This window comes from Rhizobium ruizarguesonis (genome assembly GCF_012349115.1).
Lineage (GTDB): Bacteria > Pseudomonadota > Alphaproteobacteria > Rhizobiales > Rhizobiaceae > Rhizobium > Rhizobium ruizarguesonis.
The window spans coordinates 1-54,981 of the sequence record NZ_PQIG01000085.1; the positions used below are offsets into that span (position 1 = coordinate 1).

A 54,981-nucleotide genomic window follows, 5' to 3' on the forward strand; every position below is an offset into this window, starting at 1 on the left:
AAGATGGCGACGACACCACGACGGGCTACTTCCGTCTGCAGCGTTCGTTCTAATCTGATCTGACCTCGGTCAGTCAGGAAAGCCCGGCTCTCGAGCCGGGCTTTTTGTATTTGGACGAAGGCACGTTGTGCCCGCTGAGCGGTTTCGATGAGGTTATCGACAGGCGGCGAGAAAAGCTCGCATTGCTGTGGGGATGTTATCAAGATGCAGGAGCGGGGCATGTCCTTGCCCTTCGGCAGTATGAAGGATCAACCCTGAATGCCGCCGCGCCATCTCGCCGGCGGTTTCCTGTGAAAGCAGCGAAGTATTTTCGCCGCGGATCAGCATGAGCGGCAACCGGCCCAGGCTTTCGAATTGGCCCCAGAGATCAGGCAGCGGCTGGCTGAAATCGATCAATTTAAGCGCCTCCGCGATCGCCGGGTCGAAGTCGGCGACAGGCCTTCCACCGATATCGCGATAAAGGGCAAGCGCCATCTCGCGCCAGTCTTCCTCTGCAAGCGCGGTAAACGACTCGCCATGATTTTCCTTCAATATAACGGCGGCCTCGTTCCAGTCCCCCGGCCTCCTGCTGTTGTTGAGGTAGTCGCGGATCCGTGCCAGTCCCTCAGCCTCGAGCACAGGCCCGATATCGTTGAGGATGACGGCTTCGAGAAGATCCGGATGTATCGCCGCGATCAGATGCAGGATCAGGCCGCCCCGCGACGTGCCGATGAAGATCGCCCGCTCGATGCCGAGTGTCGTGCAGGCGGCAATGACGTCGCCGGCCTCGATGGCGAGATTGTAGTTCGCCTTGTTCTCATCCCAAGCCGAATTTCCCCGCCCGCGCGAATCGATCGCAATCACCCTGCGTGGCGCTGTCGGGTCGCGGGAAAGAAGCAGCGCCAGCGGATGAAAATCCCGCGTATTGCGGGTCAGGCCTGGCAGGCAGATCACCGGCAACCATCCGGCACTTGCCGCCTCGTCGGGCCGGTAGTCGCGGGCATAAAGCCTCAGCCCATCGGAAGACGTGTAAAATCGTTCTTGAAAACCACCCGCATCCCTATCCGGCATCGCATCCCTCGAGACCTGTTGATCGCGAAGATGTAGCCTGCTTTTCGAGCTGGGCCAAATGGCTTCAGGAGGCGCTGCGTCCGCCGATGAGATCACGCTCGATATCGGTCTGCTGGCCGAGGCGAGCCTTGTAGACTTCGTAATTCTCCATCACCCGCTGCACATAATTGCGTGTTTCGGGGAAGGGGATGCGCTCGATCCAGTCGACGATCTCGTCGATCGGCCTGCCGCGCGGATCGCCGTAACGGCCGATCCATTCCGGTACCCGCTTCGGCCCGGCATTGTAGGCAATGAAGGTGAGGATATAGGAGCCGCCGAAGGCGTCGATCTGCTCGCCGAGATAATGCGCACCGAGCGTCGCATTATAACCGGCATCGGCCGTCAGCTTGTCCTTCGAATAGGCGATGTTGTGGCGCTTGGCCACCGCCTGGGCTGTTCCTGGCAGAAGCTGCAGCAGGCCGCGTGCATTCGCCGCCGAAACGGCGGCCGGATTGAAGGCGCTTTCTTGCCGGGCGATGGCATAGGCGAGCGCCTTGCCGGAGCCTGATATATTGGCGTTCGCCGGGATCACGCCGACCGGAAAGGCGAGCGCCGCGACATCGATGCCGCGTCCATAAGCGATCTTGCCGATCTGCAGCGAAAGATGATGATCGCCGGATTGCTCTGCCTGAGCCGCGAGGACAGCCAGTTCACCCGGGCTCTGCAGTTGATCGGCAAGCGCGAGATAGAGAATGTCGGCCCGCCATCCATGGCCTGCGGCCTCCAGCCGGGCAATGGCCTGCACGGCTTCGCGTGCCTGGAAGCGTTGCCGGTCGGCAGTGCTCGGCGACGGATAGGTGACATTAAGCGTCTTTCGCCCCAGCCTTTCGGCCGCGAGCTGGCCATAGAAGGTGCCGGGAAAATTCGCGGCCTTTGCATAGAATTCGCTGGATTTTCCGGGGCCGCCGGCTTCGGCTGCCCGTCCCAGCCAGTACCAGGCGCGTGAAACCGAGATCGGCCCGTTTGATGTCTCGAGGATCTTGCGGAAATGTCTTTCCGCCGCTGCCGGGTCCTGCAGGCCGCGAAGCGCGTACCATCCGGCATGGAATTCAGCCTCGACGATATCCGTCGGGCTCGTTGCGGCGTAGTTTGCGACGATGCGATAGGCAGGCTTGAATTGTCCCTGGTCGACGAGGCCACGGCTGACGATGCGTTGCTCGTTCCACCATTCGCCGGAATTGACGAGTTCGCTGCGCTCGGGCGGCATTTGCTCCAGAAGTGCTGCCGCCTCGGCATATTTGTCCTGCTTGCGCAGATATTCGATCCGCGCAAACAGCAGGCCGGCATCGGCCCGCCACTTCGCATCGACTCCGTTGAGCAAAGCTCCGGCATTGGCCGCTTTGGCGTCGACCGCAGCCCAGGCCTTGTAGAGCGATTGTGCCTGGCCCATGTCGCCGAAGCGCTTGGCCTGCGCCACCCGGCCGCGATACATCAGATAGTCCATCCGCGCCTTGTGGTCGGCAGGCGTCAACAGCGCGGAAAACTCGATGAGGATCTTGTCCTCGGTCGCCTTGTCGAGAGCCTCTCCATGCCAGACCTTGCGGATATATTTTGCCGCCTGCGCCTGCTTGCCTGATGCAACCAGCGCCCGGCCGAGGATGACCGCGCCCTGCATCGTTTCAGGCGCGGTATCGCCGAAGGCGGCAAGTATGGCGGAAGGGGCGGGATTTTCGTCATAGAGCGCGCGCTCGGAATAGGCGCGCAGCCGCGCAAGACCCGGCCAGCCCTTGAGCTCCTGCGCGGCGCTGGCAATTTCATAGGAGGGAACGCCCTTCAATCCGGAAACGGCAATCGCCCAGGTGAGGATGTGGCGGTCGAGCGTCGCGTCGCGCATGCTGTCGCGGATCGAAAGCGCCAGCTGCGGGTCCTTGTCGGAAAGCGCATCGAGGCCGGCTTTCAGGTCGCCGTTGACGGGCGCGATTGCCGGGTTGCGCGGAATGGCGCCTGTTGTGATCGATTCCGGTATGGCTGTCTCGGGAATGAAGCCGAGCGGCTTGACCTCAGGCATGGAAGTGCTCTCGCCGGGAAGCGGCGACGCAACGCTGCCCCACGCAGCGGCAATGAAGCCGAAGGCGGACAGAATCAGGACAGCTTTCTTCATCCGGGATCTCGCAATGAAAACACGCCCTGCCATTAGGCTAGAGGCATCTTAACGAAACCTTACCGTACCAGGTAAAATTCATTCACATCTGCTATCGGAATTTGCCCTAAACCGAACTCTACGCGCTTGTCGCGATGATTTCGGCGCTCTATGGTGCGCAACTCTTATTCATGGAATGCGGCCGAAGCAAGGATTTGGTCGTGAGGAGCTTTGCATGTTCAATGGGTCCATTCCCGCCCTCGTCACTCCCTTCACGGATGCCGGACTGATCGACGAAGACAGCTTCGCCGCTCATGTCGACTGGCAGATCAAGGAAGGCAGCGGTGGTCTCGTTCCGGTCGGCACGACGGGCGAATCCCCGACGCTGTCGCATGCCGAACACAAACGGGTCGTGGAACTCTGCATCGAGGTTGCCGCAAAACGCGTTCCCGTCATGGCTGGCGCCGGCTCGAACAATACGCGGGAGGCGATCGAGCTTGCCCAGCATGCCGAAAAGGTCGGTGCGAACGCCGTTCTGGTCGTCACTCCCTATTACAACAAGCCGACGCAGAAGGGCTTGATCGCGCATTTTTCGGCCATTGCCGATGCCGTCGATCTGCCGATCTATATCTATAACATCCCCGGCCGCTCGGTGGTCGACATGACGCCGGAAACGATGGGTGCGCTCGCCAAGGCGCACAGGAATATCGTTGGCGTCAAGGATGCGACGGGCAAGATCGAGCGCGTCTCCGAACAGCGCATCACCTGCGGCGCGGATTTCAGGCAATTATCCGGCGAGGATGCGACGGCGCTCGGCTTCAACGCCCATGGCGGTGTCGGCTGTATTTCGGTAACGGCCAATGTCGCCCCGCGCCTTTGCGCCGACTTCCAGGCGGCAACGCTGGCAGGCGACTATGCCCGTGCCCTGGAATATCAGGATCGGCTGATGCCGCTCCACAAGGCGATCTTCCTTGAGCCGGGTCTTTGCGGCGCCAAATACGGGCTGTCCAAGCTTGGCCGGATGAGCCGCAACGTTCGCTCGCCGCTGCTTTCGACGCTGGAGCCGGCAACGGAATCGGCGATTGACGCCGCCATGCGTCATGCAGGCCTGTTGAACTGACGAGACCGGCCGTCTTCACAAGACGGGGTCTCTCCCTTACATAAAGGGCAAGGAATGAGGGCGCGGCTTTTCGCGCCATAGATCCGGATGATTTTAGGCCTGACTGGCCTGAAATCTGAATCCGGATCTACATCAAGAAATAGAGCATGATGGCACCCGAAAACCGCTCACACTTTTCGGCATCATGCTCGGAAGCAATTGGAATATCGTCATGGCCCCCAAAGGCAGCCAGCGCGTGGTGAACAGGATCGTGGCCGAAAACCGCAAGGCCCGCTTCAACTACGAGATCATCGATACTTACGAGGCGGGCATCGTGCTGATGGGCACGGAGGTCAAGTCGCTGCGCGAAGGCAAGGCCAATATCGCCGAATCCTACGCCTCGGATGAGGGCGGCGAGATCTGGCTGATCAATTCCTATCTGCCGGAATATCTGCAGGCCAACCGCTTCAATCACGAGCCGCGCCGGCGCCGCAAACTGCTGCTGTCGGGCCGTGAAATCCATCGCCTGCGCTCTGCCATCAACCGCGAAGGCATGACGCTAATCCCGCTGAAGATCTATTTCAACGATCGCGGTCGGGCGAAGATGGAACTGGCGCTCGCCAAGGGTAAGAAATTGCACGACAAGCGCGAATCCGAGAAGGAGCGCGATTGGAACCGGCAGAAGAGCCGCCTGCTGAAGGCTCATGGCTGACCGCGCTGCCGTGGTTTATGATCACGTCCTGATCGTCGCGGCCACTCCGGTTCGGGATGATGGAGAGATCAATCCTCGAGATCGCTGACCGGGGCAACTTCGGCGGGGCGTGGCGCCCGCTCGGAGGGATCACGACCGATTTCAGCCTTCAGAGATAAGAGATCGATGAAATGATCCGCCTGACGGCGCAGGTCGTCGGCAATCATCGGCGGCTGCGTCGCCATGGTTGAGATCACCGAGACCTTGCGGCCTCTGCGCTGCAACGCTTCGACCAGATTCGTGAAGTCGCCGTCGCCCGAGAAGATGACGAGGTGATCGACCGTTTCGGACTGTTCCATGGCGTCGATCGCAAGCTCGATGTCCATGTTGCCCTTGATCTTTCGGCGACCCATGGAATCCGTGAATTCCTTGGCGGGCTTGGTGACGACTTTGTAGCCGTTATAGTCGAGCCAGTCGATCAGCGGCCGGATCGATGAATATTCCTGATCCTCGATCAGAGCGGTATAATAATAGGCGCGTAGCAGATATCCGCGTTTCTGGAATGCTTTCAGGAGCTTGCGGTAATCTATGTCAAAGCCGAGGCTCTTGGATGCAGCGTAGAGATTGGCGCCGTCAATGAAGAGTGCAATTTTCTCGCGTGGGTCAAACATCGCTTACCAATCCAATGAGAGCAATCGAAATCAGAAGGCACCAAACCTCAATAAAAACAATAGCTTGCGTTTCAATTTCGATCTGATCCTTACTTTATGAATTATTCATATATGAAAGATTTAGGGCACGATTCGACATATTCCAAGCAACCTTCGGTGGAATTATGACATTCTCCATGGAAATTTAGCTCAGCCGCGGATAAAGACGAGGGGAGCCGGAATGAAAAACTTGTATTTGCCCGGTTTTAATTGTATCGGGCGTGTTAATCCCGAAATGACGACCGTAAAGGACAGGCAATGGCCCGTGTCACAGTTGAAGATTGCATCGACAAGGTGGAGAACCGCTTTGAGCTGGTTCTGCTCGCCAGCCACCGCGCCCGGCTGATTTCCCAGGGTGCCTCGATCACCATCGATCGCGACAACGACAAGAATCCTGTGGTGGCTCTGCGCGAAATCGCCGACGAGACGCTTTCGCCCGACGACCTCAAGGAAGATCTGATCCATTCGCTGCAGAAGCATGTCGAAGTCGACGAGCCCGAGCCCGATCCGGCAAGCATGATCGCCGCCGGCGGTGTTACCGCAGCCGACAGCGAAGAGCAGGACGACCTGCCGGAGACGATCACTTTCGACCAGATGTCGGAAGAAGAGCTGCTTGCCGGCATCGAAGGCCTCGTGCCGCCGGAAAAGAGCGACGACTACTAAGCGCGCAGGCGGGATCTCCGGTCGCATCGGTTAGATGCAGCCCGGAAAAAGCTTCATGCGACGCAAAAGAGCGACGATTACCAATCGTCAATCTTGCACCTTTATTGCTTAGGCATATTATTGCCCATGTGTGCGCCAATCGTTGATTGGCGCGCTTTTATTTTTATCGGAGTGGCTTTGGAATGATGCGGCAGTACGAGCTCGTGGAGCGGGTTCAGCAATACAAGCCCGATGCCAATGAAGCACTGCTGAACAAAGCCTATGTCTACGCCATGCAGAAGCATGGCCAGCAAAAGCGCGCGAGCGGCGATCCCTATATTTCCCATCCGCTCGAGGTCGCTGCGATCCTCACCGACATGCATCTCGATGAATCGACGATCGCGGTCGCCCTTCTGCACGATACGATCGAAGATACGACGGCGACGCGCGCCGAGATCGACGAACTGTTCGGCGAGGATATCGGCCGGCTGGTCGAGGGGCTGACGAAGATCAAGAAGCTCGATCTCGTCACCAAAAAGGCCAAGCAGGCGGAAAACCTGCGCAAGCTGCTGCTGGCCATTTCCGACGATGTGCGCGTGCTGCTCGTCAAGCTTGCCGATCGCCTGCACAATATGCGCACCCTCGACCACATGTCGGCCGACAAGCGTGCCCGCATTTCCGAGGAGACGATGGAAATCTATGCGCCGCTCGCCGGCCGCATGGGCATGCAGGACATGCGCGAGGAACTCGAGGAACTCTCCTTCCGCCATATGAACCCGGAAGCCTACGAGACCGTCACCAAAAGGCTGGAAGAGCTTTCGAAGCGCAACGAGGGCATCGTCAAGAAGATCGAAGCCGAACTGCGCGACCTGCTGGTGGCAAGCGGCCTGACGAGTGCCTACGTCAAGGGCCGGCAGAAGAAGCCCTATTCGGTCTTCCGCAAAATGCAGTCGAAGTCGCTTTCCTTCGAGCAGCTTTCCGATGTCTACGGCTTCCGCCTGATCGTCGAGGACATCCCGTCCTGTTACCGAGCGCTCGGCATCGTTCATACGCGCTGGCGCGTCGTGCCCGGTCGCTTCAAAGATTATATCTCGACGCCGAAACAGAACGATTACCGGTCGCTGCACACCACCATCGTCGGTCCCTCCAGCCAGCGCATCGAACTGCAGATCCGCACCAAGCGGATGCATGAAATCGCCGAATTCGGCATCGCCGCCCACACGCTCTATAAGGACGGCGCCACCAATGCCGATGGCGACATCCTGTCCCGCGAATCCAATGCCTATTCCTGGTTGCGCCATACGATCGAGGCGCTGGCCGAGGGCGACAGTCCGGAAGAATTTCTCGAACATACCAAACTCGAGCTCTTCCAGGACCAGGTCTTCTGCTTCACGCCGAAGGGCAAGTTGATTGCCCTGCCGCGCGGCGCCACCCCGATCGATTTCGCTTATGCGGTGCACACCAATATCGGCGATACCACGGTGGGCGCCAAGATCAATGGCCGTATCATGCCGCTGGTGACGCGGCTTGCAAATGGCGACGAGGTCGAGATCATCCGCTCCGGCGTGCAAGTTCCGCCCGCCGCCTGGGAGGAGATTGTCGTGACCGGCAAGGCGCGCGCCGCCATCCGCCGGGCCACCCGAATGGCGATCCGCAAGCAATATGCCGGCCTCGGCCACCGCATTCTCGAGCGCACCTTCAATAGGGCCGGCAAGATCTTCTCGCGCGAGGCGATGAAGCCGGCGCTGCACCGTCTCGGCCAGAAGGACGTCGAGGATGCGATCGCCGCCGTCGGCCGCGGCGAGATGTCCTCGCTCGACGTGTTGCGCGCCGTCTATCCCGATCATCAGGATGAGCGCGTGACCGTGAAGCCGTCGGGGGATGATGGCTGGTTCAACGTCCGCAGTGCGGCCGGTATGATCTTCAAGATCCCCGGCAAGACGAAGGCCGGGCATGACGGCGGCCATTCGGAAATCGACGCCGACGCTGATATCGGGCCGATCCGCGGCCTGTCCGGCAATGTCGACGTCAAATTCGCACCGACCGGCGCCGTGCCCGGCGATCGCATTGTCGGCATCATGGACCAAGGCAAGGGCATCACCATCTATCCGATCCAGTCGCCGAGCCTGCAGCGCTTCGACGATCAGCCCGACCGCTGGATCGACGTGCGTTGGGATCTCGACGAAGCCAACAAGTCGCGTTTCATGGCGCGCATCATGGTGAATGGGTTGAATGAACCCGGCACGCTTGCCAAGGTCGCCCAGACGGTTGCAGGCCTCGACGTCAATATCCGCTTGCTGAACACGGTGCGGGTGGCGGCGGATTTCACCGAAATGATGCTCGAGGTCGAGGTCTGGGACCTGCGTCAGCTCAACCAGTTGCTCGCCCAGATGAAGGAACTGGATTGCATCGCCACGGTCCGGCGTCTCTACGAGTAAGCTTTTGTTAAGCCCTTTCGGGGGTTTGGATGAAAAATTGCACATTTTATGATCGGGATGACGCATCAAAAAGGCAAGAGATGCGCTGAGCGCATGGCTGTCTCCATGTTGCGGCGGTGGTAATTAACCTCTGTCGGGCCTATCTTCTAGCTATCGAAACGCAAACAGAAGATGAGACAAGGTAATGTTTGACCCTATCAAGAAATTCGCACGTGCCTTCCGCGCTCCGACCACGCAGGAACGTGAAATGGCTTATTTGAACGGCTCGCTCGATCGTATTGATCTCGAGTTTCGTCAGCGCCAGGTCGACCGCGGTCTGTTCCGCAATCGCTGATACAGAACTTTATACTTGAGACGAGTGAGGGACGTTATGCATAACGGACGCCCCTCGGCATGAAGAAGCTCCTCTTCGCAGAGAGAAATGAGGGGCGGTTCTTCGAGCGGTATCATTTGCCGCTCTTGTCATGGCCGTGTGCGCTGCACTAAATACCGGCCATGTTGTTTCGCCGTCGCAAGCCTGCGGGATTCAAGGAAAAGATGCGGGAGCTTTTATGGCCTCGCAAGGGTTTCCTTCGCCCGATCCGTTACCTGACAATGCGCGTCCTGCGCCTGAGCGCTTCGCCGCATGCGGTTGCCGCCGGCGTCGCTGCGGGTGTCTTCGTCTCGTGGACGCCTTTCATCGGCGTGCATTTTGTCATGGCTTTCGTCATCACCTATTTCCTCTCCGGCAGCATGGTGGCCGCCGCCCTCGGTTGCGCCGCCTTCGGCAATCCGCTGACCTATCCCTTCATCTGGGGCATCACCTGGGAAATCGGACATTTGCTGTTGAGCCGCGAGGATCATCTGGCCGGTCAGACGGTGGATCTCGCTGCCCTTTTTCACAAGCTGAACTTCGCTGAGCTGTGGAAGCCAGTGCTGGAGCCGATGCTGGTCGGCGCCATTCCGCCGGCGATGGTCACCTCCGTTGCGCTCTATGCGCTGACGTTCTACACCGTGAAGGGTTTTCAGACGCGCCGCCACATACGGCTGATGGAGCGGGCGCGCCTGCGTCTTGCCAGTCCGGCCGGCGACATGCCGAGCGTATGAACCTGATCAAGAATTCTTAAGCGATGGAAGGTTCCGCATGATCATCGGCATTGGCAGCGATCTGATCGACATTCGCCGTGTCGAGAAATCCATCGAGCGCTTCGGCGAGCGCTTCACCCATCGCTGCTTCACCGAGATCGAGCGCGCGCGTTCTGACCGCCGGGCAAATCGTGCCGCATCCTATGCCAAGCGTTTCGCTGCCAAGGAGGCCTGTTCCAAGGCGCTGGGTACCGGCATAGCCCAAGGCATCTTCTGGAAGGACATGGGCGTCGTCAACCTGCCGAGCGGCAAACCGACCATGGTTTTATCAGGCGCCGCCGCCCTGATCCTCGAATCGCTGCTGCCCGCGGGCCACAGGCCCGCCATTCATTTGACAATAACGGATGATTATCCCTTGGCGCAGGCCTTCGTCATTATCGAGGCGTTGCCCGAGAGCCTCTGATCGCGACCTCTCGTCGCTTTTGGTGTTGTCGCCATTGCCGCAACCGACCGAAGCCGCTAGAGAGAACGACAGAAAGAATTGCGCCTCCGCGGCGTCTTGAAGGAATAAGACTGCGTGTCCGAAAAAGTCGAAGCCAAGCCGAATGCCCTCTGGGAAAATATCAAAGTCATCATCCAGGCGCTGATTTTGGCGATGGTGATCCGTACGGTGCTGTTCCAGCCCTTTACCATTCCGTCCGGTTCGATGATGCCGACGCTGCTCGTCGGCGACTACATCTTCGTCAATAAGTTCGCTTACGGCTATTCGAAATATTCGCTGCCGTTCTCGCCTGACGTCTTCAGCGGCCGCCTGTTCGGCGCCGATCCGAAGCGTGGCGACATCGTCGTCTTCCGCTTCCCGCCAAACCCTGAGGTTGATTACATCAAGCGCTGTATCGGCCTGCCGGGTGACCATATCCAGGTTACCGACGGCGTGCTCTACGTTAACAGCAAGCCGGTTCCGAAGGTGGCGGACGGCAGCTTCACCTCGGATTACAAGCTTGATCCGGGTGCGGATGTGCCGGTGTTCCGCGAAACGCTCGACAACGGCAAGACCTATGACACGCTTGATCAGTCTCCGGTATCGCGCGGCGACAACACCCGCGAGTTCATCGTGCCGGAAGGCCACTATTTCATGATGGGCGATAACCGCGACAACTCGCTCGACAGCCGCTTTGACGTCGGCTTCGTGCCTGCGGAAAATCTTGTCGGCCGCGCCAGCGTCATCTTCTTCTCGCTCGGCAACGATACCTCCTTCCGCGAAATCTGGAAGTGGCCGACGAACATGCGTTGGGATCGCCTCTTCAAGGTTGTTGAATGAGTAAGGCGCAGACGCTTTCTGCGGCGGACCGCGCAAAGCTTGAAGGCCTGATCGGTCATGACTTCGCTGAAAAGGAGCGCCTGGATCGCGCGCTGACCCATGCCAGCGCCCGCACGGAAAAGGGCAGCAATTACGAACGGCTGGAATTCCTCGGCGACAGGGTCCTCGGGCTCTGCATCGCCGAGCTTCTGTTCCGCACTTTCGGCACGGCGGGAGAAGGCGAGCTCTCGGTTCGCCTCAACCAGCTCGTCAGTGCTGAAACCTGTGCCGCGGTCGCCGACGAGCTCAATCTTCACCTCTATATCCGCACCGGCGCCGATGTGAAGAAATTGACCGGCAAGCGCATGATGAACGTGCGCGCCGACGTCGTCGAAAGCCTGATCGCCGCGATCTATCTCGACGGCGGCCTCGAAGTTGCCCGCCGGTTCATTCTGCGTTACTGGCAGGGCAGGGCGGTGCGGGCCGATGGCGCCAAGCGCGACGCCAAGACCGAGCTGCAGGAATGGTCGCACGCGAAATTCGGCGTCACGCCGATCTACCGGGTTGATGAACGCAGTGGACCGGATCATGATCCGCGCTTCAAGGTGACGGTGGAAGTTGCTGGCATTAAGCCCGAAACCGGCGTAGAGCGGTCGAAGCGTGCCGCCGAACAGGTCGCGGCAACGAAGATGCTCGAGCGCGAAGGCATTTGGCAGCAATCGTCTGCCGGAAACTGACGGGACAATGACACAAGAAGAAGATATCGCGGCCGAAGCTGCCGCAGAAACCAATGGTCCGACGCATTCGGGCTTCGTCGCGCTGATCGGGCCGACCAATGCCGGCAAGTCGACGCTGGTGAACCGCCTCGTCGGCGCCAAGGTCTCGATCGTCAGCCATAAGGTACAGACGACGCGGGCCATCGTTCGCGGCATCGCGATCCACGACAATGCCCAGATCGTCTTCATGGATACGCCCGGTATCTTCAAGCCGCGCCGCCGGCTTGACCGTGCCATGGTAACCTCGGCCTGGGGCGGTGCGAGGGATGCCGATTTGATCGTGCTGCTGATCGACAGCGAGCGCGGCCTGCGCGGCGATGCCGAAGCCATCCTCGAAGGCCTCAAGGAAGTCCGGCAACCGAAGATCCTGCTGCTCAACAAGATCGACCGCGTCAACCGCGAGGATCTGCTTGCACTGGCCGCTGCCGCCAACGAGAAGATCGCTTTCGAGCGCACATTCATGATATCAGCCGAAAATGGCTCCGGCTGCGACGACCTCATGGACTATCTGGCGAAAACGCTCCCGGAGGGGCCGTGGTACTATCCGGAAGACCAGATCTCCGATCTGCCGATGCGTCAGCTCGCCGCCGAGATCACCCGCGAGAAGCTGTTTCTGCGCCTGCATCAGGAGCTTCCCTATGCCTCGCATGTCGAAACGGAGAAGTGGGAAGAGCGCAAGGACGGCTCGGTGCGGATCGAGCAGGTGATCTATCTTGAGCGCGACAGCCAGAAGAAGATCGCGCTCGGCAAGGGTGGTGAAACCATCAAGGCGATCTCGACTGCGTCGCGCAAGGAATTGTCGGAGATCCTCGAACAGCCGGTCCATCTCTTCCTGTTCGTCAAGGTTCGCGAGAATTGGGGTGATGATCCCGAGCGGTTCCGCGAAATGGGTCTCGATTTTCCGAAATAAGCATGGCAAGGATGTCATCGGGTAGACGCTGGCCCCTGCTGGCGCGCCGGTTTTGCGACGGCAAGGGCAAGTATGGCGACGTCGAGACCCATCAATTCGTTCAAGACCCCATGCGAGCAATGTCCTTTGCGGCCGTTGCCGCATTTCAGGGAATTCAGCCGCGACGAGCTGGAATTCGTCTCGAGCTTCAAAAGGGGTGAGCTTGCCGTCGATGCCGGCTCCACCATCCTCGTCGAGGGAGCCCATAGCGCTCATCTCTTCACGGTGCTCTCCGGCTGGGGCTTCCGCTACAAGATGCTGGAGGACGGGCGTCGCCAGATTCTGAACTATATCATGCCGGGCGACCTGATCGGCTTGCAGGGAACGATCGCCGGCGAGATGCAGCACTCCGTCGAAGCGCTTTCACCCGTTTCGCTCTGTGTCTTCGAACGAGACAGGCTGATGACGCTTTACAACAAGCACGCCTCGCTCGCCTTCGACATTACCTGGATCGCCGCGCGCGAGGAGCGCATCCTGGATGAGCATCTCTTGAGCATCGGCCGCCGCACGGCGCTGGAAAGAGCAGCCTACCTGATCGCTTTCCTGTTTGAGCGCGGCCGGAAGCTCAATATTTTCAACGGCCGCAAATTTATCCCCATCACCCAGCAGCACATTGCCGACACGCTCGGTCTCTCCATCGTTCACACCAACAAAACCTTGAAAAAGCTCAGCGAACGTGGGTTGATCCGCTGGCAGGAGCGCGGCTGCGAGGTGCTGAACGGCGAGGAATTGATGGTCATCGCCGGCTGGGAAGGGCTTGGAGAGGGCAAACGCCCGTTCATCTAAAGCGCGTCGCGATCTTTCAGATTCGCTCCTGGCGCTTCAGGCCTTCGTTTTACGCATGTCGTTGTCGCAAAACCGCTGCACACTTTTGCGCGACATGCTTTAGCCAAGCAGCCTGGTTATGTCTTTTTTAAATGCAGATTAGCAGCAGGGAAAATAAGGTCAGCCGACGTCTTTCCTCCGATTTTGATTCTTATCGACCGGGCAGAAAAATGGTTTATTCAGAAAAGGTGGCGGAATTCACCGATAGCGTGCCATGCGGGGCACCGGAGGGCAATGATGTTGGCGAAATGGCCGGGGCGCTGCGACAGGTGCCCGACGAGGGGCATGGAATCATGAGCGCAACCCGTGTTCTGGTTCTTGAAGACAGTCTGATCATCGCGATGGAGGCGGAAGATATTTTGCGCCTGGCAGGTGTCGAGAGCATCGATATCGTCGGCAGTTTGGAACAGGCGAGGGCTGCCATCGCTGCGGAGAAATATGATTTCGCCCTTCTCGACGTCAATCTCGGCGAGGGCATGAGCTTCGGATTTGCCCGCCATCTTCTCGATATAGGCATCCCCTTCGGCTTCGTCAGCGGTTATTCCGATACAGGCGATTTCCCGGCCGACCTGCAGCACATACCGCTTCTGGTGAAACCGTTCGACGAAACGGCAATGCGTGAATTCCTGCAGAGGCTTTTCCCGGCTGTCGCCTGACACGATCCATGACAGAAGTGGTCCATGACAGAAACCGGGCCTTGGATTAGGATGGATTCGTCAGCCGCAGGGACTTCTTTCGATGCAATGGCAGGATCAGGCGATCATTCTGGGCGTCAAGCGCCACGGCGAGACGAGCGTCATTGCCGAGGTGATGACGCGTGATCGCGGCCGCCATCTCGGCCTGGTGCGTTCCGGCCGCTCGCGCGCCATGCAGCCGGTGCTGCAGGCGGGTAATGCCGTGGAGGTCATCTGGCGTGCCCGGCTTGACGAGCATCTCGGCGAATTCCGCGTCGAGCCGGTGACGCTGCGCGCCGCCCGCCTGATGGAAACGGCGACCGCCGTCTACGGTGTCCAGGCGATGGGCGCGCTGCTGCGGCTGCTGCCGGAGCGTGACCCGCATCCGCACCTCTTCGATGCGCTGGAGGTCATCCTCGATCACCTGCACAACCCGGCTGATGCCGGCGAACTCTTCGTACGCTTCGAGCTTGCGGTGCTGAACGATCTCGGCTTCGGCCTCGATCTCGCCGAATGCGCCGCGACCGGCGCCCGTTCCGATCTCGTCTATGTCTCGCCGAAATCCGGCCGCGCCGTCAGCCGCGCCGCCGGTGCGCCCTGGGCGGACAAAATGCTGGTCCTGCCGCCGTTCCTCAGCATCGAAGGCAACCATGCGGCCGACTTCGATAGTCTCTCAGCCGCATTCCGTCTGACAGGGTTCTTTCTGCATCGCCATGTCTACGAGCCGCGCGGCATCGAGGCGGCAACTGCCCGCGACGGTTTCGTTCAGGCGGCGCTCAAGGCGCTTAATCCAGCCTTGCGGACGCTTTCCGGCCCGAATGGTATTTCCGCCTGACCTCGTTTTTTACGGGTGCAAAACATCCTCCGGATTTGGCGGTTTACCTGCCGATGAGCGCTTCCTATGTCTTCACAGGATTGCCAATCAAGGAGGACCTCATGCTGACCAAGACCGCATCACCGACGACGATCACGCTCTGGAACGGCCGTGAAATTCCGCGCCTCGGCATGGGATGCTGGGCGATCGGCGGCCCCTTCTTCGCCGGCGACACGCCGCTCGGCTGGGGCGATGTCGACGACGATGAATCCGTGGAAGCGATCCACCGTGCCATCGAACTCGGCATCCGCTTCTTCGACACGGCCTCGAACTATGGCGCCGGCCACTCGGAGGAGGTGCTCGGCCGCGCGATTGGCAATCGCGACGATATCGTCATCGCCACCAAGTTCGGCTTCGCCACCGATCCGGCTACCAAGCAGGCAACCGGCGCCTTCGCCGATGAGGCCTTCATCCGCCGTTCGGTCGAGACCTCGTTGCGCCGCCTCAAGCGCGAGCGCCTCGATCTCCTGCAGTTCCATCTCAATGATTTCCCGCTGGATCAATCGGATGCCGTCTTCGATACGCTGGAGGCGCTGCGCGCCGAAGGCAAGATCGACGCGTTCGGCTGGAGCACCGATTTTCCCGATCGCGCCGCCCGTCATACCGGCCGCCGGGGCTACGTCTCGGTCCAGCATACGATGAACGTCTTCGAACCGGTGCCGGAGATGATTGCGGTGATCGAGGGGAAGGGTCTGATCTCCATCAATCGCGGTCCGCTGGCGATGGGTCTGCTCACCGGCAAGTTCACCGCTGACAAGGCAGTGGGCGCCAAGGATGTCCGCGGTGCTGCCCTCGAGTGGATGGTCTATTTCAAGGATGGCCGCATGGCCCCGGAATTCGCCGCAAGGCTCGATGCCGTCCGCGATCTCCTGACATCAGGCGGCCGCACGCTGACGCAGGGCGCGCTTGCCTGGCTCTGGGCACGCTCGCCGCGCACCCTTCCCATTCCGGGCTTCCGTACCGTCGCCCAGGTGGAGGAAAACGCTGGCGCGCTGGAGAAGGGACCCCTGCCGGCCGATGTCATGGCAGGCATCGATACCGCACTCGCGCGCGTGTGACGCTTCTAGAGCGGTTCAGCTTTTCACGGAAGCGCAGAACCGCTCTAACTCTTTGTATTCACGCAATTCCGGACGGAAAACCGCTTCGCACTTTTCCTGGAATTGCTTCTATGCTGCGGCGCGACGCTTGAGCGCCCAGCCTTCCGGCCTCTCTTCAATGATGCTGACGGTGTCACCGATCGTGATCCTGCCACTGCCGCGTGGCGTGACGTTCCAGCCGAAGAGCGGGCCGGGCACGCGCCGGTCGGCCGACATGCGGATGCGGCCCATGGCCGGCATCGGGTTTGGTCCCTCGCGGGACCCGGTCAACTGGTCCTGCGTCGTCATGATGCAGCGGGAGCAGGGTTTGACGAGATCGAAGCGGATGCCGGCGATCTCGATCGCGGCCCAGCGGTCCTCCGGCCAGGCTTCGTCCGTATCGATGACGATGTTCGGACGGAAGCGTTCCATGCCGACACTGCCTTCGCCATGGGCGGCGAGATCGGCATTCAATGCCTTCAGCGAGCCCGTCGTCGTCACCAGGATCTGGTAGCCGTCGGTAAAGGTGACAGGCGTGCCTTCGCCAGCCCATTCGGCATTCGCCGTCCGCCGCGCCTGCCCCTCGAAGAAGACCAGCCGCACCTCGCGGCCAAGCCATTCGGAAAGCTGCCGGCTGCTCTCCGGATCGGCGACGGCGGCGCTGACGGCAGATTTCCAAACGATCACATCCATGCGGTTTTCAGGCTGAGGCGCTGCTACCGATATGTCCGTTTTCCCCTGCATCAGCAGCCGAAAGGCGCTTGCCTCCGGTCGCACCTCGATGCGCGCGAGATCTGGCAGTTCGCGTTGGGTGATGAAGTGACCCTGCGCATCGGTGATCATCGCCCGTCGGTCGCCGGGAAGTCCGTAACCGTCGATGTCGGCGGCCGACAGCGCAATGCCGCGGGCGCTCTTGAGTGGGTAGATGAAGAGGTCGCTGACACGCATGTTGTGCTCCTAGATTTCGTCCATGAATTCCGAGAGGAAGTCGCGCAGGCTTTTGTCACGCGCAGCCGCCAGCCTGCGGCCGGTCTCGGTCTGGAATCCTTCCGCCAGTTTGAACAGCTTCGTCTGGAAATGGTCAATGGCATAACGCTTGTCATCGAGCGGGCGGTCTGCCGCCGCCGGGTCGAATGGATCGTAGAGCCCGGATCCCAGTCGCCCGGCAATATAGAAGCAGCGGGCGACGCCGACCATGCCGATCGCATCCAGCCGGTCGGCATCCTGCAGGATCTTCGCTTCCAGCGTCTGCGGCGTCACCCCGGCCGAGAAACTATGCGCGGTGATTGCGTGGGCTGCTGCTTCAATATCCGCCTCGCTCCAGCCGAGTTCTGCCAGGATCGCCGATGCCTTCTCCGCCGCCAAAGCCGATGCTCTTGCCCGCAGCGGCGAATTCTTCTCGACTGCGACGCAGTCATGCAGCAGCACGGAAGCGGCAAGCACCCGACCGTCGCCGCCTTCTCCCTCATGGATGCGCATGGCATTCCTGAAGACGCGCAGGATATGGGCAAGGTCGTGCGAGCCGTCGTCGCCATCGGCAGCATGCGCAATCAGCGCCGCGGCAAGCGTTTCGTGTGGGGAGAAAGCTTCAGCCGCGAACATAGCGCCACCTGTCATGAGGAAGATCGTTTTCCGCCGATAGGCATCGGCGCGGAATGGAATGCGGGCGGTAAAAGGATGCGACAACGAAGATCTCAGGAATCGCAGCCGATTTTGTAGCGGCTTGCCGTGCGAGTCGCAATCGAGGGGGATCTCAGTGCTTGGCTTCAGGAAGATGCGTCACGCCGCCGTTCGGCGGCAGGGAGAGAAGATGGGGCACGTCACGCGCCGGTCGCGGCGGACTGATGTGATAGCCCTGGATTTCGTCGCATTCCTCGCATTCGAGCAGCGCCAGTTGGGCGGCCGTCTCGACGCCCTCGACGGTGACGCGCATGCCGAGCGCATCGCCGAGCAGGATGATCGCGTGCATGATCGCATGCGCTTCCTTGTTGTCGACGATGTCGTTGACGAAGGACTTATCGATCTTGATCTTGTCGAAGGGGAAGCTCGAGAGATAGCTCAGTGAGGAATAGCCGGTTCCGAAATCGTCCATCGAGATGCGGATGCCGCGCTCCTTCAGCGCATGCAGGATCGGCAGCACGTCGCTCAGATTTTCCATCAGCACGCTCTCGGTGATTTCGAGTTCAAGCCGCGACGGCGACAGCGCCGCGGCGGCAAGCGCCTCGCTGACATCTTGCGTCAGGTCGCTGCTGCTGAATTGGATTGCCGAAACGTTGACGGCGATCTTGATGCCCTCCGGCCATTGCGCTGCATCGTTGCAGGCCCGGTGCAAAACCCAACGGCCGATATCAACGACAAGGCCGACCTCTTCGGCAAGCGGAATGAAATCCATCGGCGGAACGCGGCCTCGAGCTGGGTGGTTCCAACGGATCAACGCTTCGAAACCACAGATGCGCCGCTGCACGAGGTCATAAAGCGGCTGGTAGTGCAGCTCGAATTCTTCATTCTCAACGGCTGCTCTGAGGTCCGCCTCCAGCGCGTGGCGCAACTGGATCTGCGCTTCCATCTCGCTGGCGAAGAAACGTTCGCGTTTGCGCCCGTCCGCCTTGGCATGTGACAGCGCCACGCCGGCATTTTTCAACAGGATATCGGTTTCCTCGCCATCCTCAGGGGCGATTGCGATGCCCATGGAGACGCTGAGTTCCACCTGTTTTTCGCCGTGGAGGAATGGTTTGGAAAGCTCCCGGCGGATCCGCTCGGCAAGCGCCGTCACGTTCCGGGGCTGCTGCTTGCCCGTCTGCAGGATGGCGAATTCGTCCGAGCCGAGGCGCGCCAGGGTGTTTTCCGAACCGGCCGAGGCTCGGATGCGCTCGGCGACCTGCAGCAGGATCTTGTCGCCGGCCGAAACGCCCATCGTGTTGTTGATCGATTTGAACCGGTCGAGATTGAGGTGAACGAGGGCAATCTGCTGATCTGGCCTGCGCTCTGTGAGCGTCGCATCCACCTGCTCGCGGAAATGAATGCGATTCGGAAGGCCGGTGAGCGGGTCGTGGTGGGCGAGATAGGTGATGCGCTCGGCCGCCCTTCGATCCTCGGTAATATCGGCATGAATGGAAATGTTGCTGCCGTCGGAAAGGATAGTCACCATGCTCTGGATGATGCGGCCATCGTCCATCAACCATTCGCGCCGACGGAGACTACTGCTCCTTACGGTTGCGGAAGAATGTCGCCCGGCCCGCCGGCCGGGCTTGGTGCTGGCGCTCTCCGTGCCGCGCATTTTGGCCGTGAGATCGGCGATTGTCGCGCCGGCAATGACATCTTCGTCCGTCAGGTCGAAGAGCTGGCGGAAGCGGGTGTTGGAAAGCGTCAGCCGCTGGTCGGAGTCGAAGACGCTGAGACCGAGCGGCAGGTTGTTGAGGATGATTTCGAAGAGTTTTTTCTGTCCGTCGAACGCTTGGCTGAGGGCGGAAATATTGCCTGTCAGCGCATGGTTTTCCCTTAGCAGCGTTTCCGCGCTTCTCTCGATTTCGTCATAGTCGCTTTCATGGACGCGATAGGTCGCGATCACAAGATCCATCAGGCGCTGCGCATCGATCGATCCGTCGGCGGTGACGGCCTCGGTGCATTGCCGCCAGAAAAGCGCTTCAGCTTTCATGTGAATGCGTCTCGCGGGACGATAGCGGAGGGAAGCGTCCTCGTTTGATGAACGTGCCTCATTTCGCCGGACATAGAAGACCTTTCTAAAATGAATACAGAGATTGATATTGATGAGCTGGACGCCTGCTGGTGATGCGTGAATGCCCATTTTGTATGGGCCGGATTAATATTCGGTTGCAGTGCAGCAGAGACCTCGCTGCGTTAGGCGTCTGTTTTATATGTGAAAAATACCTGAAATACGGAGAAAAGCGGCCCCCTGATGCTGGCAGAGGCCTGCGCTCGAGCATTCCGTTAACTTTTGTCAATCATCGTTAATGAGAAGTTAACAACTTATTGACGCACTGCGCAAATCAGTTTAACCACCGAGTCAACAGTGATTTTCCAAGTTCGTATTGCGTACAAACACCACCGGCAAAATGCGGTGAATGGAGGTTTGTATGACCAGCACCACATCCGTTTCAGACACGTCATATGCATATCTGGCGACTCTTTCGCGTCTCGATGCTAATGGCGATGGCGTCCTCAGCCGCGGCGAACGTGCCGCCGATGAGAAGCCCGGCATCATCAAAGAGCTCCTCGACGAGGACAAGAACAGCGACACGCAGCCGAAATTTTCCGGCAGCCTGATCGCGCTGATGATGGACACGCGTGACAGTGCCACGGCAATCAGCATCGCCGTTTCCTATCCATTACAGCAGACCGCGCCGGCGACAGGCGATCAGCCCGAGGATCTCTACCGCAAGACCTACGGCCAGTTCGATTTCGACGCGGTCGCCTGAACGGCGTCCCGATTCGGATGATCAAGCCGGCCGTTGGCCGGCTTTTCTCGTTACGTCTTCTTCGTTCGATCTTCCTCGGTCAGGAACACCTTCCGGTTTGACACGTTCAGAAGGACAACCGGACGGAAGGAGATCTCCATGAAAGCCATGCGCATTATCGCCGCCCTGAGCCTGCTTGCGGTTGCATTGCCGGCGGGCGCTCAGGACAAGCAGACGGCGGTCGCCAATTTCGTCGGCAAGGACGGCAAGGAGGACGGCCGCGCGCAACTGACGGCTGCCGCCACTGGCGGCGTCCTGATCGAAGTCGAGATATCGGGACTGCCGGCGAATAAATGGGTGGCCTTCCATGTTCATGAGACCGGCCGCTGCGACGCCGCGACCCATCACGAATCGGCGGGCGGCCACTTCAATCCTGAGAAGGCAGAGCACGGCATTCTTGCAGCCAAGGGTCCGCACGCCGGCGATATGCCCAATCAATATGTCGGGCAGGACGGCGTGCTGCGGGCGCAGGTCTTCGACAGCATGGTCACGCTCGACGGCAAGACCGACGGCATTCGCGGCCGTGCATTGATGGTGCACGCCAATTCGGATGATTATCGCAGCCAGCCTTCGGGTGATGCCGGGGAAAGACTTTCTTGCGGCGTCATTCAATAGCCTACGGCGCAATTCTCAGATCGGCATCGATTAAGAACAAAATTAGGAATTCGAAGTGCACAGCGCCGCGGGTCTTAAAAAGGCCCGCGGCGCTGCAATGTCTTACTGCCGCGTCGGCGTCGGTTTTTCGGCCGTCGCCTTGCCGTTGGACGTTTTTGCCGGCGCGGCATCTGAATCATCCGGCGCAGCGTCAGGATTGTCGTCGAAGGCGAGTTTCACGCGCTTCACCATGTCACGGCTGATTTGCCACCAGTCACCGGTCTTTGCCCAGTAGCGCAGCGCTACGGAGATCGTGCCGTCACCAAGGCTGTCGATGAAGACGCTGGGGGCCGGTGACGTCAGCACCCTGGAATCGACTTTGGCAAGGTTCATCAGCGTCTCCATCGCCAGATCGATGTCATCCGCATAGGCGACGCTGATTTTCAGCTCGTTCCGCCGGGTAGGCTCGCGGGTGAAATTGGTAATGGGCGTATTCCAGAGCGTCGAATTCGGCGCCAAACGGTAGAGCCCGTCGCCGGTTTTGAGCTCGGTTGCAAACAATCCGATTTCGCGCACCGTGCCGGCCACGCTGCTGGTCTCGATATATTCGCCGACGCGGAAAGGCCTGAGGATCAGCAGCATAATGCCGGCGGCGATATTCTGCAGCGTCCCTTGCAGCGCCAGTCCGATCGCCAGGCCTGCTGCGCCGAGGGTTGCGATGATCGAAGCGGTCTGGACGCCGAATTGACCGAGGACGGTGATGAACACCAGGATGAGCAGCGCATAGCGCAGCACATTGGTGAAGAATCGCGCCAGCGTCTCGTCGATGCCATGAACGCGCGACAGGCCTTCATAGGCCCAGCGGCTGGTAAAACCGGCCAGCGCCCAGCCAAGAACGAGCAGGATCACCGCCCCGAGGACGGAGAAGGAATATTGCACCGCAAGCGCGCTTGCCTGGCTGAGTGCCGTTTGCGTGGCGAGGAGGACATCGGCTGCCTGTTGTTCCATGATCTGGCCCTGTCGATTGTAGTGGTCGGGGGCTAGATGGAGCGGCTGGCGGCAGCGTCAACCACCAACGGCGTCCCGGATCGCAAGCACGAAGGGCGCATTGCCGTCGGCATCCGCACCGCGTCCGATTGCCCGCACCGCCGCGACCAGCCGGCCGCCGCGGCCGAGCAGCGCGTCACCGATCTCGATCAGCCGGGCATTCGGCGTCGCGAAAGGTGAGGCGGCCCGCAGCCGGTGGGCAAGCGTTTCCTCGCTTTGATCGGGTGCGAGCGACAGCGCGGCGATGAGGGCTGCCGCCGGCGATCGCGACACGCCCATCCAGCAATGGATGAGCAGCGGCGTCTCCTGTCGCCACGAGGCGGCAAAGTCGATAATTGCTCGCACATGCGTCTCGTCAGGCGCCACGAGGTCGCCGGTGCCTTTGAAGACGATGTCGTTCATGCCAAGTGTCAGATGACGTTCGGCCGCGATCACGCCCGGTCGGTGAAAGGCCTGCTCCTTGGCGATCAGGCTGATCATATCGCGCGCCTTGTGGCGCACTGCCATTTCGGCAATGCGCGACAGCGGCGAGACGACGATAAAGGTCACGACACCATCTCCCGCTCGGCCTCGATCGCCGCGAAGCGCTCGCAGAACAACCGCTGCGCCTCGATCGCCGGCAGGGGCTCGATCATCAGCATGTCCTTGCTGATGCCGCGCGGCTGGCCGAAGAATTTCTGCGCCTCGGCGGGGGTGAAGCCGGCGAGCACGGTCGCCTCGAAATAGGCAGCGATCGTGTCAGCCTTCTTGATCCGGTCCTTGAGATCGCGCGAGGGATGCGGCGGCAGGCCGAAGCGCAGATGCACGGCGGCTTCGAGCCGCTTTTCCACCGTCTTGTAGCCGCCGCCGACCACCGATTTGAACGGCGAGATCATGTCCCCGATCACATATTCGGGTGCATCGTGCAGCAGCGCCATCAGGCATTCCTGTGGCCGCGCATCGTTGAAGCGGCGGAAGATATCCTCGACGACGAGACTGTGCTGGGCCACCGAAAAAGCATGATCGCCTGAGGTCTGGCCGTTCCAGCGGGCAACGCGCGCAAGCCCATGAGCGATGTCGGCGAGTTCGACGTCGAGCGGCGAGGGGTCGAGCAGGTCGAGCCTGCGCCCGGACAGCATGCGTTGCCAGGCACGCGGCGCTTTCGTCGTTGTCACGCGTTGGCCTCGTCGGCGCTGGCGGGAAAGACAAGGCCGGACCATGCCGGCAGGACGAGGGAAACGGGCGTTTCTCCGGCCAGCAGAGGCGTGCCTACGGCCATCGCCGCGCCGGCGCGGTCGATGCGCACGATCGCAAGTCCACTGCCGCCTTCGACCGAACCGAGTGTTCCCACAGGCTTGCCGCCAGCGGTGATCTCGGTCCCGGTCTCCGGCAAGGCTGTTGCCGCGGACACCGTGACGACGCGCCGGCGCGCGGTGCCGCGGTGCTGCATGCGCGAGACGACCTCCTGGCCGACATAGCAGCCTTTCCGGAAGGAGAGCCCACCGTTGAAATCCATCAGCACGTCATGCGGGAAGGCGTCCTGCAGGGCGAAGTCCGATCCTGATGTGACGATGCCGTGGCTGATTCGCAGCGCGTCGTAGAGCGCTTCTTTGCCATCACCATGTTTGCCGGGCCGGCGGATCAGCGTGATGCCCGCCTTGGCGAAGCGGCTGTCCCGGACGCCCTGGCTGCCCCGGACGCCTTGGCTGCCCTCGGCATCCTCGCCCCAGCAAACAGTGACGCCCTCTTCGGTGCTTGGCGCAAGTGTGACTGCGGCGCGCAGCTTGTACATCGTCAACCGCTTCAGCAGGCTGTCGCGCTGGCCGGCATCGGTTTCGATCATGTAACCGTCGCCGTCCTGCCAGATCATGAAATCGAACAGGATCTTGCCCTGCGGCGTCAAGAGTGCCCCGGGCCGCGCCTCGTCGGCGCCGAGCGCGGTGATATCGGTGGTGATCAGGTTTTGCAGGAAGGATTGGGCTTCCGCGCCGCTGACGAAGAGCAATGAGCGGTCTTTCAGGAATACGGCTGGCATGGCGGAACCTGTCGCGTTGGTCATCGCTCAGAGGTATGTCTTCATGAGCTGGATCGCAAGCGCCATGCGAGACGTGAAAGGCGCAGCCAAGACGGGTGTCAGTCGCCCGCCGTGAAGAATTTCCATTTGCCCTCAGGCGTGATGCCGAGGCGATAGAAATTATATCCGCCGAATTCCTGCATGTCGGAGAGATCGCCGGCCGTGACGATGCGCAGCAACTCGACGCGCTCCGGCGGGGTCAGCGACTTCAGGTCCTTTTCGGCAAAATAGGGCCAGACATACATGTCGTCTGCTGTGCCCTGGCCGACATGCACGAAGCCGGTCGAGATGATGTCGAGCATGATGGCAAGGATCTCGTCGCCGTCGGGATCGCCCGAAAGATCCTTCAGCGTGCCGATAGGATCGTCGGTCGGCTCGCCCACAGTCACCTGCGTCTGGTCGGCGCCGGTGCCCATCAGCGGCCGCAGCCGCTCGAGATCGCCGGAGGCGGCCGCTTCGACAATCTGCTCGCGCATTTTTCGAACTGGCTCTGGCACCTTACTGATGTCGTAGATCACCTCGACGGGCTTGGAACTGTCCTGAGCGCCCGGCGTCTTGTCGGCACCCTGATTGTTCTGGCTGTTGACCAGCGGATCAGCCATGGGAACGCCGGGAGTGGTCCCGCCCTGCGGCTGGCTCTGTCCCTGAGCGCTTCCTTGCGCGGGCGGCGTGTCGTTGGCCGCCTGGCCGGGGATCTTGTGCAGTTCGGAAAGCGCGTAGGCTGCCGGCGCAAGGAAAACATTGCCGGCGGCGAGGCTAAACGCAAGCAGCACCGGCGCGAGCGGAATTCGCGAAACTTTCTCTTTACCGGTGTGCATCAAACTCTCTGATAACAATTATTGCAGGGTGCGGTTCGCGGAAAATTCGCCGGCAAGCATGCGCTCACGCAGCGAATCCAGCAGGGCTTCGGCGCTCTTTTCACCATGCAATCTGATCGTCTCGCGCAGCGCATGTGCAATGGCGGCATCAGCGATGATTTCAGGCTCGATACCGTCGGCCATGCCATCGGCCCAAGCCTCGTTCTGGTACTCCAGAGCTGCCTGCATCTTTTCGTGGACGATCATGTCGTCGATGTCGTTGAGGCTTGCTTCCATTGTCTTTTCCTCAGAACTTCTCATGTCTTACTGCACCGTTAACAACACTAACAGCCTTTTCCCAAAACGACACGTCCGCATGCGAAAACAGGTTAATTAAACGTCAATTTCCAAAGCGCGAGGTAATTTCTGTGGCAAGTGTTGCACCTTCGTTACGGTAGCGCTCTTCTGCCACGATGGCCGCCGGGGTGCAATCCGTATAGACCGAGGCGAAGGCGCGATAGCCGCGATTGAAGGCCGCTGTGAGCTTTTCCTTGCGCAACTGCTCGTTGCCGGTCTCCGAATCGAGCAGCTGCTGCATGCCGTTTCGCCACTCGTCGCCACCCGCTGCCTTGCAGAGCGTTCTCAGATAATGCACCGAACCCAGCACCTCGGCGAACCGCGCCAGCTTGTCGTCATAGGGCACGCTCACGATCGGCGGCGCAATCTGCTCCTCCTGTGGAGGCGAGGTGTTCTTGCCCTGCGCCATCGCAGGGCCGGCGAGCACGAGCAGGGACAGGAAAACGCGTCGAACAGGAATCATGCTCGTAGTTGATACGCTCAGCATGACAGCAACAAGGCGTGCTTCAAAGTTTCCACGTCTATTCGCCGCCCGCCAGCCGCTCAACGCATTCGAGCACGCTCTGCGGTACGGGCAATTGCCGGATATCCTCCACCGTGTACCAGCCGAGGGCGGCCGCATCGTCGGCGGCTTCCGCCACCGCGTCTTCATCTGCATCGACGCGAAAGACCGACAGCAGGAAATGGCTCTTGACGCTGCCGTCGGCCGCAAGCGTCTTCAGGTCGTAGGTCGAAAACAGCCGCGGATTACGTGCCGAAATGCCGGTCTCTTCATGGAATTCGCGCAATGCCGTTTGGTCCGGCGTTTCGCCGGGCTCGGCCCGCCCGCCGGGAAAGGCATACATGTCGGCGGAAGGCGGATTGCGCCGCAACACGAGGAGGAATCGCCCGTCTCGTTCGAGAATGGCGGAGGAGGCGGCTCTGGCGGTGGAGGTCATCGGGGCCTGCTCTTGCTGTGATCGCCCATCTTATCGGATGAAGAGTGCGACGGAGATTCGAAAGGTGCTTCCATGACCTACATCATCTTTGCGTTTGCTGCCCTCTTCGAGATCGCTGGCTGCTTTGCCTTCTGGGCATGGCTGAAGCTCGAAAAACCCGTCTGGTGGCTGGCACCGGGCATGGTCTCTCTGGCACTTTTTGCCTGGGCTGTGACGCTGGTGCCGAGTGAGGCTGCCGGTCGTACCTTCGCGGCTTATGGCGGCATTTATATCCTCGCCTCGCTGCTCTGGCTGTGGCTGGTCGAGAGCCGCGTGCCTGATCGTTACGATATCGGCGGCGCGCTGATCTGCCTTGCCGGCGCCAGCCTCATCCTCTTCGCACCGAGAGGCTGAGGCGTCTTGACCGGATACGAGCCGGGTGTAAAGACAGGCCGATGTGTGGACGTTTCGCCCTGACAAGCTCCAGCGCCGACCTGAGCGACTTCTTCTCCGGTCTCGATCTCGACGATTTTCCGGCGCGCTACAACATCGCGCCGACGCAACCGATCCTCGTCGTCATATCCGGCGAGGGCAGGGAGCAGGGCAGCAACTTGGCCGACCGGCGCGCCGTGCTCGTGCGCTGGGGCCTCACGCCCGGCTGGGTCAAGGATCCGAGAGATTTTCCGCTGCTGATCAACGCGCGCTCCGAAACCGCGATTGGCAAGGCCTCCTTCCGCGCCGCCATGCGTCATCGCCGCGTGCTCATTCCAGCCTCCGGTTTCTATGAATGGCATCGCCCGCCGAAGGAAAGCGGCGAGCGGCCGCAGGCCTACTGGATCAGGCCGCGCCAGGGTGGGGTCATCGCCTTTGCCGGGCTGATGGAGACATGGTCTTCGGCCGACGGCTCCGAGGTCGATACCGGCGCGATCCTGACGACATCGGCCAATTCAGCCATATCGGCGATCCACGTTCGCATGCCTGTCGTCATCAAGCCTGAGGATTTCTCGCGCTGGCTCGATTGCAAGACGCAGGAACCGCGCGAGGTGGTCGACCTGATGCAGCCCGTTCAGGACGATTTCTTCCAGGCTGTCCCGGTCTCCGACAAGGTCAACAAGGTTGCCAATATGGGGCCTGACCTGCAAGAGCCGGTCGTCATCGAAAAGCCGCTGAAGGCGCCCGAGAAGCAAAAGCCTTACGACGGCCAGCTCAGCTTCTTCTGAACACTATCCGCCGCACCAGCAAGCCCGTCGGCGACCTATCGGCGCCGACATCTCACATAAGCGACGGCGATGCGTCGCTTCGTCCATCAGGTTTTTCGGGTTGTGCTGATGTCGCCAGAGCGTTGTCAGGAGATTTCCGGCAATTGCCTCGTCATTCACTTCGTCAGCGGTGCCTAACGCATGCAACCCGAAAGCACGCATGATTCCAATTTGAAGCCTCTTGCCTCAAGCGGATTTCTTGACGCTGGTCGGCCTATGCTTCGCCATCAGCGATGCTGCGGCAACAGCCTTCAGGCCGACGGGGCGATAGTTTGCGGCGAGGTCTGGCTTGGCCGCCTGCTGTTCGCTGGTCTTGTTCGAAGTCACGATACTCTCCTTGCGTGGTTCTTCCCTGGGTGTTTTATGGTTTGATGTTTCGTCACGAATAGCGACAAAATGGGGGCGTCGCTTATCAGGATTTGTAAACGCGCACCATAATTCGCGAGGCTTAACTGAAGCCTACGTTGGTTAAAACTTACTGAAGAGAGTAGTTCCAATAAAAGTGCGAAAGCGGTTTTCTGGGGAAAAGCGCGGAACAGTTTTCACCCGGATAAGCGCACGGTTTCTCCGGGAAAACGCATGCTTTTCCCGGGGATCCGTCAGAACGAAGGGAGAGAAGCATTTCCGTAATTTGGAGAAATCCGGAAATGCTCGGTGATCAGATGTGCCGGCCGATATCGTCGTCGCCGATGCCCGGCTCCTCGATCGTCAGCGTTCCGTATTTCCGCTGCCATTTCCGCGCGCCGAAGGGAAGCGATAGGAGGTAGGCGGCAACGGTGAAGACCATCACCTCCCAGGTGTAGCTCATTAGCAGAGCCACATAGAGCACGACGCCAAGCATCATCGGCAGCACGAGATCGCGCCGCAAGCGGTTGCCTTCCGATTTGCCTGACCAGACCGGCAGCCGGCTGATCAGCAGGAAGGCGATGAGCACGGTGTAGATCGACGAGAGATAGGCGAAGGTGCGGTCCGTCGCCAGCCCGAGGAAGCCGAGATAGACCGGCAGCAGCACCAGCATGGCGCCGGCCGGCGCCGGCACGCCGACGAAATATTCCGATTGCCAGCTCGCCTTGTTTTCGCGTTCGGCCATGACGTTGAAACGGGCAAGGCGAAGCCCGGCGGCGATCGCATAGATCAGGGCGGCGATCCAGCCGAGCGAGCGCGCCTGGTCGAGCGCGAAGACATAAACGACGAGGGCGGGTGCGACGCCGAAATTGACGATGTCGGCAAGCGAATCCATCTGCGCGCCGAATTTGGAAGTCGCCTTCATCAGCCGCGCCACGCGCCCGTCAATACCGTCGAGGAAGGCGGCGAGCAGCACCATGGAGACGGCGAGTTCGTAACGATTCTCGAAAGCCAGCCGGATGCCGGTCAGCCCGGCGCAGATCGCCAGAATGGTGATGAGGTTCGGAAAGACGAGCCGGAGCGGGATTTCGCGCAGACGTGGGCCGCGGGCGGAATCATCCGGCCCATTGGGCTCGAAAGGCGGAAAAGGCGTTTCCATATCGCGTTCCAATCGTTCCTAAAGCAATTCCAGCAAAACTGCGCAGCGTTCACTTCCGTGAAAGCTGAACCGCTCTAGCTGCGGCGGCTGATGACGGGACCCTTGGCGGAGGCGAATTCGGCAATGACGGTTTCTCCCGCAACCGCCGTCTGGCCGAGCGAGACGCGTGGCGCAGCACCGGCGGGCAGGAATACGTCGAGCCGCGAGCCGAAACGGATCAGCCCGAAGCGCTCGCCGGCATCCACCGGCTCGTTGGGGTTTGCCCAGCAGAGGATGCGCCGCGCCACGAGGCCGGCGATTTGCACGACGCCGATCTGGCCGTGGTGGGTTTCGATCACCAGTCCATTGCGCTCATTGTCCTCGCTCGCCTTGTCGAGTTCGGCGTTGACGAAGCTGCCGGAGCGGTAGTTGATGCTGACGATGCGCCCGCGCATCGGCGCCCGGTTCACGTGGCAATTGAAGACGTTCATAAAGACCGAGATGCGCAGCATCGGCTCGGAGCCGAGATTGAGCTCTGCCGGAGGGGTCACCATCTGGATCGCCGAGACCTTGCCGTCGGCGGGAGAGATCACCAGATCGTCGTCCTGCGGGGTCACGCGCTCGGGATCGCGGAAAAAATAGGCGCACCAGAGCGTGAAGATCATGCCGATCCAGAAGAGCGGCTTGAAGATCCAGCCCAAGACAAGCGACGCGACGAAGAAGGCGGCAACGAAGGGATAACCCTCCTTGTGCACGGGGACGATCGTGTTGCGAACCGTGTTGAACAGGCTCATGGCTGCCGGTCTCCTTGCGTTTCCATTTTTGCTGGTTAGCGAAAAACCGTCTCCGGGGCAATGCTGCGGCCTCGGCCCTGGTTCCCACGCCGGGGTTCTGAACAACAAAAGCCGGCCGGCGTCGGTCTCCCGGCTCAGCTTGCCGGAGCAAGCCGCGTTATCACGCCGAGGTCGTCGCTTTCGCGCACCTGCTTCAGATGTTCCTCCGCCTGTGTCGCCTCGCGCTGGCGGTTCCACATCGAGGCATAGAGGCCGTTCCTTTCGAGGAGGGCGGCATGGGTTCCGCGCTCGGCGATCTCGCCGCTTTTGAGCACGATGATTTCATCGGCGCTGATGACAGTCGAAAGCCGGTGGGCGATAACAAGCGTCGTGCGGTTCTTCGAAACCAGGTCGAGTGCTTCCTGGATTTCTCGTTCCGTCGTCGTGTCGAGCGCCGACGTCGCCTCGTCGAGGATCAGGATCGGCGGCGCCTTGAGGATGGTGCGGGCGATCGCCACCCGCTGCTTCTCGCCGCCCGAAAGCTTCAGCCCGCGCTCGCCGACCTTGGTTTCGAAACCCTCGGGCAGCGTTTCGATGAAATGCGCGATCTGCGCCACCTCGGCAGCGGCAAAGACTTCGCCGTCGCTGGCCGATGTGCGGCCGTAGCGGATGTTGTAGGCGACCGTGTCGTTGAAGAGCACGGTATCCTGCGGCACCATGCCGATCACCGAGCGCAGGCTCTTCTGCGTCACCGTGCGGATATCCTGACCGTCGACGCTGATTGCGCCGCTCTGGATATCGTAGAAACGATACAGCAGGCGCGACAGCGTCGATTTGCCCGCACCCGACGGACCGACGACGGCGACCGTCTTGCCGGCCGGCACCTCGAAGGAAATGCCCTTCAGGATCGGACGGGCCGCATCATAGGCGAAGTGTACGTCCTTGAAGGAGATCGCGCCCTGGCCGATCCGAAGTTCGGTCGCATCGGGCGCGTCTTTGACTTCGGTCTGCACTTCAAGCAAATCGAACATCTGCTCGATGTCGGTCAGCCCCTGGCGGATTTCGCGATAGACGAAGCCGATGAAATTGAGCGGTACGGAAAGCTGCAGCAGCATCGAATTGACGAAGACGAAATCGCCGACCGTCTGCTCACCGCGCTGCACGGCCAACGCCGACAGCACCAGCATGATGGTCGTGCCGATGCCGAAGATGACGCCTTGGCCGAAATTCAGCCAGCCGAGCGAGGTCCAGACATCGGTCGCCGCCTTCTCGTAGCGTTCCATCGATTTGTCGAAACGCTTTGCCTCCATCTCCTCATTGCCGAAATATTTGACGGTCTCGAAATTGAGGAGGGAGTCGATCGCCTTGGTGTTGGCGTCGGTATCGCTGTCGTTCATCGACCGGCGGATGGCGATGCGCCAGTCGGATGCGCGGATCGTGAACCAGATATAGGCCCAGACGGTAAAGGCGGTAACGGCGAGATAGGAGAAGCCGTAGCCCCACCAGAAGATCACTGCCGTCAGCAGGAATTCGATGACGGTCGGGACGGAGTTGAGGATCGTGAAGCGCACGATCGTCTCGATACCCTTGGTGCCGCGCTCGATGATGCGGGAGAGACCGCCGGTCTTGCGCTCCAGATGGAAGCGCAGCGACAGTTCGTGCATGTGCACGAAGGTCCTGTAGGCGAGCTGGCGCACTGCATGTTGTCCGACGCTGGCAAAGAGCGCGTCGCGCAGCTGGTTGAGGCCGAGCTGGATCAGCCGGGTGATGTTATAGGCGATGACAAGCGCGATGGCGCCGGCCAGCAGCGGCGGCACGGAGCCGGCAAGATCCATCCTGCCGTTCAGCGCATCGGTCGACCATTTGAAGAAATAGGGGACGAGCAGCAGGACGAACTTGGAGATCAGCAGAAAGACCGAAGCCCAGACGACGCGCATCTTGAGGTCTGGCCGGCCGGCCGGCCACATATAGGGCCAGAGGTTGAGAAGCGTCTGCGGCAGGTTGGAATCCGAGACTGTCTTGCCGTTTGCCATGATTGTCTCCAGCCCGGATGGGCTTGCCGCGATTCGATGCCGGCAAGAGCGCGAACCGGGACGTGCCTGAAAGCGCTTCCCACAACCCGCAGCCGCCACCGCCAGATAGGGTGCCGGGCGGACGAATACAACAATTGCTGGGGTAAGGAAACGACGAGGCCGGGCGCTTATCCCGCCCGGTCTTGCCGTGTTGTTTTGCAGCTTAGAGATGCTGGCCGGACATGCGCTTGCGGTGCAGCTCTTCGGCATTCGGCAGTACATCCTTCGGCAGGCCGAAAATCTGGCCAGGGCGGATGCGATCGGGATTGATGATCTTGTCCTCGTTGGCGATGTAGATTGTCGTGTAGCGAACGCCGAGACCATAGGTGCGGCGCGAGATCTGCCACAGCGTGTCGCCGCGGCGAATGATAACCGCTGCGTTGTTTGCCGTCAGCGGCGCCTGTTCGATCGTCTTCGGCTGGTTGCTTCCGACATCGTTTGCGGACGGCGCTGCCGGCGCGGGTGCCACGGCGAGTTCGGCGATCATCGCGCCGAGCCTGTCGAGTGCGCTGCCCACGGATTTCGCATCCTTCGGCAGGCCCTGCAGCAGTTTCAGCGCGTTGCCGGCGATCTGAGAGGCGGAGCCTGACGTCTGCTTGAAGACATCAGGCGCATCGGCCGCAGGGCGGAAATCGGCGACGGAGCGCAGAGCGAATTCCGTTGCCGAGCGCGCCGCGGCGAGCTGCTCGGCGCCTGGCAGCTTGCCATCGGCAAACAGGCCCTTCAGCAGGCCGAAGGCCTTGCCGACTTCGGCTTTGAGTTTGTCGAGCTCGCCTTCGTCGAGCGGCACCATCGAGGGAGCGCTGTTCGTGTCGGCGGGTACCGATTGTGCGGCGACCCTCACCTGGTCGCCGGCTGGGCGATTGAAATTCACCGCCGCGCGCACGATCACTTTGCCTGCGGGATCAACGACATCGACGCGGATCTTGTGGTCGCCGACCGAGAGCGCCACCACGCCGTCGATGACGAAGTGGCCGTCGGAGCCGGCGGTATCCTGGCCGACGAGGCTGTCGTCGGCATAACCGATAACCTTGGCGTTGGGGCGCGTCGTGCCGGCAATAAAGATCTTGTTGCCCTCGATTTCGACGGCATTGACCATCACATCGGGCACATTCGCCTTATCCGATGGCGTAGCTGCGCCGGCGGAGGAGGTGTCGGTGAGGTTCGGCGCCTGCAGCGCCAGCTCGCCGGTTGGTGCAACTGTTGCGGTAGGCGCAGCCGAGCTTTCGCCCGTTGCCGGCTTGTCCGCAGGCGGGGCCATCGGATTGGAGGCATCGGCAACTTCGGTTCCGGCCTTCGGCGCGGTGATGATGCGGCTCGCCGCACCGGGTTTGGAGACCATGGCGAGCAGATTGGCGCCATTGCCGTCCTTCGGCACGGAAATGGTCGCGACTTCTTCGGAAAGCGTGCTCTTGCCGTCCTTGCCCGTGAACTTGAGCACGAGCTGGTGGTCGCCGGCCGGAAGCGGATCGTCGAGGACGGCAGCAAAATCGCCGCTCGCATCGACATTGGCCGTCGTCACCACCTTCTCGCCGTCGAGCACCTCGAGCTTGCCGTTCGGTTCGGCGGAGCCGGCGATCACCGTCGAGCCGTCGGGCTCGACGCGCAATACGTCGAAGGCCGGAAGTTTCGGGCCGGTATTCTCCGCTGCCGTGTTCGCCGCAGGGGCGGTCTCCGGCGCACCGGTCAGAGCAGCCTCTGCCTTGGCGATCGCGGCAAGCGCATCGGCAATGTTCTCAGGCAGCGATTGGACGATGGCGAGCGCCTTCGCGCCGCCGTCCTTGGCCTTGGCGGCAAGGGTCTGGGTCGCGGGATCGAGGCCCTCGGGAATAGTGAAGCCGGCAAGTGCGGTCAGCGCGTTGACGGCCTTGGTCTTGGCGGCAGTGAAAACATCGATGGCCGGGCCTTTGCCGTCCGCAAGCAGCGCCTTGAGCTCGCTGAGCGATACGCCGGCATCGGCCGAAAGGCGACCGACCTGATCGGCGACCGCAGCCGCATCGCCCACAGCGGAGCGCGATGTCTTTGACGCCTCGTTAACCGTGTTCTTGAGCTCCGTGCTCGCCTGGTTGATGGCGTCGCCGACCTTGGTTGCATCGCCGCCGATACGCGGCATGACGACAAACACCATCAGTAGGATTGCGATTGCGAGGACTGCAAGAGCCAGCAAGCCGGCACGGTTCTTCATCATTATGTCTCCCAGAGCGGCAATTTGCCGTAATACCCAAAATTGCTAGCGATTCCCGTTGCTTTCCACAAGCATTCAAAGCAATTAGGCAAGCTAGGCACGCTGCTTTTCAGTCAATTTTCTTGACTGCATTGAAATGGAATAGTTGTTTTGCCCTCATGACCGAACAATCTGTATCGATTCGATCCATCTGCGTTTACTGCGGCTCCAGGCCGGGACGCGATCCTTCCCACATGGCGGCCGGGCGTGCTCTCGGAAGAGAGATCGCCGAATACGGCCTGCGCCTCGTCTATGGCGGGGGTACCAAAGGCATCATGGGCGCGGTTGCCAGCGGCGTGCTTTCAGGCGGCGGTCAGGTCACGGGCATCATTCCCGAATTCCTGATCGATATGGAAGCGACTCGCCACTCGCTCGGTCAGCTGAACGAACTCATTGTAACCCCTGACATGCATGCGCGCAAACACACCATGTTCGAGCGCTCCGATGCCTTCGTCGCGCTGCCCGGCGGCATCGGTACGCTGGAGGAGATCGTCGAGATCATGACTTGGGCGCAGCTCGGCCGCCACGAGAAGCCGATGGTCTTCGCCAACGTCAACGGTTTCTGGGATCCGATGATGGAACTGATGCGCCATATGACCGAAGAAGGCTTCCTGCACACCGCCCACCGGGTGCAGCCACTCGTCGTCGACGAGATCTCCGGCATCATTCCGGCGATCATGGCCCAGGCAGCCCAGCTCGCCGCCGATCGTGACGGCGAGGACGAGGTGATTTCGAAGATGTAGGGATGCAATGCATGTCGCCCAAAAGTGTCCAGCGGTTTTGGGACAAAGACATGCATAAAACAAAGACCTAAAGCGCGTCGCATGAATCCGATTCGACGTGGCGCGCTTTAGCGCCCTCAGCGCCCGCGGCTTCCCTTCAGCATCGACCAGCTATAGAGGAACAGCCCCGCCCAGATCAGCGGGAAGGCGATCATGCGCGCCGTGCCGAATGGCTCGTGGAAGACGAAGACCGCGATCAGGAAGATCATCGTCGGCGCGATATACTGCATGATGCCGATCGTCGAGAGTTTCAAGAGCTTGGCGCCGTTCGCATAGATCATCAGCGGCACGGCGGTGATGACGCCGCACCCGAGCAGCAGGATCGTGTCGGCAAGACCGGTGCGGTAGAGGTGGCCCTGGCCGCTGCCGAATTCGAGATAGAGAATGTAGAGGAGGGCCGGCCCGCTGAGGATCAGCACTTCGAGGAAGAAGCCCTGGTTCGGCCCGAGCGGCAGCGTCTTGCGCAACAGGGCGTAGAACCCCCAGCTGATCGCCAGCGTCAGCGCCACCCACGGGATGCCGCCGCTGTCCAGCGCGAGAATGGCGACGGCAAGCGCCGCAAGCGCGATCGCCGCGATCTGCAGCGGCTGCAGCTTTTCCTTGAGGAACACCGCGCCAAGAAAGATGCTGAACAGCGGATTGATGAAATAGCCGAGTGCTGCGTCGAGCGAATGGCCGGCGCCGATCGCCCAGACATAGGTGCCCCAGTTGACGGTGATCAGCGACGCCGTCAGCGCCGCCATCGCCAGCATGCGCGGCGAGCCGAGCGCCGTTCGGATGTCCTGTGTGCGTCCGAGCACGATCAGCACGATGCCCGCCAGCGGCAGCGACCAGACGATGCGATGCGCGATCACCTCGGCCGGCGAAATATGCGCCACCGCCTTCATGTAGATCGGCAGGAAGCCCCAGAGCAGATAGGCTGTCAGCGCGAAGGCGAACCCGCGCGGACTGTCTTCGTTCTTGGCCAACGGAACGGATGCATCGGTCGACATCGGTGTTTCCATCTTTGTTCTTCTTCTGATCCGGCCTAGCTTAAGCGCCGTGAATAGGCCAATTCATTTCGTTGAATGAAGGGTGAGAGGATTTGAACCGGGAGACGAAGCGATGGACGAGAAGATATCCGATGCTCTCGGCTGGAAGACGAAGCCCGAAGGAAGCGAATGGTATTCGGCCGAGGGCTGGGGTCTCGTCGCCGAGCCGGCGGAATAGGTCTATTCCGCCGCGATCTTGCCCGCCAGCTGCCGGTTCTTCATCAGCTTGTAAATGACGGAATCCATCAAAGCCTGGAACGAAGCGTCGATGATGTTCTCGGAGACGCCGACCGTCCACCAGCGCACGCCGTCGCTGTCGGTGGATTCGATCAATACGCGGGTGATCGCCTCCGTGCCGCCATTGAGGATACGCACCTTGAAATCGGCGAGCACCAGATCGTCGATTTCGTGCTGGTACTTGCCGAAATCCTTGCGCAGCGCGAGGTCAAGCGCGTTGACCGGGCCTTCGGCATCGGCAACCGACATCAGCGTCTGGCCGTCGATGGTGATCTTGACCACCGCCTCCGAGACGATCTTCACGCGGCCAAGACTGTCGAAGCGGCGCTCGATCATCACGCGGAAGCCTTCGATGGTGAAGAATTCCGGGATCGTGCCGAGCGTGCGGCGCGCCAGCAGCTCGAAGCTCGCATCCGCGCCCTCATAGGCATAGCCGATGGATTCACGTTCCTTGACGATGGAGATCAGCAGGTCGAGCTTCGGATCGTCCTTGGCGACCGCGATGCCGCGCCGTTTCAGCGCATTGATGAAGTTCGCCTTGCCGCCTTGGTCAGAGACCATGACCTTGCGGAAGTTGCCGACGGTTTCCGGCGGCACATGTTCATAGGTCCGCGGGTCCTTGAGCAGGGCCGATGCATGGATGCCGGCCTTGGTGGCAAAGGCGGAAGCGCCGACATAGGGCATCTGGTGGTCGGGCGAGCGGTTGAGCAGCTCGTCGAAGGCATGCGAGAGCCGAGTGAGGTTGAGCAGCCGCTCCTCATCGATCGCCGTTTCGAAACGTGTGTTGTAGGCGCTCTTCAGCGCCAGAGTCGGGATCAGCGTCACCAGATTGGCATTGCCGCAGCGTTCGCCGATGCCGTTCAGCGTGCCCTGGATCTGCCGGACGCCGGCTTCGACCGCGGCAAGCGAATTGGCAACCGCCTGTCCGGTGTCGTTATGCGCATGGATGCCAAGACAGTGGCCGGGAACGCCGGCGGCGATCACCGCCTCGACAATCGCCCGCACCTCCGGCGGCTGCGTGCCGCCATTGGTGTCGCAGAGCACGACCCAGCGGGCGCCGCTGTCATAGGCCGTCTTGGCGCAGGCGAGCGCATAGGCCGGATTGGCCTTGAAGCCGTCGAAGAAATGCTCGCAATCGACGATCGCCTCCTTGGCCGCGCCAACCGCCGCCTTGACGCTTTCGGCGATGCATTCGAGGTTTTCCTCGTTGGTGCAGCCGAGCGCCACCGCGACATGATAATCCCAGCTCTTGGCGACGAAACAGATGGCATCGGATTTTGCCTGTAGCAGCCCGGCAATGCCGGGATCGTTGGAGACCGAAACGCCTGCTCGCTTCGTCATGCCGAAGGCGACGAAACTGGCCTGGCTGGTGCGCTTCTCGCTGAAGAAGGCGGTATCCGTCGGATTGGCGCCGGGATATCCGCCCTCGACGTAGTCGAGGCCGAATTCGTCCAGCATGGCGGCGATCGCAATCTTGTCCTCGACGGAAAAATCGATACCGGGCGTCTGCTGCCCGTCCCGGAGCGTCGTGTCGAAGAGGTAGATGCGTTCTTTCATGTCGTTTCCTCCCGCCAGGCGGGTTGTTATGGAGTGCGGATGCTGCCCCTCATCCGGCTGCCGCCACCTTCTCTCCGTTATGACGGGGGAAGGGATATGCCGCACCGTATTGCGGGGCACGTCCCCTCTCCCCGCGGGCGGGGAGAGGGTTAGGGTGAGGGGCTGCCCCCCAATGCTAACGATCAGTCTTGCTTCCCGGCAAACCTATCCGTCGCCCGGATCAGCCGATCGAGAATCCCCGGCTCCGAATAGGCATGGCCCGCGCCCTCGATCAGGTGGAATTCCGCCTTCGGCCAGGCCTTGTGCAGCAGCCAGGCATATTTGGCCGGGCAGGGCATGTCGTAGCGGCCATGCACGATCACGCCGGGAATATCCCTGAGCCTGCCCGCATCGCGGATCAGCTGTCCCTCGTCCATCCAGCCGGCATGGACGAAGAAATGGTTCTCGATGCGCGCAAATGCATAGGCGAATTCCGGCTCTTCGAACTTGAAGCTCGTCGAAGGTTCCGGCAGCAGCGTGATCGTTTCGCCTTCCCAGATGCTCCAGGCCTGCGCCGCCGCGAGGCGGACGTTCCTGTCCTCATGCGTCAGACGGCGATGATAGGCATGCATCATCTCATGCCGCTCTTCCGGCGGAATGGGCGCGATGAACCGCTCCCACTTGTCCGGGAACATTTCCGAGACGCCGAATTGGTAGTACCAGTCGAGCTCGGCCTTGGTCAGCGTATAGATGCCGCGCAGGATGAGCTCGGAGACATGCTCTGGATGCGTCTCGGCATAGGCGAGCGCCAGCGTCGAGCCCCAGGAGCCGCCGAACACCTGCCAGCTGTCGACGCCTGCCATCTCGCGCAGCCGCTCGATATCGGCAACGAGGTGCCAGGTCGTGTTGGCATGGAGTTCCGCATGCGGCGTCGACCTGCCGCAACCGCGCTGGTCGAACAGCATGACGTCGTAGAGAGCAGGATCGAAGAGCCGGCGATGGGCAGGCGAGATGCCGCCGCCCGGGCCGCCATGCAGGAAGACGGCGGGCTTGGCGCCAGGCGTACCCGAGCGCTCCCAATAGATCACATGGCCGTCGCCGACATCGAGATGGCCGGAAGCATAAGGTTCGATTTCGGGATAGAGCGTGCGCAGTATCTCGGTCATATCTTCACGCCTTTCGCGGGCCAGACTTCTGTGTCGTGATCGGGATGCTGGAAGGAGATGATCGCCTCCTGTCGTGAGTAGAAATCCTGATCCTTCAGCACCGGCGCCTCGAAGATTTCCTCGACCCAGGGCAGGCGGGCCTCGTAGTTCACCTGGATCAGCGGTGCGAGGTCGCTGCGGTCGTCGAAGGTGCCGATCGCAAGCTCCAGCCCGCCCGGATGACGATAGGTCATCGGCGTGCCGCAATTGCTGCAGAACCCGCGTTCGATATTGACCGAGGACTGGAAGTAGCTCGGCTCGCCGCGCGTCCATTCCATCCCTTCCTCAGGCGTGGTGACGAGCGCGGAGAAGAAACCGCCGAACTGTTTCTGGCACATGCGGCAATGGCAGATCGAGGGACGTCCCAGTCTGCCTGAAATGCGGAAGCGCACGGCGCCGCACTGGCATCCGCCTGTCTTTGTCGTGTCCGTCATGAGCTTTCTCCGAGGGGCCAGCTTTTCGTGTCGTGGTCGGGGTGCTGATGGTTGCTTGCCGCGATCGCGTTCTCGCGGTCCGGCGTTTCAGGCTGTGGTTCAAGCGGCAGGCCGTCGAGCGTGTGAAACCAGGACATCTTGCGGCCGGTGTTCGATTGCATCACCGGCTTGACCGCATCGGGATCATCAAGCGAGCCGAGCGTGAGGTTGATGAAATCAGTCTCCGGAATGTCGTAGAACAGCGGCGTACCGCAATCGCCGCAGAAGCCGCGCCGCACCAGATCCGAGGACTGAAACCATTTCGGTGCGCCGCGCGTCAGGGTAAAATCGCTGCGCATCACGGCGGCAAGCGGCATGAAATAATTGCCGGCCGCCTTCTGGCACATGCGGCAATGGCAAAGATGGGGATAGCCGAGTTCGCCTTTGGCATGATAGCGCACCGCGCCGCACTGGCACCCGCCGCTTCTGTCCGCTTCCGCCGTCATCTGAGCTCCTTCATTGGCCATGCCTGCGTCTCATGATCGGGATGCTGGTGGGAGACGAGCTCGAGCAGGAAGGGGGCAGCCTGCGCATCCTCCTCCGTCCGGTGCCCCGGCAATTCGTGCAGATGATCGACGAAACCGATCTTGCCTTCGATGCCGAATTGGATCACCGGCGGAAATGCCGAAGGATCGTCTAAGGCGCCGGCGGCAATCGCCATTCCATCCGGCGCTTCATAGGTGAGCGGCGTGCCGCAGTCGCCGCAAAAGCCGCGCTCGACAAAGTTGGAAGAGCGGAATTTTTTCCGCTCTCCACGTGTCCATTCGAAATCGGCGCCGCGCACTGAGACCAGCGGCGCATAATAAGCACCGAACGCCTTCTGGCACATACGGCAATGACAGATCGACGAATCCTTGATGTCGCCGCTGACGCGGAAACGGATCGCTCCGCATTGGCAACCGCCGGTATTGGTCGTCATCTCTTGACCTCCCACGTCGTCACGCGCTCGCCCGTCATCGGTTCCTTGCCGTCCTTCAACTGGATGCCCTTCGCCGTCAGCTCGTCACGGATCTTGTCAGCCTCGGTGAAGTTCTTCGCTTTCAACATTTCGAGACGCATCGCGACCAGCGCATCGACCGCCGATGCGACGGCTTCGTCGATTTCCATCTTTTTCGGCAGCAGGCCCAGAAGGTCGGCCGTTGCGGCAAAGACGGCACGGGCTGTGGGATCCGCATGGGCAGCCTGCGCCAGCGCATGTAATGCCTGCACTGCCGCGACCGTATTGAGGTCGTCGGAAAGCGCATTGAGCACGCTTTCATCGGGCGCCGCATCGCCGGCTTCGGCCGCCGGCCATTTGGCGAGCAGACGTTCGGCTTCTTCCAGTCGCTTGATCGAAAAATCGATCGGCTCGCGGTAATGCGTCATCAGCATGGCAAGGCGCAGCACCTGGCCCGGCCATTTGCGGCCGCCGAAGATCTCCGTGTGCAGCAGCTCATGGATAGTGACGAAATTGCCTTCGGATTTCGACATCTTGCGGCCTTCGACCTGCAGGAAGCCGTTATGCATCCAGACATTCGCCATCACCTCGGTGCCGTGGGCGCAGCGCGACTGGGCGATCTCGTTTTCATGATGCGGGAAGATCAGGTCCAGCCCGCCGCCATGAATGTCGAAGACATCGCCGAGATAACGCTTGCTCATCGCGGAGCATTCGATGTGCCAGCCGGGCCGGCCGCGGCCCCATGGGCTCTCCCAGCCGGGCTCGTTGTGGCTCGACAGCTTCCAGAGCACGAAATCACCCGGGTTCTTCTTGTGCGCGTCGACCGCGATGCGGGCGCCGGCCTGCTGTTCGTCGAGCGGGCGCTTCGAAAGCTGACCGTAATCCGCCATGGATTTGGTGTCGAACAGCACTTCGCCCGATGCGACATAGGCATGACCGTTGCCGATCAGCTTCTCGATGATCTCGGTCATCTCAACGATATTGTCGGTGGCGCGCGGCTCGAAGTCCGGCTCCAGGCAGCCGAGGTCGGCGACATCGGCGTGAAATTGGGTCTCGGTCTTTTCCGTGACGGCGCGGATCGCGTCGTTGAGCGGCAGGCCCGGATGGTCCCGAAGCGCCCGCGCATTGATCTTGTCGTCGACGTCGGTGATGTTGCGGGCATAAGTGACGTGGTCTTCGCCATAGACATGGCGCAGCAGCCGGAACAGCACGTCGAAGACGATGACCGGCCGGGCATTGCCGATATGAGCGAAGTCATAGACGGTCGGGCCGCAGACATACATGCGGACATTGTTGGGATCGATCGGCGAAAAGACCGATTTTTCCCGTGTCAGCGTGTTGTACAGCTTCAGTTCCGGCGTCGCGTCCATTTCACTCTCCCAAATGCACGATCAGAAAAATATCGCGACCGGCGGACCGGGGCGTTTCGCATCTTGACTATTTGGGAGACGAAAACGGCCGGGCCAGCGCTCGCGCTAGCGAATAATCTTCCGGCAGATAATGCAGATAACCGTTTTCATGGCGGGTTTTATGGCCCGGTTCGCGCTTCCGGTCAAGGGGGCGAAGAGCGATCCAGCGGCAACAGGATCCATCCATCCGATGAATCGATCGCAGCCGCGACATCTGGTGAAACCAGTTGGCGCGCCCTTGAAATTCGCCCGCCATTTTCGCGGCGCAAATCTCGCATAGCCGGTTGAGAAGCTGTTGTTAATAGGGAGGAAGGGATGCGGAGACCGGCTCGATCGACGATCGGAGCGACCGCAATGCTGGTGGTCGCATTCGCTGCATATTTCGCATACGATTTCGGAATGCTTCGCTTCAACAATCCTTCCTTAAGCAGCTATCCGATCCAAGGCATCGATGTCAGCCATCACCAAGGTGATATCGATTGGAATGTGGTTGCCTCGCAGGCGAATGTCCGCTTCGCCTTCATGAAGGCGACCGAAGGTGGAGATCATCGGGATTCCAAATTCGCCGACAACTGGCAGCGCGCCGGAGATGCTGGATTGGTCAGGGGCGCTTATCATTTCTTCACCTTCTGCCGACCGGGCAAGGATCAGGCGCAGAACGTCCTGGCGACCGTGCCGAAGGAACAGGGAACTCTGCCCATCGCCATCGATCTGGAGTTTGTCGGCAATTGTAACAAAATCCCGACGCTCGAGGAAATGGCTGCCGAGGTGAACGCCTTCTTCACCGAGCTGAAGGGCACTTTTCCGGAGAAGCCTATTTTCTACGTGACGCAGGAGTTCTTCGATCAATATCTGAAAGGCAATGAATCGCGCTTTCCCGACCACTATCTGTGGCTGCGTAGTGTATTCAGGGAACCGAGGCAGGAAGAGTGCAGTCGTTGGTCAATCTGGCAATTTGCCGACAACGGCACCTTGGACGGCATCCAGGGACCGGTTGACCTCAATGCGCTTTGCCCGTCGGAAGCGGGCCTGGCGCATCTGTTCCCGGCAGTTGCAGCGAACTGAGACGTCTACAGCGCCACGCGTCTTTTCGAGAGCCGCAAAGGACGCTGTGGCACTTTGAATTGCTGCATAATTTTATCCTTAAATCGATTCCGATTTAAGGAATTATGCAGGAGCTTATTCCGGCAACCGGTAATCGACGAGCTTGTTCTCCCGCACGATGAACAGCTTACCCGTCTCGGTCACTCCAGGCCCCAGCAACGGCAGGATCGCCTTTGCGACCTCGGAGGGATGCGGCAGAGTCTGCGGATCTTCGCCCGGCACCGCCTGCGCCCGCATCGCCGTGCGTGTCGCCCCCGGATCGACGCTGGTGACCCGCAGCGGTGTGCTTTGACTTTCGCCGGCCCATGTGCGTGCCAGCGCCTCGACCGCAGCCTTGGAAGCGGAATAGGCGCCCCAGAAGGGGCGGCACTTGTGGGCAGCACCCGAAGAGATGATCACCGCGCGGCCGGCATCCGAGCGGGCCAACAACGGGTCGACCGAACGGATCAGCCGCCATGTCGCGGTGACGTTGATGGTCATCACCTTCTCGAACACTTTCGCTTCGATATGGCCGATCGGCGAAATGACGCCGAGCACGCCGGCATTGGCGACGAGGATGTCGAGCTTGCCCCAGCGCTCGAAGATCGAGCCGCCGAGCGCATCGATCGCATTCATGTCGGCAAGGTCGAAGGGCACGAGCGTCGCCGTGCCGCCGATGGCCTTGATCGCATCGTCGAGGTCCTCGAGTCCGCCGACTGTGCGTGCGCAGGCAATCACATGGGCGCCGGCTTTCGCAAGTTCCAGCGCTGTGAAATAGCCGATGCCGCGCGACGCACCGGTGACGAGCGCGATCTTGCCCTCAAGATTGATATTCATGATGTCGTGTTCCCTCACGAAGGGAGAGGGGTGCGATGAACCCCTCGGGATGGACAATGGAAAAACCGGCGCGCTGTGTCAGCCGTTGCTGGCAAGCATCGAAATCTTGTTGCCCATAGACTCGCCGTTCTTGTCGAGCAGGCGGGTCGGATAGTCGCCGGTAAAATAGTGGTCGGTGAACTGCGGCCGGGCCGGATTGCGGTCTTCACCGCCAACAGCGCGATAGAGGCCGTCGATCGACAGGAAGGCGAGTGAATCCGCGCCGATATATTTGGCCATGGCTTTGACATCGGCATATTGGTTTGCCAGCAGCTTGTCTGCGTCAGGCGTGTCGATGCCGTAGAAATCCGGGAAGAAGATCATCGGGCTTGCGACGCGGACATGGACTTCGCGCGCGCCGGCTTCACGGATCATCTGGACGATCTTGAGAGAAGTCGTGCCGCGCACGATGGAATCGTCAACCAGCACCACGCGCTTGCCTTCGATCATTGCCCGGTTGGCGGAATGCTTCAGCTTTACGCCGAAGGCGCGGATCTGCTGCGTCGGCTCGATGAAGGTGCGCCCGACATAATGGTTGCGGATGATGCCGTATTCGAAGGGAATGCCGCTCTGCTGAGCATAGCCGAGCGCCGCAGGTGTGCCGCCATCCGGCACCGGCACGATCACGTCGGCATCGACGGGCGATTCCTTGGCAAGGTTCATGCCCATGCTCTTGCGCGTCGTATAGACGTTGCGGCCGCCGACAACCGAGTCCGGGCGGGCGAAGTAGACATATTCGAACAGGCAGAGGCGCTCCGGCTGCGGCTTGCTGGGCTTACGCGCATCGATGCTGATCGAGCCGTCAGGCTGGATTTCGCAGATGACGACTTCGCCGTTCTCCACGTCGCGGATGAACTTGGCGCCGATAATGTCGAGCGCACAGGTCTCCGAGCAGAAGATCGGCTTGCCGTCGAGTTCGCCCATGACCAGCGGGCGGATGCCGGTCGGGTCGCGCGCGGCAATCAACTTGGTGCGCGTCATGGCGAGCATCGAATAGCCGCCTTCCATCTGACGAATGGCGTCGATGAAGCGGTCTGACGTGGAAGCATGGCGGGAACGGGCGATGAGGTGGAGGACGACTTCGGTATCGGACGTCGACTGACAGATGGCGCCGGTCGCGATGATCTGGCGGCGCAGCGTCAGGCCGTTGGTGAAATTGCCGTTATGGGCAATGGCGATGCCGCCTTCTTCCAGTTCGGCAAAGAGCGGCTGTACGTTGCGCATGGCCACTTCGCCGGTTGTCGAGTAGCGGGTATGACCGATCGTAATGCTGCCGGGCAGGCGGGCAAGCGTCATCGGATTGGTATAGTGGTCACCGACGAGGCCCATGTGGCGCTCTTGATAAAAGCGCTTGCCGTCGAAGGAGACGATGCCGGCCGCTTCCTGCCCGCGGTGCTGCAAGGCATGCAGGCCTAGAGCCGTCAGCGCGGCGGCATCGGGATGTCCCAGAATTCCGAAAACCCCGCATTCTTCATGCAGCGTATCTCCGTCGAGCGGATCGTCGGTCGGGAAGGAATGGGACTGGTTCATTTCTGCGGGCCTCTGCTCTCACAAGAATGGATCGGCATTTCCAGAAATAGCTGAGCCCGGCGGAGCTGGAATGCTCGGCCGGACCCTCATTTCATGTTCCGCTCAAATGGCAATTGCCGGAAGGCGGGTCAAGCTCTTGAACACTGTGTCAATTCGCCGGCTGCTGTGCGCCGTCTGCTGGCGCGGTCGGTGCGTCTTCTGCCGGAGCCTGGTCGCCCGTCGGCGGAGTGGTACCTCCAGCGCCCTGTGCCGGCGGCTGCAGCTTATCACGGATGCTTTCCGGTATCATCTGGGCAAATTGCTCCGGCAGAACCGATTTCAGCTTCACCACCATCGAATCCAGGAAAGGTTTCGACTTCGCTTCGTTGACCCAGGCCGGACGGTGGTCGACATCGACGAGCCAATTCCAGAAGGCGACGGCGACGACCAGGAGCAGCACACCGCGCGCCGCCCCGAACAGGAAGCCGAGCGTGCGGTCGAGCGCGCCGACGCGGCTGTCGATGATGAAGTCGGCGATCTTCATCGTAATGAAGGAGATGACGATGAGCGCGATCAGGAAGACGACCGCTGCCGAACCGACGATCGCGATACGGTCGTCATCGGTATATTTCTTCGCATAGGGCAGCAGGTACGGATAGAGGTAATAGGCGGCGGCAGCCGAACCACCCCAGCTCGCGATCGAAAGGATCTCGCGTGAAAACCCGCGGACCATCGCCAACACGGCGGAGAAGAGCACGACGCCGATGACAATACCGTCGAAAATCGTAATGGGCATGTAAATTCAACTCCAGGACTGCCGCTTGGCGGCCGTGTCGTGCCTTATCGTGTGCTCCTATATCATCACCATTCCTGGCAATGAAAGGATCAAACGTCGTCTTCCACACGCAGCGCGCCCTTCGATCCGGCGATGCGCGCGACCAGATCCGGCAGGCTTCCGACTTCGCTCCAGCGCCCGCCGGAGCCCTTCGGCAGTTCGGCGGAGGCGGATGGAAGCAGTGCTGCAGAAAAACCCAGCTTCTCGGCTTCCTTGAGGCGCTGGGCGGTGTGCGCAACCGGCCGGATGGCGCCCGACAGGCTGACTTCGCCGAAATAGACGCAATCGGCGGGAAGGGCAATACCGGCAAGCGAGGAAACGAGCGCCGAGGCGACGGCAAGATCGGCCGCCGGTTCGGAGATGCGGTAACCGCCGGCGACATTGAGATAGACGTCGTGCTGGCCGAGCCTGACGCCGCAATGGGCCTCAAGAACTGCGAGGATCATAGAGAGCCGTGCCGAATCCCAGCCGACCACGGCGCGCCGCGGCGTGCCGAGCGAGGTCGGCGCCACCAGCGCCTGCACCTCGACGAGAATGGGACGCGTGCCCTCCATGCCGGCGAAGACGGCAGCACCCGGCGATTTTTCGTTGCGCTCGCCGAGGAAGAGTTCCGAGGGGTTGGCGACTTCGCGTAAGCCTTTGTCTGACATTTCGAAGACGCCGATCTCGTCGGTCGGGCCGAAGCGGTTCTTGACCGTGCGCAGGATGCGGTAGTGATGGCCGCGATCGCCTTCGAAATAGAGCACGGCATCGACCATGTGCTCGACGACGCGTGGCCCGGCGATCTGCCCGTCCTTAGTCACGTGGCCGACGAGCACCATGGCGGCCCCCGTCTGCTTGGCGAAACGGATCATTGCCTGCACCCCGGTGCGCACCTGCGTCACCGTTCCCGGCGCCGATTCGGCAAGTTCGCTCCATAGCGTCTGGATGGAATCGATGATGACGAGGTCCGGCCGCTTGCCCTCGGCGAGCGTCGCCAGAATGTCCTCGACATTGGTTTCGGCCGCCAGCATCACGTCGGTATCGGCCGCCGCAAGGCGTTGCGCTCGCAGCCGGACCTGCGCCACGGCTTCTTCGCCGGAGACGTAGATGATCTTGTGGCCGCGCCGCGCAAGGGCGGCTGCTGCCTGCATCAACAGCGTCGATTTGCCGATGCCGGGATCGCCGCCGATCAGCACCGCCGAACCGCGCACGAAGCCGCCGCCGAGCGCCCGGTCGAGCTCCGACATGGCGGTATGGATGCGCGGTGCCTCCTCGATCTCGCCCGACAGCGCCGTCAGCGCCACCGGGCGGCCCTTCTTCGGCGTCTTGCCGGGACCGGAGCCGATCCCGCCCATCGGGTCTTCCTCGACGATGGTGTTCCACTCGCCGCAGTTCTCGCATTTGCCGGCCCAGCGGTTATGAACCGTGCCGCAACTCTGGCAGATGAATTGTGTTCTGGCCTTCGCCATCTAGTACTCTTTCAGTCCGGGTTTCCAAGTGAAGCAGACGCGCCGCCTCATCGAATCAATATCGTGCTTGAGATAATGGCTGTCGCGACGGATCAAAACTAATGATTTCCCCATCAGCGCGCCCGTGCCTATCCTTTGCTCCTAGTCATCCGGGAATGGTGAAAGATGTTCGATTATTCGCTCACACACTGGCTTGCATTTCTGTCGGCGGCGGTTCTGCTCAATCTCTCGCCCGGTCCCGACATCGCCTTCATCCTCGGCCACACGATGAGAAGCGGAAAGCGCGCCGGTTTTTCCGCGCTGTTCGGCGTCTGGTCCGGCGCCTGCCTGCATGTGCTGATGGCGGCACTCGGCCTCTCGGCCATACTTGCCGCTTCCGCCGTCGCCTTCTCGACAGTCAAATGGATCGGCGCCGCCTATCTCGTCTGGCTCGGCATTCAGGCTTTGCGCTCCGGTGGCGGCGGTGGCCTGACAAAGGCCGTCGGTGAAAGATTGCCGGTGGCAAGGATCTACCGGCAGGGAATCCTGGTGTCGCTGCTCAATCCGAAAGTGGCGATATTCTTCCTGGCCTTCCTGCCGCAATTCGTGGTCGAAGGGGCAGGGCCGGCATGGGCCCAGCTCCTGCTGCATGGCGGGCTCATCATCGTCGTGGCGGCCTTCATCGAACCGCCGCTCGTCCTTCTCGGAGGGCGCCTTGCTGACGCGATCAGGCATAATCAAAAAATCGGACTCTGGCTCGATCGCGGCCTCGGGGCGCTTTTCCTGGCGCTCGGTGTCCGTCTCGCCCTCAGCAGCCGCTGAATAGGAAGGCTATTCCTCGGCCACGTAGCGCCGCTCGTGGCGGAGCCCCATGCTGGTCAGGATCTCGTATCCGATCGTGCCGCATGCCCGCGCCACATCGTCCACCGGCATGTTCTTCCCGAACAGCTCGACATAATCCCCGGCGCGCACGGCGTTGTCAGGCAGGTCGGTGATATCGAAGATCGTCAGGTCCATGGTGATCCGGCCGGCAACCGGCACCTTGTGTCCGGCGATGAAGCCTTGCCCGCCCTGCGGCACCACCTGGCGCAGTGGCACGCCGCCGCTCGACTGGCCGCGCATGTAGCCGTCGGCATAGCCGGCCGAGGCGATCGCCAGCCGGCTTTCGCGGCGAAGCTGCAGCGCCCGCCCATAGCTGACGGTCTCGCCGGCTTCGACGTTGCGCACCTGGATGATGCGCGCTTCCGCCGTCGCGACTGGCCGCATCGGGTTCGCCATGCCGCTGACCGCTTCGCCGCCATAGAGCGCGATGCCGGGGCGGGTCAGGTCGAAGTGATAATCCTCACCGAGAAAGATGCCGGCCGAGGCGGCAAGACTTGAATCGATGCCTTCATAGGCGGCGCTAACCCTTTGGAATGATTCGAGCTGCTGCCGGTTCATCGCATGGGTGGGATCGTCGGCACAGGCGAGGTGGCTCATGATAAGCACGGGCGCGAAGCTCGCCGGCCGCGAGACGTCGTCGGCGAGCGTGATCGCATCGTCGATATGCAGTCCGAGCCGGTTGAAGCCGGTATCGACATGCAGCGCGCAGGGGTAGTCGCCGTAATCGGCAAGCACCGCCATCCAGAAGGCGAGCTGTTCGTCGGAAGAAATCACCGGCACCAGATCGTTTTCGAAGAAGCGTCGCTCGGTGCCCGGCCAGATGCCGGAAAGCACGAAGATGCGCGCCTCGGGCGCATAGAGGCGAAGTGTTACGCCCTCGTCGACGGTCGCGACGAAGAAGTCGCGGGCGCCGGCCATGTAGAGCGCTTCGCCGGCATCCTCGATGCCCATGCCGTAAGCATCCGCCTTGACGACCGCCGAGGCGCGCGCCGCACCGGAGCGGCGCGCCATGTCGCGCCAGTTCTCCGTCAGAGCGGTCAGGTCGACGGTCAGCCGCAGGCCTGCCGAGGCAAAGTTGTCGTCTTCGGGGGCGTCGAAAAATTCGCTCATGATCCGCATCGAAAAGAGGCCGGAGAAGGATTCTCCGGCCAGTTTAAAGGTCAACTATGTCAAGGGAAAGCCCGGCGCTGCACGCAGCATCCGCGCGATCAGTGCTCTTCATATTGGGTGAAGGAGGGATCGGCGAGATCGGCAAAGCGCGTGAATTCCGCCTGGAAGGCGAGCTTCACCGTGCCTGTTGGCCCGTGGCGCTGCTTGGCGATGATGACGTCGGCCGTGCCCTTCACCTTGTCGAACAGCGCTTCCCATTCCGGATATTTCGGATCGTGGATGTCGCGCGGCTCCGAATTCTTGACGTAATATTCCTCGCGGAACACGAAGAGCACGACGTCGGCGTCCTGCTCGATCGAGCCGGATTCGCGAAGGTCGGAAAGCTGCGGCCGCTTGTCGTCGCGGCTTTCGACCTGGCGCGAAAGCTGAGACAGCGCGATGATTGGAACGTTGAGTTCCTTGCCGAGCGCCTTCAGGCCGGTGGTGATCTGGGTGATTTCCTGCACGCGGTTGTCGCTGGATTTGCCCGAGCCGGTCATCAGCTGAATGTAGTCGACCACCAGCACGTCGAGGCCGCGCTGGCGCTTCAGACGGCGCGCGCGGGCCGAAAGCTGGGCGATCGAGATGCCGCCGGTCTGGTCGATAAAGAGCGGCACCTTCTGCATCATCATCGAGCAGGCGACGAGCTTTTCGAAATCGGCATCGTTGATGTCGCCGCGGCGGATCTTCGAGGAGGAGACTTCCGTCTGCTCGGAGATGATACGGGTGGCGAGCTGTTCGGACGACATTTCGAGCGAATAGAAGCCGACAACGCCGCCGTTCTTCGCCTTCATGCTGCCGTCCGACTGGACTTCGCCTTCGTAGGCGGCGGCGATATTGTAGGCGATGTTGGTGGCAAGCGAGGTCTTGCCCATGCCGGGGCGTCCGGCAAGCACGATCAAGTCCGACCGCTGCAGGCCGCCCATCTTGGAATCCAGCGAATGGATGCCGGTGGAAATGCCGGAAAGCCCGCCATCACGTTCCTTGGCGACGGCCGCCATGTCGATCGCCAGCGCGACCGCATCGTTGAAGGCCTGGAAGCCACCGTCGTAGCGGCCGTTTTCCGCCAGTTCGAAGAGGCGGCGTTCGGTATCCTCGATCTGCGACTGCGGTGGCATGTCGAGCGGCGCGTCATAGGCGATGTTGACGACATCCTCGCCAATGGTGATCAGCGCCCGGCGCAGCGCCAGGTCGTAGATCGCCCGGCCGTAATCCTCGGCATTGATGACGGTGACGGCATTGCTGACGAGGCTCGCCAGATATTGCGAAACCGTCATGTCGCCGACCTTTTCGTCGGCTTTCAGGAAGGTCTTGATCGTCACCGGGTTGGCGATCTTGCCCATGCGGATGATATCGCCGGCAACCTCGAAGATCTTCCGGTGCAGCGGTTCATAGAGATGGATCGGCTTCAGGAAGTCGGACACCCGGTAATAGGCGTCGTTGTTCATCAGGATCGCACCCAGAAGCGCTTGCTCGGCTTCGATATTGTTGGGTGCTTCGCGATAATGCTGCTCCGACGGGGCAACAGCTGCAATCTTTCGAGCGGCGTCGTTCATCATCATCCGTTCTGTCTTTTTCCAGCTCCGGATTTGCAATTCCGGACGCGAAAATCAAGAGGCTACGAAAGGAGCGGGGGCTCGCTTCGCCTAAATCCTGAATGCTGTGCACGTTGTTCGACTTCTCCACAGTCTTGGGCGACACAAAGGAGAAATACTGGCAGTGTCACCCGCACGACACGGTATGGCGCCGACTCAGCCCATCCGTTTCGGAGAACGCTACTTTAGCGCGATGCGATAAGGCACGCAGCAAAAACATCCGGAAAATCCCCTTAAAAAAAGCGAACCGATCGGCGGCTCAAATCGAAGGGATGGAAACGAAAAAGCCCGGCGCGGTGGCCGGGCTTTCCCTCACGCGGATCGCTCCAACGAGAATTATGCTTCGTCTTCGTCGACGCCGTCGGCTTCCGGATCGAAGAAGTCTTCCGGACGCAGCGCGTCTTCGTCGACGCCGTAGATCGCGTCGACCGAGGTGAGTTCTTCGCCCTTGGCCTGGCGCTCTGCCTCTTCGGCAGAGCGGGCAACGTTCAGCTCGACGTGGATTTCGACTTCGGCATGCAACTGCAGCTCGACCTTGTGCAGGCCGATCGACTTGATCGGCGTGTTGAGGTGAACCTGGTTGCGGCCGATGTTGAAGCCTTCGGCGCCGAGAATCTCGACGACGTCACGGGCAGCGACCGAACCATAGAGCTGGCCGGTTTCGCCGGCGGAACGCACGACGATGAAGGACTTGCCGTCGAGAACGTCGGCGACCTTCTGGGCTTCCGATTTGCGCTCGAGGTTGCGGGCTTCGAGCGTCGCGCGCTCGGCTTCGAAGCGGGTCTTGTTGGCGGCGTTGGCGCGCAGCGCCTTGCCGAGCGGCAGCAGGTAGTTACGGGCAAAGCCGTCGCGAACCTTTACGGTTTCGCCCATCTGGCCGAGCTTGGAGATGCGTTCGAGAAGGATGACTTCCATTTTCTTTTTCCTTTCTTGTGTCTCAGATTTTCGTATCGGATTGTTTGGGGGCATCAGCATCTTTCGTCGGGGTCAGCGCGATCGCCTTGCGCGTATCGCTGAGACCGAGAACGAGGATGAGGAGAGCTGGCAGCAGCATGAGCATCGAGGCCAGATAGCAGAGGATGAGAGCCGGTATGCGCCAGTCCTTGCCGCGCGTGCGGAAATGCAGCGAGGCGAAACCGGAGAGCATGAAGCCGGCGCCGAAGGTGCCGATCACGGTCGCACCGACCATCGCCGGAACGCCGCCGAAAAAGCAGGCGGCAAGCCCGGCCAGGAAGATGAAGATCGAGTTGCGGTTCATCCGCAGCGATGAGGGAATATCCTCGCGCGGACGAAGGCCGCGGCCGGACGCGGCAACGATGCGCACGGCGAAATAATAGGCGGCAAACAGCATGCTGACCCACATGCCGCCCTGCAAAGCCGGCAGCATCAGTAGGATCAGCGACTTGGTCTGCGCCGTCGCTGCCGGATCGGGCATGAATTCGGGTTGCTGCTGTTTGAGCGAGGTGATCAGCAGATCGACGATGGGATCGGTGATCTCAGGCCCGTAGCCGATGATCACACCGATGACGATGACGGCAAGCGTCACCAGACCGCAGAGATGCAGCAGGATATCGGAGAGCGGATACCAGGCAAGCAGATGGTCGGGACCGCCGAGTTCGGAGGCCGGACGCGCCAGATTGGCGAGATGACTGAGCCAACCGGCCGGCAGAAGCGTCACCAGCGTCATGATCAGCGCGAAGGAAGGCGAGATCAAGATCGCGCCCAGCGCCGCAGCGGTGACGACGGCCGAGACCGCGGCGGCATTGCCCCAGCCGAGCCCGACGATCAGGATCGGCAGAGCCGAGGCCGTGTAGAGAAGCGCGCTGAAAAACGACGGCTGCATGCTCGCGCCCAGCACCAGCAGGGCAGCGGTCAATCCGGCGAGTGCGCCGATCAGCAGCGTTTTAATGTTCGGTCGTTTCAAGGTCGCTGTCCTGCTTCATCAAGCAGTTAGAGGATGTTGCTGAATCAAATTCAGAAACGTCTCAACATGGGTTTTAACAGTTCCGATCCGCGCCCATCGCGGAAGGGAGAAGGGAAGGCACGAATGCCTTCCCTCAAAGGTGTTGGCGTCGACCGATTAGGCGACGACGTAGGGCAGCAGGCCGAGGAAACGGGCGCGCTTGATCGCCTGGGCGAGTTCGCGCTGCTTCTTCTGGGAAACGGCCGTGATGCGGGACGGAACGATCTTGCCGCGCTCGGAAATGTAGCGCTGCAGCAGGCGTACGTCCTTATAGTCGATCCGCGGCGCGTTGGCGCCGGAGAATGGGCAGGTCTTGCGGCGGCGATGGAACGGGCGGCGGACCGGAGCGGAGGAAGTTTCAGACATATCTCAGATCTCCCTTATACACGGTCTTCGCGCGGACGGCGCGGACGGTCGTCACGGTCGCCGAAGCCACCTTCACGCGGCGGACGCGGGCCACGGTCACGATCACCGAAGCCACCTTCACGCGGGCCACGGCCGCCTTCACGCGGACGGTCGTCACGGTCGCGCTTCTGCATCATGGCAGACGGACCTTCTTCATGCTTCTCGACGGCGATCGTCATGTAGCGAAGAACGTCTTCGCTGATGCGCATCTGACGTTCCATTTCCTGGACGGCAGCAGCCGGTGCATCGATGTCCATCAGGGCGTAGTGCGCCTTGCGGTTCTTCTTGATGCGGTAGGTGAGGGACTTGAGGCCCCAGTTCTCGATACGCCCGACCTTACCGCCATTCGCTTCGATCACACCCTTGTACTGTTCTACGAGGGCGTCGACCTGCTGAGCGGAAATATCCTGCCGGGCAAGGAATACATGTTCATAAAGAGCCATGACAGCTTTGCCTTTCTTGCGTTTGGTTCAACCCGATATTCGGCGGCTAAGCCTCAACGACTGCTCCTGATTGGGCGGACCCAGGCAAGAAAGCGTTTCCGAGACGGTCGAGAGCGGAGACACGGGAGGCTGGAACGCTTCCGTTCCGAACGATTTCCAAAAGGAAACCGGCCCTCCGTTCAGCCACCAGCCAGAAGACCGGGTTAACGAACAGGGCGGCTTATACGGATTTTTCGCGGAAAGGCAAGCGCAATCGGGCAATCGAACCCGACGCAAACCGGTGGGCGGAGCATGATGCCGAAAAGTGTGAGCGGTTTTCGGACGACATCATGCTCCCATCCTGTTCTAGCGTTGGGCAGGGCGCCCAGGAATATGATCAAAGCGTCAGCGGATACTGCCGGTGCACCTTGGCAATCTCCGCGAGCACCTCGTCCGAAAGCGTCAGGTCGGCCGCGCCGATATCGATTTTCAGCTGCTCCATTGAGGTTGCGCCGATGATGACCGAGGCCATGAAAGGCCTTGATCGGCAGAAGGCGAGCGCCATCGCCGCCGGGTCGAGACCGTAGGTTGCGGCGATCTCCAGATAGGCTTTGGTCGCCGGCTCCTGCAGCGGCTGAAGGCGGCCGCCGATATCGGGGTTGATCGAACCGCGCGAACCCTTTGGCCTGATGCCATCGACATATTTACCGGAGAGGATGCCGCCGGCGAGCGGCGAATAGGCGAGCAGCCCGACATCCTCGTGATGCGAGAGCTCGGCGAGATCGAGGTCGAAATGACGGTAGAGCAGATTATATTCGTTCTGGACGCTGGCAACGCGCGGCAGGCTCTTCTGTTCGGAGAGCGTCAGGTATTTCTGTATGCC

At 61.0% G+C, this 54,981-nt stretch carries 58 protein-coding genes (1 of these 58 only partly in view); 21 read left to right on the plus strand and 37 right to left on the minus strand.

Annotated features, from left to right (window positions below):
- Positions 1-153 precede the first annotated feature (153 nt).
- Together C3Y91_RS19940 and C3Y91_RS19945 are read right to left on the minus strand one after the other, a co-directional pair.
- Positions 154-1,050, minus strand: a complete 897-nt coding sequence (locus C3Y91_RS19940; protein ID WP_024321243.1) for an alpha/beta fold hydrolase — start codon at positions 1,048-1,050, stop codon at positions 154-156.
- Positions 1,051-1,114: 64 nt separating this feature from the next.
- Positions 1,115-3,190: a lytic transglycosylase domain-containing protein gene (locus C3Y91_RS19945; protein ID WP_024321242.1), complete on the minus strand. Its 2,076-nt coding sequence runs from the start codon at positions 3,188-3,190 to the stop codon at positions 1,115-1,117.
- A 214-nt stretch (positions 3,191-3,404) separates the two neighbouring features.
- Between C3Y91_RS19945 and dapA the strand changes: the two genes are divergently transcribed.
- Together dapA and smpB are read left to right on the plus strand one after the other, a co-directional pair.
- Positions 3,405-4,289 (plus strand): 4-hydroxy-tetrahydrodipicolinate synthase, encoded by an 885-nt coding sequence (dapA, locus tag C3Y91_RS19950; protein WP_018070610.1) that lies wholly within the window; start codon positions 3,405-3,407, stop codon positions 4,287-4,289.
- Positions 4,290-4,500: 211 nt separating this feature from the next.
- Positions 4,501-4,980 (plus strand): SsrA-binding protein SmpB, encoded by a 480-nt coding sequence (smpB, locus tag C3Y91_RS19955; protein ID WP_024321241.1) that lies wholly within the window; start codon positions 4,501-4,503, stop codon positions 4,978-4,980.
- A 68-nt stretch (positions 4,981-5,048) separates the two neighbouring features.
- Here the strand turns inward: smpB and C3Y91_RS19960 are convergent, their stop codons facing one another.
- The gene (locus tag C3Y91_RS19960) at positions 5,049-5,630 is read right to left on the minus strand and encodes a LabA-like NYN domain-containing protein (RefSeq protein WP_003558079.1); all 582 of its coding nucleotides are present in this window, start codon (positions 5,628-5,630) and stop codon (positions 5,049-5,051) included.
- 297 nt (positions 5,631-5,927) lie between these two features.
- Between C3Y91_RS19960 and rpoZ the strand changes: the two genes are divergently transcribed.
- From rpoZ to C3Y91_RS20020, 12 genes are all read left to right on the plus strand, one after another.
- Positions 5,928-6,332, plus strand: coding sequence for a DNA-directed RNA polymerase subunit omega (gene rpoZ, locus C3Y91_RS19965; RefSeq protein ID WP_018070608.1), 405 nt, complete (start codon positions 5,928-5,930; stop codon positions 6,330-6,332).
- A gap of 182 nt (positions 6,333-6,514) precedes the next feature.
- On the plus strand, positions 6,515-8,749 hold the full coding sequence (locus C3Y91_RS19970; protein WP_018070607.1) for a RelA/SpoT family protein: 2,235 nt from the start codon (positions 6,515-6,517) through the stop codon (positions 8,747-8,749).
- A 184-nt stretch (positions 8,750-8,933) separates the two neighbouring features.
- Complete coding sequence (locus tag C3Y91_RS19975; RefSeq protein WP_003558084.1) at positions 8,934-9,083, plus strand: DUF3563 family protein; 150 nt, start codon at positions 8,934-8,936, stop codon at positions 9,081-9,083.
- Positions 9,084-9,244: 161 nt separating this feature from the next.
- Entirely contained in the window at positions 9,245-9,835 is a 591-nt protein-coding gene (locus C3Y91_RS19980) for a DUF2062 domain-containing protein (RefSeq protein WP_018482482.1), read from the plus strand.
- 37 nt (positions 9,836-9,872) lie between these two features.
- Complete coding sequence (acpS, locus tag C3Y91_RS19985; RefSeq protein WP_024321240.1) at positions 9,873-10,277, plus strand: holo-ACP synthase; 405 nt, start codon at positions 9,873-9,875, stop codon at positions 10,275-10,277.
- 114 nt (positions 10,278-10,391) lie between these two features.
- Positions 10,392-11,135 (plus strand): signal peptidase I, encoded by a 744-nt coding sequence (gene lepB / locus C3Y91_RS19990; RefSeq protein WP_018070604.1) that lies wholly within the window; start codon positions 10,392-10,394, stop codon positions 11,133-11,135.
- On the plus strand, positions 11,132-11,851 hold the full coding sequence (rnc, locus tag C3Y91_RS19995; protein WP_018070603.1) for a ribonuclease III: 720 nt from the start codon (positions 11,132-11,134) through the stop codon (positions 11,849-11,851). Before lepB ends, rnc begins: the two co-directional genes overlap by 4 nt.
- A gap of 7 nt (positions 11,852-11,858) precedes the next feature.
- Positions 11,859-12,800, plus strand: coding sequence for a GTPase Era (era, locus tag C3Y91_RS20000; RefSeq protein WP_018070602.1), 942 nt, complete (start codon positions 11,859-11,861; stop codon positions 12,798-12,800).
- 72 nt (positions 12,801-12,872) lie between these two features.
- Complete coding sequence (locus C3Y91_RS20005; protein WP_018070601.1) at positions 12,873-13,625, plus strand: Crp/Fnr family transcriptional regulator; 753 nt, start codon at positions 12,873-12,875, stop codon at positions 13,623-13,625.
- Between the two features lie 209 nt (positions 13,626-13,834).
- Positions 13,835-14,320: a response regulator gene (locus C3Y91_RS20010; protein WP_024321238.1), complete on the plus strand. Its 486-nt coding sequence runs from the start codon at positions 13,835-13,837 to the stop codon at positions 14,318-14,320.
- Positions 14,321-14,402: 82 nt separating this feature from the next.
- The gene (gene recO, locus C3Y91_RS20015) at positions 14,403-15,173 is read left to right on the plus strand and encodes a DNA repair protein RecO (protein WP_024321237.1); all 771 of its coding nucleotides are present in this window, start codon (positions 14,403-14,405) and stop codon (positions 15,171-15,173) included.
- Positions 15,174-15,274: 101 nt separating this feature from the next.
- The gene (locus C3Y91_RS20020; protein WP_024321236.1) at positions 15,275-16,270 is read left to right on the plus strand and encodes an aldo/keto reductase; all 996 of its coding nucleotides are present in this window, start codon (positions 15,275-15,277) and stop codon (positions 16,268-16,270) included.
- A 108-nt stretch (positions 16,271-16,378) separates the two neighbouring features.
- Here C3Y91_RS20020 and C3Y91_RS20025 read toward each other — a convergent pair whose 3' ends face one another.
- The 3 genes from C3Y91_RS20025 to C3Y91_RS20035 all read right to left on the minus strand — a co-directional run bounded on the left by C3Y91_RS20025 (position 16,379) and on the right by C3Y91_RS20035 (position 19,943).
- Entirely contained in the window at positions 16,379-17,236 is an 858-nt protein-coding gene (locus C3Y91_RS20025) for an MOSC domain-containing protein (protein ID WP_024321235.1), read from the minus strand.
- Positions 17,237-17,245: 9 nt separating this feature from the next.
- Positions 17,246-17,905 (minus strand): HD domain-containing protein, encoded by a 660-nt coding sequence (locus tag C3Y91_RS20030; RefSeq protein ID WP_024321234.1) that lies wholly within the window; start codon positions 17,903-17,905, stop codon positions 17,246-17,248.
- A 136-nt stretch (positions 17,906-18,041) separates the two neighbouring features.
- Positions 18,042-19,943, minus strand: coding sequence for a putative bifunctional diguanylate cyclase/phosphodiesterase (locus C3Y91_RS20035; protein ID WP_024321233.1), 1,902 nt, complete (start codon positions 19,941-19,943; stop codon positions 18,042-18,044).
- A gap of 427 nt (positions 19,944-20,370) precedes the next feature.
- Here C3Y91_RS20035 and C3Y91_RS20040 point away from each other — a divergent pair, with 427 nt between their 5' ends.
- On the plus strand, positions 20,371-20,724 hold the full coding sequence (locus C3Y91_RS20040; protein WP_172643705.1) for a hypothetical protein: 354 nt from the start codon (positions 20,371-20,373) through the stop codon (positions 20,722-20,724).
- Positions 20,725-20,862: 138 nt separating this feature from the next.
- Positions 20,863-21,378, plus strand: a complete 516-nt coding sequence (locus C3Y91_RS20045; protein ID WP_024321231.1) for a superoxide dismutase family protein — start codon at positions 20,863-20,865, stop codon at positions 21,376-21,378.
- 102 nt (positions 21,379-21,480) lie between these two features.
- On the opposite strand, the gene C3Y91_RS20050 is transcribed toward C3Y91_RS20045, so the two are convergent.
- The 8 genes from C3Y91_RS20050 to C3Y91_RS20085 all read right to left on the minus strand — a co-directional run bounded on the left by C3Y91_RS20050 (position 21,481) and on the right by C3Y91_RS20085 (position 26,549).
- Positions 21,481-22,365 carry a mechanosensitive ion channel family protein gene (locus tag C3Y91_RS20050; RefSeq protein ID WP_024321230.1) on the minus strand — a complete coding sequence of 295 codons (885 nt, stop codon included), beginning with the start codon at positions 22,363-22,365 and terminating at the stop codon, positions 21,481-21,483.
- A 57-nt stretch (positions 22,366-22,422) separates the two neighbouring features.
- Entirely contained in the window at positions 22,423-22,953 is a 531-nt protein-coding gene (locus tag C3Y91_RS20055; protein ID WP_018484447.1) for a tyrosine phosphatase family protein, read from the minus strand.
- On the minus strand, positions 22,950-23,558 hold the full coding sequence (locus C3Y91_RS20060; protein WP_018070590.1) for a YfbR-like 5'-deoxynucleotidase: 609 nt from the start codon (positions 23,556-23,558) through the stop codon (positions 22,950-22,952). Before C3Y91_RS20060 ends, C3Y91_RS20055 begins: the two co-directional genes overlap by 4 nt.
- Positions 23,555-24,418 carry a CAF17-like 4Fe-4S cluster assembly/insertion protein YgfZ gene (gene ygfZ / locus C3Y91_RS20065; protein ID WP_024321229.1) on the minus strand — a complete coding sequence of 288 codons (864 nt, stop codon included), beginning with the start codon at positions 24,416-24,418 and terminating at the stop codon, positions 23,555-23,557. The genes C3Y91_RS20060 and ygfZ overlap by 4 nt, the downstream gene beginning before the upstream one ends.
- A 98-nt stretch (positions 24,419-24,516) precedes the next feature.
- Positions 24,517-25,275, minus strand: a complete 759-nt coding sequence (locus C3Y91_RS20070) for a hypothetical protein (RefSeq protein WP_024321228.1) — start codon at positions 25,273-25,275, stop codon at positions 24,517-24,519.
- 18 nt (positions 25,276-25,293) lie between these two features.
- A complete protein-coding gene (locus C3Y91_RS20075; RefSeq protein WP_003546972.1) occupies positions 25,294-25,551 on the minus strand; it encodes a hypothetical protein in 258 nt (85 codons plus the stop codon).
- A 103-nt stretch (positions 25,552-25,654) separates the two neighbouring features.
- On the minus strand, positions 25,655-26,098 hold the full coding sequence (locus tag C3Y91_RS20080; RefSeq protein ID WP_024321227.1) for a TIGR02301 family protein: 444 nt from the start codon (positions 26,096-26,098) through the stop codon (positions 25,655-25,657).
- Positions 26,099-26,132: 34 nt separating this feature from the next.
- The gene (locus C3Y91_RS20085) at positions 26,133-26,549 is read right to left on the minus strand and encodes an NUDIX hydrolase (protein WP_075224241.1); all 417 of its coding nucleotides are present in this window, start codon (positions 26,547-26,549) and stop codon (positions 26,133-26,135) included.
- A gap of 72 nt (positions 26,550-26,621) precedes the next feature.
- Between C3Y91_RS20085 and C3Y91_RS20090 the strand changes: the two genes are divergently transcribed.
- Positions 26,622-26,942 carry a YnfA family protein gene (locus tag C3Y91_RS20090; protein WP_024321225.1) on the plus strand — a complete coding sequence of 107 codons (321 nt, stop codon included), beginning with the start codon at positions 26,622-26,624 and terminating at the stop codon, positions 26,940-26,942.
- Between the two features lie 41 nt (positions 26,943-26,983).
- Positions 26,984-27,748, plus strand: a complete 765-nt coding sequence (locus C3Y91_RS20095; protein ID WP_024321224.1) for an SOS response-associated peptidase — start codon at positions 26,984-26,986, stop codon at positions 27,746-27,748.
- A 225-nt stretch (positions 27,749-27,973) separates the two neighbouring features.
- Here the strand turns inward: C3Y91_RS20095 and C3Y91_RS20100 are convergent, their stop codons facing one another.
- The 5 genes from C3Y91_RS20100 to C3Y91_RS20120 all read right to left on the minus strand — a co-directional run bounded on the left by C3Y91_RS20100 (position 27,974) and on the right by C3Y91_RS20120 (position 34,303).
- Positions 27,974-28,114, minus strand: a complete 141-nt coding sequence (locus C3Y91_RS20100) for a hypothetical protein (protein WP_165418989.1) — start codon at positions 28,112-28,114, stop codon at positions 27,974-27,976.
- A 331-nt stretch (positions 28,115-28,445) separates the two neighbouring features.
- Positions 28,446-29,291, minus strand: a complete 846-nt coding sequence (gene pssA / locus C3Y91_RS20105; protein ID WP_024321223.1) for a CDP-diacylglycerol--serine O-phosphatidyltransferase — start codon at positions 29,289-29,291, stop codon at positions 28,446-28,448.
- Between the two features lie 74 nt (positions 29,292-29,365).
- Positions 29,366-30,064 carry a phosphatidylserine decarboxylase gene (locus tag C3Y91_RS20110; protein ID WP_018484440.1) on the minus strand — a complete coding sequence of 233 codons (699 nt, stop codon included), beginning with the start codon at positions 30,062-30,064 and terminating at the stop codon, positions 29,366-29,368.
- 134 nt (positions 30,065-30,198) lie between these two features.
- Positions 30,199-32,076, minus strand: a complete 1,878-nt coding sequence (locus C3Y91_RS20115; protein WP_018070581.1) for an ABCB family ABC transporter ATP-binding protein/permease — start codon at positions 32,074-32,076, stop codon at positions 30,199-30,201.
- Between the two features lie 202 nt (positions 32,077-32,278).
- A complete protein-coding gene (locus tag C3Y91_RS20120; RefSeq protein ID WP_024321222.1) occupies positions 32,279-34,303 on the minus strand; it encodes a LysM peptidoglycan-binding domain-containing protein in 2,025 nt (674 codons plus the stop codon).
- A gap of 155 nt (positions 34,304-34,458) precedes the next feature.
- Between C3Y91_RS20120 and C3Y91_RS20125 the strand changes: the two genes are divergently transcribed.
- A complete protein-coding gene (locus tag C3Y91_RS20125; RefSeq protein WP_003558142.1) occupies positions 34,459-35,082 on the plus strand; it encodes an LOG family protein in 624 nt (207 codons plus the stop codon).
- Positions 35,083-35,198: 116 nt separating this feature from the next.
- Here the strand turns inward: C3Y91_RS20125 and rarD are convergent, their stop codons facing one another.
- The 7 genes from rarD to cysS all read right to left on the minus strand — a co-directional run bounded on the left by rarD (position 35,199) and on the right by cysS (position 41,910).
- The gene (gene rarD, locus C3Y91_RS20130; RefSeq protein WP_027689730.1) at positions 35,199-36,113 is read right to left on the minus strand and encodes an EamA family transporter RarD; all 915 of its coding nucleotides are present in this window, start codon (positions 36,111-36,113) and stop codon (positions 35,199-35,201) included.
- Positions 36,114-36,332: 219 nt separating this feature from the next.
- Positions 36,333-37,946, minus strand: coding sequence for a citramalate synthase (gene cimA / locus C3Y91_RS20135; protein ID WP_075224240.1), 1,614 nt, complete (start codon positions 37,944-37,946; stop codon positions 36,333-36,335).
- A gap of 182 nt (positions 37,947-38,128) precedes the next feature.
- Positions 38,129-39,091 carry a prolyl aminopeptidase gene (gene pip, locus C3Y91_RS20140; protein WP_018070576.1) on the minus strand — a complete coding sequence of 321 codons (963 nt, stop codon included), beginning with the start codon at positions 39,089-39,091 and terminating at the stop codon, positions 38,129-38,131.
- The gene (locus tag C3Y91_RS20145; protein ID WP_018070575.1) at positions 39,088-39,564 is read right to left on the minus strand and encodes a GFA family protein; all 477 of its coding nucleotides are present in this window, start codon (positions 39,562-39,564) and stop codon (positions 39,088-39,090) included. Before C3Y91_RS20145 ends, pip begins: the two co-directional genes overlap by 4 nt.
- Entirely contained in the window at positions 39,561-40,049 is a 489-nt protein-coding gene (locus C3Y91_RS20150; protein ID WP_130664372.1) for a GFA family protein, read from the minus strand. Before C3Y91_RS20150 ends, C3Y91_RS20145 begins: the two co-directional genes overlap by 4 nt.
- Positions 40,046-40,522 (minus strand): GFA family protein, encoded by a 477-nt coding sequence (locus C3Y91_RS20155; protein WP_075224238.1) that lies wholly within the window; start codon positions 40,520-40,522, stop codon positions 40,046-40,048. The genes C3Y91_RS20150 and C3Y91_RS20155 overlap by 4 nt, the downstream gene beginning before the upstream one ends.
- Positions 40,519-41,910 carry a cysteine--tRNA ligase gene (cysS, locus tag C3Y91_RS20160; protein WP_075224237.1) on the minus strand — a complete coding sequence of 464 codons (1,392 nt, stop codon included), beginning with the start codon at positions 41,908-41,910 and terminating at the stop codon, positions 40,519-40,521. The genes C3Y91_RS20155 and cysS overlap by 4 nt, the downstream gene beginning before the upstream one ends.
- Positions 41,911-42,264: 354 nt before the next feature.
- Between cysS and C3Y91_RS20165 the strand changes: the two genes are divergently transcribed.
- Entirely contained in the window at positions 42,265-43,014 is a 750-nt protein-coding gene (locus tag C3Y91_RS20165; RefSeq protein WP_018070570.1) for a glycoside hydrolase family 25 protein, read from the plus strand.
- A gap of 114 nt (positions 43,015-43,128) precedes the next feature.
- Here C3Y91_RS20165 and C3Y91_RS20170 read toward each other — a convergent pair whose 3' ends face one another.
- The 4 genes from C3Y91_RS20170 to radA all read right to left on the minus strand — a co-directional run bounded on the left by C3Y91_RS20170 (position 43,129) and on the right by radA (position 47,703).
- Positions 43,129-43,869: an SDR family NAD(P)-dependent oxidoreductase gene (locus C3Y91_RS20170; protein ID WP_011651235.1), complete on the minus strand. Its 741-nt coding sequence runs from the start codon at positions 43,867-43,869 to the stop codon at positions 43,129-43,131.
- Between the two features lie 78 nt (positions 43,870-43,947).
- Complete coding sequence (gene purF / locus C3Y91_RS20175; protein WP_018070568.1) at positions 43,948-45,438, minus strand: amidophosphoribosyltransferase; 1,491 nt, start codon at positions 45,436-45,438, stop codon at positions 43,948-43,950.
- A gap of 148 nt (positions 45,439-45,586) precedes the next feature.
- Positions 45,587-46,213 carry a CvpA family protein gene (locus tag C3Y91_RS20180; RefSeq protein ID WP_011651236.1) on the minus strand — a complete coding sequence of 209 codons (627 nt, stop codon included), beginning with the start codon at positions 46,211-46,213 and terminating at the stop codon, positions 45,587-45,589.
- A gap of 89 nt (positions 46,214-46,302) precedes the next feature.
- Positions 46,303-47,703: a DNA repair protein RadA gene (gene radA / locus C3Y91_RS20185; RefSeq protein WP_012756823.1), complete on the minus strand. Its 1,401-nt coding sequence runs from the start codon at positions 47,701-47,703 to the stop codon at positions 46,303-46,305.
- A 165-nt stretch (positions 47,704-47,868) separates the two neighbouring features.
- Between radA and C3Y91_RS20190 the strand changes: the two genes are divergently transcribed.
- Positions 47,869-48,504, plus strand: coding sequence for a LysE family translocator (locus C3Y91_RS20190; RefSeq protein ID WP_130655114.1), 636 nt, complete (start codon positions 47,869-47,871; stop codon positions 48,502-48,504).
- A gap of 9 nt (positions 48,505-48,513) precedes the next feature.
- Here the strand turns inward: C3Y91_RS20190 and alr are convergent, their stop codons facing one another.
- The 7 genes from alr to C3Y91_RS20225 all read right to left on the minus strand — a co-directional run.
- On the minus strand, positions 48,514-49,683 hold the full coding sequence (gene alr / locus C3Y91_RS20195) for an alanine racemase (RefSeq protein WP_174827086.1): 1,170 nt from the start codon (positions 49,681-49,683) through the stop codon (positions 48,514-48,516).
- A gap of 89 nt (positions 49,684-49,772) precedes the next feature.
- Positions 49,773-51,269, minus strand: a complete 1,497-nt coding sequence (locus C3Y91_RS20200) for a replicative DNA helicase (protein ID WP_012756827.1) — start codon at positions 51,267-51,269, stop codon at positions 49,773-49,775.
- Positions 51,270-51,644: 375 nt separating this feature from the next.
- Positions 51,645-52,223: a 50S ribosomal protein L9 gene (rplI, locus tag C3Y91_RS20205; RefSeq protein ID WP_018070564.1), complete on the minus strand. Its 579-nt coding sequence runs from the start codon at positions 52,221-52,223 to the stop codon at positions 51,645-51,647.
- A gap of 22 nt (positions 52,224-52,245) precedes the next feature.
- Positions 52,246-53,232, minus strand: a complete 987-nt coding sequence (locus C3Y91_RS20210; RefSeq protein ID WP_018070563.1) for a DUF2232 domain-containing protein — start codon at positions 53,230-53,232, stop codon at positions 52,246-52,248.
- Positions 53,233-53,388: 156 nt separating this feature from the next.
- Entirely contained in the window at positions 53,389-53,637 is a 249-nt protein-coding gene (gene rpsR, locus C3Y91_RS20215) for a 30S ribosomal protein S18 (RefSeq protein WP_003547038.1), read from the minus strand.
- A gap of 14 nt (positions 53,638-53,651) precedes the next feature.
- Complete coding sequence (gene rpsF, locus C3Y91_RS20220; RefSeq protein WP_003547040.1) at positions 53,652-54,119, minus strand: 30S ribosomal protein S6; 468 nt, start codon at positions 54,117-54,119, stop codon at positions 53,652-53,654.
- Between the two features lie 376 nt (positions 54,120-54,495).
- Positions 54,496-54,981: the 3' portion of an aldo/keto reductase gene (locus tag C3Y91_RS20225; RefSeq protein WP_130664377.1), read on the minus strand. It continues 558 nt past the right edge of the window; only the last 486 of its 1,044 coding nucleotides appear in the window; its start codon lies beyond the right edge, outside the window — the gene reads right to left on this strand; the stop codon is at positions 54,496-54,498.

What these genes read in the sequence shown, in the direction of transcription:
- C3Y91_RS19940 (WP_024321243.1), bottom strand. Translation starts at nt 1,050, where the DNA reads ATGCCGGATAGGGATGCGGGTGGTTTTCAAGAACGATTTTACACGTCT.
- C3Y91_RS19945 (WP_024321242.1), bottom strand. Translation starts at nt 3,190, where the DNA reads ATGAAGAAAGCTGTCCTGATTCTGTCCGCCTTCGGCTTCATTGCCGCT.
- dapA (WP_018070610.1), top strand. Translation starts at nt 3,405, where the DNA reads ATGTTCAATGGGTCCATTCCCGCCCTCGTCACTCCCTTCACGGATGCC.
- smpB (WP_024321241.1), top strand. Translation starts at nt 4,501, where the DNA reads ATGGCCCCCAAAGGCAGCCAGCGCGTGGTGAACAGGATCGTGGCCGAA.
- C3Y91_RS19960 (WP_003558079.1), bottom strand. Translation starts at nt 5,630, where the DNA reads ATGTTTGACCCACGCGAGAAAATTGCACTCTTCATTGACGGCGCCAAT.
- rpoZ (WP_018070608.1), top strand. Translation starts at nt 5,928, where the DNA reads ATGGCCCGTGTCACAGTTGAAGATTGCATCGACAAGGTGGAGAACCGC.
- C3Y91_RS19970 (WP_018070607.1), top strand. Translation starts at nt 6,515, where the DNA reads ATGATGCGGCAGTACGAGCTCGTGGAGCGGGTTCAGCAATACAAGCCC.
- C3Y91_RS19975 (WP_003558084.1), top strand. Translation starts at nt 8,934, where the DNA reads ATGTTTGACCCTATCAAGAAATTCGCACGTGCCTTCCGCGCTCCGACC.
- C3Y91_RS19980 (WP_018482482.1), top strand. Translation starts at nt 9,245, where the DNA reads ATGTTGTTTCGCCGTCGCAAGCCTGCGGGATTCAAGGAAAAGATGCGG.
- acpS (WP_024321240.1), top strand. Translation starts at nt 9,873, where the DNA reads ATGATCATCGGCATTGGCAGCGATCTGATCGACATTCGCCGTGTCGAG.
- rnc (WP_018070603.1), top strand. Translation starts at nt 11,132, where the DNA reads ATGAGTAAGGCGCAGACGCTTTCTGCGGCGGACCGCGCAAAGCTTGAA.
- era (WP_018070602.1), top strand. Translation starts at nt 11,859, where the DNA reads ATGACACAAGAAGAAGATATCGCGGCCGAAGCTGCCGCAGAAACCAAT.
- C3Y91_RS20005 (WP_018070601.1), top strand. Translation starts at nt 12,873, where the DNA reads ATGGCGACGTCGAGACCCATCAATTCGTTCAAGACCCCATGCGAGCAA.
- C3Y91_RS20010 (WP_024321238.1), top strand. Translation starts at nt 13,835, where the DNA reads ATGGTTTATTCAGAAAAGGTGGCGGAATTCACCGATAGCGTGCCATGC.
- recO (WP_024321237.1), top strand. Translation starts at nt 14,403, where the DNA reads ATGCAATGGCAGGATCAGGCGATCATTCTGGGCGTCAAGCGCCACGGC.
- C3Y91_RS20020 (WP_024321236.1), top strand. Translation starts at nt 15,275, where the DNA reads ATGCTGACCAAGACCGCATCACCGACGACGATCACGCTCTGGAACGGC.
- C3Y91_RS20025 (WP_024321235.1), bottom strand. Translation starts at nt 17,236, where the DNA reads ATGCGTGTCAGCGACCTCTTCATCTACCCACTCAAGAGCGCCCGCGGC.
- C3Y91_RS20030 (WP_024321234.1), bottom strand. Translation starts at nt 17,905, where the DNA reads ATGACAGGTGGCGCTATGTTCGCGGCTGAAGCTTTCTCCCCACACGAA.
- C3Y91_RS20035 (WP_024321233.1), bottom strand. Translation starts at nt 19,943, where the DNA reads ATGAAAGCTGAAGCGCTTTTCTGGCGGCAATGCACCGAGGCCGTCACC.
- C3Y91_RS20040 (WP_172643705.1), top strand. Translation starts at nt 20,371, where the DNA reads ATGGAGGTTTGTATGACCAGCACCACATCCGTTTCAGACACGTCATAT.
- C3Y91_RS20045 (WP_024321231.1), top strand. Translation starts at nt 20,863, where the DNA reads ATGAAAGCCATGCGCATTATCGCCGCCCTGAGCCTGCTTGCGGTTGCA.
- C3Y91_RS20050 (WP_024321230.1), bottom strand. Translation starts at nt 22,365, where the DNA reads ATGGAACAACAGGCAGCCGATGTCCTCCTCGCCACGCAAACGGCACTC.
- ygfZ (WP_024321229.1), bottom strand. Translation starts at nt 24,418, where the DNA reads ATGCCAGCCGTATTCCTGAAAGACCGCTCATTGCTCTTCGTCAGCGGC.
- C3Y91_RS20070 (WP_024321228.1), bottom strand. Translation starts at nt 25,275, where the DNA reads ATGCACACCGGTAAAGAGAAAGTTTCGCGAATTCCGCTCGCGCCGGTG.
- C3Y91_RS20075 (WP_003546972.1), bottom strand. Translation starts at nt 25,551, where the DNA reads ATGGAAGCAAGCCTCAACGACATCGACGACATGATCGTCCACGAAAAG.
- C3Y91_RS20080 (WP_024321227.1), bottom strand. Translation starts at nt 26,098, where the DNA reads ATGCTGAGCGTATCAACTACGAGCATGATTCCTGTTCGACGCGTTTTC.
- C3Y91_RS20085 (WP_075224241.1), bottom strand. Translation starts at nt 26,549, where the DNA reads ATGACCTCCACCGCCAGAGCCGCCTCCTCCGCCATTCTCGAACGAGAC.
- C3Y91_RS20090 (WP_024321225.1), top strand. Translation starts at nt 26,622, where the DNA reads ATGACCTACATCATCTTTGCGTTTGCTGCCCTCTTCGAGATCGCTGGC.
- C3Y91_RS20095 (WP_024321224.1), top strand. Translation starts at nt 26,984, where the DNA reads ATGTGTGGACGTTTCGCCCTGACAAGCTCCAGCGCCGACCTGAGCGAC.
- pssA (WP_024321223.1), bottom strand. Translation starts at nt 29,291, where the DNA reads ATGGAAACGCCTTTTCCGCCTTTCGAGCCCAATGGGCCGGATGATTCC.
- C3Y91_RS20110 (WP_018484440.1), bottom strand. Translation starts at nt 30,064, where the DNA reads ATGAGCCTGTTCAACACGGTTCGCAACACGATCGTCCCCGTGCACAAG.
- C3Y91_RS20115 (WP_018070581.1), bottom strand. Translation starts at nt 32,076, where the DNA reads ATGGCAAACGGCAAGACAGTCTCGGATTCCAACCTGCCGCAGACGCTT.
- C3Y91_RS20120 (WP_024321222.1), bottom strand. Translation starts at nt 34,303, where the DNA reads ATGATGAAGAACCGTGCCGGCTTGCTGGCTCTTGCAGTCCTCGCAATC.
- C3Y91_RS20125 (WP_003558142.1), top strand. Translation starts at nt 34,459, where the DNA reads ATGACCGAACAATCTGTATCGATTCGATCCATCTGCGTTTACTGCGGC.
- rarD (WP_027689730.1), bottom strand. Translation starts at nt 36,113, where the DNA reads ATGTCGACCGATGCATCCGTTCCGTTGGCCAAGAACGAAGACAGTCCG.
- cimA (WP_075224240.1), bottom strand. Translation starts at nt 37,946, where the DNA reads ATGAAAGAACGCATCTACCTCTTCGACACGACGCTCCGGGACGGGCAG.
- pip (WP_018070576.1), bottom strand. Translation starts at nt 39,091, where the DNA reads ATGACCGAGATACTGCGCACGCTCTATCCCGAAATCGAACCTTATGCT.
- C3Y91_RS20145 (WP_018070575.1), bottom strand. Translation starts at nt 39,564, where the DNA reads ATGACGGACACGACAAAGACAGGCGGATGCCAGTGCGGCGCCGTGCGC.
- C3Y91_RS20150 (WP_130664372.1), bottom strand. Translation starts at nt 40,049, where the DNA reads ATGACGGCGGAAGCGGACAGAAGCGGCGGGTGCCAGTGCGGCGCGGTG.
- C3Y91_RS20155 (WP_075224238.1), bottom strand. Translation starts at nt 40,522, where the DNA reads ATGACGACCAATACCGGCGGTTGCCAATGCGGAGCGATCCGTTTCCGC.
- cysS (WP_075224237.1), bottom strand. Translation starts at nt 41,910, where the DNA reads ATGGACGCGACGCCGGAACTGAAGCTGTACAACACGCTGACACGGGAA.
- C3Y91_RS20165 (WP_018070570.1), top strand. Translation starts at nt 42,265, where the DNA reads ATGCGGAGACCGGCTCGATCGACGATCGGAGCGACCGCAATGCTGGTG.
- C3Y91_RS20170 (WP_011651235.1), bottom strand. Translation starts at nt 43,869, where the DNA reads ATGAATATCAATCTTGAGGGCAAGATCGCGCTCGTCACCGGTGCGTCG.
- purF (WP_018070568.1), bottom strand. Translation starts at nt 45,438, where the DNA reads ATGAACCAGTCCCATTCCTTCCCGACCGACGATCCGCTCGACGGAGAT.
- C3Y91_RS20180 (WP_011651236.1), bottom strand. Translation starts at nt 46,213, where the DNA reads ATGCCCATTACGATTTTCGACGGTATTGTCATCGGCGTCGTGCTCTTC.
- radA (WP_012756823.1), bottom strand. Translation starts at nt 47,703, where the DNA reads ATGGCGAAGGCCAGAACACAATTCATCTGCCAGAGTTGCGGCACGGTT.
- C3Y91_RS20190 (WP_130655114.1), top strand. Translation starts at nt 47,869, where the DNA reads ATGTTCGATTATTCGCTCACACACTGGCTTGCATTTCTGTCGGCGGCG.
- alr (WP_174827086.1), bottom strand. Translation starts at nt 49,683, where the DNA reads ATGCGGATCATGAGCGAATTTTTCGACGCCCCCGAAGACGACAACTTT.
- C3Y91_RS20200 (WP_012756827.1), bottom strand. Translation starts at nt 51,269, where the DNA reads ATGAACGACGCCGCTCGAAAGATTGCAGCTGTTGCCCCGTCGGAGCAG.
- rplI (WP_018070564.1), bottom strand. Translation starts at nt 52,223, where the DNA reads ATGGAAGTCATCCTTCTCGAACGCATCTCCAAGCTCGGCCAGATGGGC.
- rpsR (WP_003547038.1), bottom strand. Translation starts at nt 53,637, where the DNA reads ATGTCTGAAACTTCCTCCGCTCCGGTCCGCCGCCCGTTCCATCGCCGC.
- rpsF (WP_003547040.1), bottom strand. Translation starts at nt 54,119, where the DNA reads ATGGCTCTTTATGAACATGTATTCCTTGCCCGGCAGGATATTTCCGCT.